The following is a 55,577-nucleotide window of genomic DNA, read 5'->3' as shown; positions in this document are numbered from 1 at the left end:
ACAGCTCGCCGGTCAGGTGCTGGCTGGTGCCGTTGCCGTTGGAGGCGAAGGTCAGCGTCTTGTGCCTGCCCGCCTCGATCAGGTCCTTCACAGACCTGTACGGCGAATCGGCGTTGACCACCAGCACGTTGGGCACGTAGCCCAGCAGCGTGACGGGCGCAAAATCCTTGACCGGGTCGTAGGCCAGTTCGGGATACAGGCTGACGTTGATGGCGTGGGTGCTGACGGTGCCGCTGGCCAGCGTATGGCCATCGGCCGCGGCGCCGGCCGCATTGGCCGTGCCGATGGCGCCGCCGGCACCGCCGCGGTTCTCGATGACCAGGGGCTGGCCCAGCTCGTTCAGCAGCGCTTCGCTCAGTACGCGGGCAAACACGTCGGTGCTGCCGCCCGCGGGAAACGGCACGACCCACTTGATGGGGGACTTGGGATAGTCCTGCGCAGCGGCAGGAAAAACGGCGGCGGCCAGGCTGCCAGCCGCAAGGACCGCGGCGGCCCAGAAAGGCTTGAACATGTCGGTGTCTCCGGTTTTGTGGCGGCCGCAAGGGCCGCGTTCGTTCCGACGGGCCGAAGGTGCAGCGTCCGGCCCATGGCATGAATGTCAGGCGGCGGCGCGCTCCTGCTCGAGCAGGCCGCATGCGGCGCTGCGCAAGGACGCGGCCAGCGAGGGATCGGTGTTCGACAGCATCGGCAGCATCGGCCCCATGGGCGCGATACCCGAGAGCGTGACCGCGTCGTGCAGGACCGCAATGGGGCCGTGCGCATCGCGGATGTCCTCCAGCGGCAGGAATCGCTGGCGCAAGGCCTGCGCGCCTTGCCAGTCGCCGGCCTGGATGGCCCGCAGCAGCGCCATCGAAGCCGACGGCGCGATGGTGCCCGAGCCGGTCGTGAAGCTGCCCAGCCCGAACGCGCGCAGGTGATCGATGGCCGGCCGCTCGCCGATGCCGCTGACGATCAGGCGCGGGTCAACCCGTGCGGCCAGGGCCCGCAGGTATTCGTCCTGGGCAGGCTGCTGGCGGATCACGGCGTACTTGACCAGGCCCACGCAGCCCTCGTCCATCATGGCCCCGACCGTCTCGACCGGCAGGTAGTCCTCGTCCTTGATGTAGAGCAGCACCGGCTTGCCCAGCCGCTCGGCAAAGCGCCGCACGCCCGTGGCGATGCCGTCGGCGCTGGCCACGCCGCGATAGGGCATGACCATGACCGTGGGGAAACCGTAATCGCGCAGCACCGCGGCCTGGTCCATCAGCTTGCCGTAGTCCGGACCTGCGGAAGGCACCATCCAGGTATCGGCGCCGGCGCACTGGGCCAGCATGTCCAGGATGGCGGCGTATTCGCCCATGCCCACGTGATAGAAGTTGGCGTTGCCGCCGTAGATCAGCGTCTTGATGCCGCCGGCCTGCATGTGGGCGATAAGCGCCTGGTTGGCCGCCACGTTCAGCGACAGGTCGGCATGGCGCGCCAGCGGCGGCACGGCCAGGACCGAGGCGGCCACGTCGGCCGCGGTGAAAGCGGAAGTCTTCATGAAAAATCCAACGGGAATGCGCCGCAAGGACGCGGAAAGCCCCGCTGCCGCCAGGGCCGCGGCGGCGGGTACTGTCGCAAGCTTAGATGCGGCCCTACTAGTTGTCAACAAGTTGTTATTTTAATTAATCACTTTATTGCAACTCCGGGAGTAGAATCCGGCCTATGAAACCGCCCCTGCCTGCGACCGGCGCCGGCTCGCCGGCCCCCGCCCAGACCGGCTTGCGCCGCGTGCAGAAGTACAGCGACCAGATCTACGAAGACGTCATGGCACGCATCGTCGACGGTCGCCTGCCCGAAGGCCAGAAGCTGCCGCCCGAAAGCGAGCTGGCCGCTCTCTTTGGCGTGTCGCGCCCGGTCATCCGCCAGGCCTTGGCCCGCCTGCGCGCCGACGGCGTGATCGTCTCGCGCCACGGCTCGGGCTCCTACGTGCAGCGCAGGCCCGCGGTGGACTTCCTGCGCCTGGCGCCGCTGGGCGGCATGGCCGACGTGCTGCGCGCCTACGAGTACCGCGTGGCGCTGGAAGGAGAAGTGGCGTGGCTGGCCGCCGAGCGGCGCACCGAGACCGACCTGCGGCAAATGGCCACGGCGGTGCGCGAAATGAAGCAGGCGCTGCAGGCCCGCGAGCTGGGAGCCGAAGCCGACCTGCGCTTTCACCGCGCCATCGCCACGGCCACCCGGAACCCCTTGTTCGAGTTCAGCATGGCCGCCCTGTCGGACTACATCGCCGAAGGGGTGGCCTTGACGCGCCGGCTGTCGCTAAAAGTGGGCCGCGCGCGGCTGGAACGGGTGCAGGCCGAGCACGAGGCCATCTACCAGGCCATCCGCGCGCGCGACAGCCAGGCCGCGCGCACGGCCATGCGCGCGCACATCGACAACGCCCGCCAGCGCATGCTGACCGAGGAATCGCCCGGCGGGGAACCGCCCGGCGAGCAAACGCGTGATGGGCAAGTCCCTGGCGGCGAAACGCCCGGGAAAGGAAGGCCTGGCGGCTAAGCCCTGCCAGGGCCGGCCGCTTCGGCTCGAACGCCGCGAGGCTTATTGCGCTTCCGGGCGCGGCGCCAGCAGGCTGGGCAGACCGGCCATGGCGCTGCCCCGCATGTTGAAATCGCACACCTCGCTGGCCAGCTCGACCACGCGTGCGACCATGGGGTTGAACAAGGCTTTCTTGTATACCGCGTAGTAATGCACCTGGGGCAGCTCGGGCACGACGTCGAGCTGGCGCAGGTGCCCTGCGGCCACCAGGGGGCCGAAATAGCTGGGCGGCAGGTAGCTGATGCCCAGACCCAGCATGGTCAGCTGAGCCACCACGCCCAGGCTGTTGCAGGTCAGCACCCGCTTGACCGACAGGCCCTGCTCGGCGAACCAGCCGTCGTACAGGTGGGTCAGCGCGGAGTTGGTGGGCTGGGTGATCACCGGATAGGCCAGCAGGTCACGCGGGGCCAGCTGCCCGTGCCCGCCCAGCGCAAGCGAGGGGCTGGCCATCCAGACGTTGCGGATATGCCCCATGGGCACGGATTCGTACTCGTAGCTCCAGAACGGGCCCGGCATGATGGCCACGTCCAGCGAGCCTTCCTCCAGGCGCCGGTACAAGGTCACCCCGCCGTCGATGTCGGGCATCAGTTGCAGCTGGGGATGCTGGCGGGCGGTCTGGTCGATCAGATTGGCCAGCCACGTCAACCCCACCAGTTCGGTGGCGCCCAGCCTGACCAGGCCCTGGAAGCTGTCGGGCGCGGCCATCTTCTGCACGATGCGGGCGTTCAGCGCCAGCATCTCCTGCGCCATCTCCACCATACGCCGCCCCCTGGGGGTGAGCGTGAGCACGCGCGCGCCGCGCTCGAACAGCGGCGCACCGGCAAAGCCCTCGAGCTCGGCCACCCGCTTGGCGATGGCGGACTGGCTGGCGTGCAGCTTCTTGGCCGAGGCGCTGAAGCTGCCCAGCACGGCGCTCCAGTAAAAGGCCTCCATCTGCTTGAGCGTATACATGGCCGAGCGCCTGGGCAGGTCGGAAAACCCAATCATAGCCTCGGCGGGCGTGCGGCCGGCGGCGGCAGCCGGGCGAGGCCGGCGCCCATGTTCAATGCCGGGGAGCCAGTACGTCGGCCAGGAAACGCCGGGCCCGCGGATGCTTGGGCGCGCTGAAGAAATTTGCCGGCGTGTCCGATTCGATGATGCTGCCCGCGTCCATGAAGACCACGCGGTCGCTGACCTCGCGCGCGAACCCCATTTCGTGCGTGACGCACACCATGGTCATGCCGTCCCTGGCCAGCGATTTCATCACCTGCAGGACCTCGCCGACCATTTCCGGGTCCAGCGCGCTGGTCGGCTCGTCGAACAGCATGATCGGCGGCTGCAGCGCCAGGGCCCTGGCAATGGCCACGCGTTGCTGCTGGCCGCCGGATAGATTGCCCGGATAGGCATCGGTCTTGTGCGCCAAGCCCACCCGCTCTAGCAGTTGCCTGGCCTGCTCGATGGCCTGCTTGCGTGGGCGCTTCTGGATATTGACCGGCGCAAACAGCACATTGTCCAGCACCGTCATGTGCGGGAACAGGTTGAACTGCTGGAACACGAAACCGATGCCCGCGCGCAGGCGATTGATGTTCAGCCCCTTGCGGTAGATGTCCTGGCCATCGACCGTGATCGTGCCTTGCTGGATGGGTTCGAGCCGGTTGATGGTGCGGATCAGCGTGGATTTGCCCGATCCCGAAGGCCCGCACACCACCACGACTTCGCCGCGAGCCACCTCCAGGTCGATGTCCCGGAGCACATGGTGCTCGCCGAACCACTTGTTGACGTTTTCGAGTTTGATCATGAGTGCACAGCAATGGAGGATTCAGGCCATGGCGCGCGCGCTGCGCACGCGGGCATCGAGCCAATGGAGCGAACGGGACAAGGTGAAGCAGACCAGGAAGTAGGTAATGGCCAGGATCCCGAACACCTGCAAGGGCTGGGTCAGCACCATGTTGTTGACCTGGTTTGCCGCGAAGGTCAGCTCGTTGACGCTGATCACGTAGCCCAGCGAGGTTTCCTTGACCGTGGAAATGAACTGGCTGGTCATGCTGGGCAGCACATTGAGCAAGGCCTGCGGCAGCACCACCTTGCGCAGGGTGGTGAAATAACCCCCGCCCAGCGAGCGGCAGGCCTCGACCTGCCCGGGCGGGATCGCCTCGATGCCCGAACGGATCACCTCGGACAGATAGGCGCTCTCGTACACCACCAGCGCGCATACCAGCGTGGTAAATCCGCTAATGGTGCCGCCGGTGATCTTGGGCACCACGAAATAAGCCCAGAAGATAAGCATGAGCAGCGGCATGCCGCGCACCACGCTGACCAGCGCGGCGGCCGGCACCGACAGGATCTTGAACGGGCTGACCCGCGCCAGCGCGATCAGCAAGGCCAGCGGCAGCGATAGGACCAGCCCCAGCACCGCCAATATCAGGGTCAGCGCAAGCCCGCCCAGCGGCCCGTGGGGATACATGCCCACCAGGAACTGGGGCCAGTAGGTAACCAGGATATCAAGCATGTCCGACTCCCTGGCGGTCCCGGCGATAGCGCGCGGCGATGCGCGAACCGATGAACAGGATCAGGAAGGAGCCCAGCAGGTACATCACAGTAGCGGCGCCGAAGGTGGCGAAGGTACGGTAGGTTTCGTTCTCGATTTCACGCGCCTGGTAGGTCAGCTCGACCACCCCGATCGCCATGGCCACGCTGGTGTTCTTGAACAGCAGCAGCGCGCGCCCGACCAGGGGCGGAATGGAGATGCGCAGGGCCTGCGGCACGATGATCCAGCGCATGCACTGCAGGTAGCTGGCGCCCAGCGCGCGGCTGGCTTCGAACTGCGTGGCCGGGATGGCGCGCAGGCCGCTGCGTATATCCTCGGCGATGTACGCGGCCGAACCCATGCCCAGCGCGATCGCCGCCAGCGACAGCTCGGCGTTGTGCTCGTACAGCCAGCCGCGCAATCCCTCGGGCAGCAACTCCGGCATGCCGAAATACCAGAACAGCACCTGCACCAGCAGCGGCACGTTGCGGTGATATTCGACGTAGGCATCGACGAACCAGCGCGCCGCGCGCAGGTTCGTGGTGCGGATGACCACGAGGGTCACGGCGAGAGTGAAGGCCAGGACCCAGCTCGTCAGGAACAGCTGCACGGTGGTAACCATGCCGTTGACGAGCTGCATCATCTGGTCCGGAGTCAGGAATGCCATCCGGGGTTCCTCGTATGCCTGGCGCGCCGGCGCTCAGCCCGCGACCGGGCCGATCTTGAACGACCGCTGGAGCTTGAAGGGCGTCTGCTGGCCGAACCACTTCTCGAAGATCCGGGCGGCCTCGCCCGATGCCTCGGCCTGCTCCAGGATATCGTTGACCGCCTTCATGAAGGCCGGCTCGTCCTTGCGGATGCCCAGGCCCCACGGCTCCTCGAACACCGCCTGCTCCAGCACGGTCACCGGCGCGGTGGGCGGGCTTTGCAGCATCAGGCGCACCAGCACCAGTTCGGAGGCGAACTGCGCCTCGGTCTTCTTCTGCTGCAGGGCCAGGTAGGCAGCCGAACTGTCGGTGTAGCCGATCACCTTCGATTCGGGCAGGCGCTCCTTGATCTCGCGCTCGGAACTGGAGCCCTTGGTCGCGCCGATGCGCTTGCCGCGCAGGTCCTGCATGCCGGTCACGCCCGAATCGGCGCGCACCAGCAGCTTCTGCGGGCTGACGTAGTAGATGTGCGAAAAGCCGATCTGTTCGGCGCGGGCCGGCGAATAGCCCAGGTTGGCGGCCAGGATGTCCACGCGCTTTTCATTGAGCTCGGGCACGCGCGCGGCCACCGACAGGAGCTTGAAGTTGACCTTCACGCCCAGCTTCTCGCCCACCAGCTTGCAAAAGTCGATATCGTAGCCAGCCAGCTGGCGCGTGGCCGGATCCTGGAAACTGAAAGGCTGCGAGGTGCCCAGCGTGCCGCAGGTCATCTCACCGGCCTCCTTGATATCGGCAAGCTGGTCGGCCTGCGCGCCGCCGGCGGCCAGCAGGCCGCCCAGGATGCCCAGCGACAGCACTCGTTTGAAGTTCTTCATGCGGATCCCCTTATTGGAAAATGCCGGGCCGGCGGCCGCGGCAGGTGTTGCGATGGATGAAAAGGCGCGGCGCGGGGCCGGTGCTACTGCAGCTTGGCGCAGGCCTGGGCAATGCCCTCGCAGCCGGCGCGCAGATCCTGCAGCGAGGCCGCGAACGACAGCCGGAAGGTGCCTGGCGCGCCGTAGGCGCTGCCGTCGATAACGGCGACCCCGGCCTCGCGCAGCAGGTAATGCGTCAGGTCGGTATCGGTGCGCAGCACCTTGCCATCGGGCATGCGTTTGCCCAGCAAGGCGCTGCAGTCCGGAAACACGTAGAACGCGCCTTCGGGCTCGACCAGCGCCAGGCCCGCCACGGCTCGTAGCCTGCGCAAGGCCTCGTCGCGGCGTTCGCGGAAAATGCCGGCGAACTGCGTCACGCAGTCCTGGGGCCCTTCCAGGGCCGCCAGCGCGGCGGCCTGGCTGATCGACGAGGCCCCGGACGTGCTTTGCGACTGCAGGATGGCCATGGCCTTGAGCAGCGGCTCGGGCCCGGCGCCATAGCCGATGCGCCAGCCCGTCATCGCGTAGGCCTTGGATACGCCGTTGACCACCAGCGTGCGCTCGGCCAGCCGTGGCGCGACCTGCAAGGGATGCACGGAGGGCTGGCCGGTAAAGTTCAGGCGCGCATAGATGTCGTCAGTCATTAGCCAGACGTGCGGATGGCGCTCGAGCACGGCCGCCAGAGCCTGCAGGTCCTCGCGGCGATAGAGCGCCCCGGTCGGGTTGCTGGGCGAATTGAGCATCAGCCACTTGGTGCGGGCAGTGATGGCCGCCTCCAGGGCCTGCGGATCGATCCGATAGCCGCCAGCCGGCGTGGCGGGCACGATCACCGGCTTGCCGCCGTTGACCGTCACCATGTCCGGGTACGACACCCAGTACGGCGCGGGGATGATGACCTCGTCGCCCTCGTTCAGCGAGGCGGCCAGGGCGTTGTAGATGACCTGCTTGGCGCCGGTGCTCACGATGATCTGGCCCACCGGGTAGTCCTGGCCGATGTCCGCCAGGATGCGCGCGCGGATCGCGCGCCGCAGCGCCGGCACGCCCTGGGCGGCGGGATACTTGGTCTGCCCGCGCCCGATGGCCGCCACCGCCGCCTCGCAAATGTGCGCCGGCGTGGCGAAGTCGGGCTCGCCGATGGTCAGGTCGATGATGCGGCGGCCTTCTTCGCGCAGTTGCGCGATGATGGCGCGCGCCGCGACGCTGGGCGAGAGCTTGATGCGCTGGACGCGGTCGGCGACGATGTTCATTGCGCCCCCCCGGTCTTGGCCGCGATGGCCTGGTCCATCCAGGGCTTGGCATAGGTGCCGGCGCGGATCTTGTCCTTGATCGCCGCCTCGTCGGCTTCCTTGCGCATCGCCGCAGCCAGGACCTGCTCGGCCTGGGCGGCCGGGATGGCCAGCACACCGTCGGCATCGCCGACGATGACATCGCCTGCGCACACCACCTGGCCGCCGACGCACACCGGCACGTTGATCTCGCCCGGGCCATCCTTGTACGGCCCCAGGTGGGCCACACCGCGGGCAAAGCAAGGAAATGCGCCTTGCGCAAAGACGTCGGCATCGCGCACGGCGCCGTCGATGACAAAGCCCGCCATGCCGCGGCGCTCGGCGTCCATGGCCATCAATTCGCCCACCAGCGCATTGGCCAGTTCGCCCGCGCCATCCACCACCAGCACCTCGCCGGGCTGGGCCAGCGAGATGGCCTTGTGGATCATCAGGTTATCGCCCGGACGGGTCTTGACGGTGCGGGCCAGCCCGGCCAGCCTGCCGGCATGCGCGGCATGCAAGGGACGCAGGCCGCGCACCCCGTAAAGCCGGCCCATGCAGTCGCTGATCTGAGCGACCCCGACCGTGGCGAAGGCTTGCAGCATCTGGGACGAAACAGGCTGCGCGGCAGCCGGCAGGACTCGGTAACCAATCGGGGACATGGAGGCATGAATTCTCAGTGACAGGAGAAAACATTAAAAGCCTCCTCGCTTACGATTAGCAAACGAGTTAAATTCTCGCTTACTTACGCATTTTTTTCGTAGCTATGGCTCGTAGAGGGAAAAAAGGCCGGCATGGGCCGGCCCGTCCTTGTCCCGGTTCGTCAAACCGAGGGAAAACCCCTATCACCGCCTAGCCACGCGTGAGCAGCCACAAGGCCACCACCCCGCCAAAAACGATGCGGTACCAGCCGAATATCCGGTAGGTATGCCGCGCCACGAAGGCCAGCACCGCCCGCACCACCACCAGCGCGCTCAGGAAGGCGCCGATGAAGCCGGCCACGATGGCCCAGGTTTCCTCGCCGCTGAGCACGCCGTAGTTGCGGTAGGTGTCGTAGACCGCGGCGCCCAGCATGGTCGGCATCGCCAGGAAAAAGGAAAACTCGGTGGCGGTCTTGCGCTGGATGCCGGCCACCATGCCGCCGATGATGGTCGCGCCCGAGCGCGAGGTGCCCGGGATCATGGCCAGGCACTGGGCAAAGCCTACCGCCAGCGCCTGTTTCCAGGTGATCTCGTCCAGCGAGAAGGCCGTGGCGCTGCGGGTGTGGGCCGATTCGCCGCCCTCGCCCGGCTTGCGCTCGACCCACAGCATGATGAGCCCGCCCAGCACCAGCGTGACCACCACGACCGAGGGGTGGAAGAACAGCGACTTGATCGCCGAGATGAAGATCGCGCCGATCACCGCGGCCGGCAGGAAGGCGATGACCAGGTTGCGGGCGAACAGCATCTCGCCGCGCTGGCCGGTCAAGGTGCCGTGGATAAGCTGGTAGAGCCGCGCGCGGAAGATCCACATCACCGCCAGGATGGCGCCGAACTGGATCACGACCTCGAACACCTTGCCCTCGCTGGATTGAAAGCCGATCCAGTCGCCGATCACGATGAGGTGGCCGGTGCTCGACACCGGCACGAACTCGGTCAAGCCTTCGACGATGCCCAGGATGAAGGCCTTGATCAGCTGCAGGGTGTTGTCCGTCATGAGCGAGAGGGTTCCTTATTGCTTGGGGGCAGGCCGGGCGCGGCCCGCCGGGGTCGGGGAATCACGGGGCTGCGGGCGCTTCGGGCTCGTCGGGCTGCGGCGCCAGCCGCTCGACCAGCACCGAGGCGATGCGGCGGCCCTGCACTTGCAGCACCTCGAAACGATAGCGCGCATGGGGCGCCTCGAACTCGCAGGCGTCGCCCGCGGCCGGCAACTGGCCAAAGCGCTCGAGCAGGTAGCCGGCCAGCGTGGCGTAGTCCTGCTCCTCCTGCACCAGCCCGTCGGTTTCCAGCACCTGTTCCAGGTGATGCAGGTCGGCGGCGCCGTCGACCTTCCAGCGCCCTTCGCCTTCCTGGACGATATCGGGCAGCTCGTCCTCGTCGGGGAACTCGCCGGCGATCGCCTCGAACACGTCGATGGGCGTGACCAGGCCCTCGATGGCGCCGAACTCGTCGGCCACCAGCACCAGCTGGCCGCGCGAGCGCTTGAGCGTGTCCATCAGGCGGATGATGTTGGTCGAGTCGTGCACGATGATGGGCTCGCGCAGGCGGCTGCGGCGGATCTGTCCCTCGGTGATGAGGTCGGCCACCAGGTCCTTGGCGCGGCCGATGCCCACCACCTCGTCCAGCGAGCCTCGGCAGACAGGAAAGAAGCTGTGCGGCGTCTTTTCCAGCAATTCGCGGATCGCCTTGGGATCGTCGTTCAGGTCGATCCACGTGACCTCGGTGCGCGGCGTCATGATGGAACGGATGTTGCGGTCGGCCAGGGTCAGCACGCCACTGACCATGTTGCGCTCCTCCACGCCGAAAGTGGGCACCGTGGGACCTTCGTCGGCAGCCGCCTCGGCCGGGGCGACGATCTCGGGCGGGCGCTTGCCCAGCATGCGCAGCACCGCCTCGGCGGTGCGCTCGCGCATGGGCCGCGCCTCGAGCCGCAGCAGGTTGCGGCGCGCCACCTGGTTGAGCGCCTCGATGACGACCGAGAAGCCGATGGCCGCGTACAGGTAGCCCTTGGGCACCTTGAAGCCGAAGCCTTCGGCCACCAGCGAGAAGCCGATCATCAGCAAAAAGCCCAGGCACAGCACCACCACCGTGGGATGGGCGTTGACAAAGCGCGTCAGCGGCTTGGAAGCCACCAGCATGACGCCCATGGCGATGACCACGGCGATCATCATGACTTCCAGGTGCTCGACCATGCCCACCGCGGTGATGACCGCGTCCAGCGAGAAGACCGCGTCCAGCACCACGATCTGCAGGACGATGACGCCGAAGCTGGCATATACGCGCGGGCCGGTGCTCGCGTGCCGCTTGCCTTCGATGCGCTCGTGCAGCTCCATGGTGCCCTTGAACAGCAGGAAGAAGCCGCCCAGCATCAGGATGAGGTCGCGCCCGGAGAAACTCAGCGCGCCGACGGAGAACAGGGGGGCGGTCAGCGTGACCAGCCAGGACATGACCGAGAGCAGGCCCAGGCGCATGATCAGGGCCAGCGACAGGCCCAGGACCCGGGCCCGGTCGCGCTGCGCGGGTGGCAGCTTGTCGGCCAGGATGGCGATGAACAGAAGGTTGTCGATCCCCAGGACGATTTCGAGAACGACAAGGGTAAGCAGGCCGACCCACGCGGCGGGGTCCTGCATCCACTCCATCAGGAGCTCCAGAAGTTTCGGGACCGACAATCGTACCCGGAATCGGGCTTATCCGTCTGTCACAGGCCGCGTGCGGCGGCCACCGGCCGCGGCCCCGGCGCCGGCCAGGCCGCCTGGGCGCGTCCCGGCGGGCGGCGCGATCCGCGCCGCCCGCCCTTGCTAACCCGGCCTAAGCCGCCGGCTGCAGGTATCCCAGGATCTGCGTGAAGATCTTCGGCGAGGCGGCCAGCACCGAGCCCGAATCGAACCAGGTCTGCTCGCCGGCGAAGTCGCCGATCAGCCCGCCGGCCTCCAGCACCAGCAGGCTGGCGGCGGCCATGTCCCAAGGCTTGAGGCCCTGGCCGCAGAAGGCGTCAAAGCGCCCGCAGGCCACGTAGGCCAGGTCCAGCACGCTCGAGCCGGTGCGGCGCACGCCCGCGCAGGCATCGGCCATGTCGGCAAAACGCGGGAAGATATTGTGGTCCGGGCCCGAAGGGCCGGGCCAGCGCGCCGCCAGCAGGGCATCGTGAAAGCGGATGCGGCCCGAGACGCGCACGCGCCGGTCGTTCAGGAAGGCGCCGCTGCCGCGGCTGGCGGTAAACATCTCGTTGCGCGCCGGGTCGTAGATCACCGCCTGGGTCACCTGCCCGCGCGTGAGCAGCGCGATGGACACGGCATAGGTGGGCAGGCCGTGGATGAAATTGGTGGTGCCATCGAGCGGGTCGATGACCCACTGGTTATCGACCTGGCTGCCGCCCTCGGCGGCCTCGCGCAGGCCCGACTCCTCGCACAGGAAGGCATGATCGGGATAGGCATTGCCCAGCACATCGATGATGGCCTCCTCGGCGGCGCGGTCGACTTCCGTGACATAATCGCGCGGCCCCTTGCGGGCGACCTGCAGGCGTTCTATGTCGAGACTGGCCCGGTTGATGATCGAGCCGGCGCGCCGAGCCGCCTTGATGGCGGTATTGAGCATGGGATGCATAAAATTCCGTCTGTTTTCGGTACTGTCGGGGCGTCGGCATGCCGCATGCCTGCCCGCAGAATGTCTGGGGCGCATGGCCCAAACGCGCTATTTTAAATGACACCCGCCTTTTCACGCGTCCGCTTCGTCATGACCCACCCCAGCCACCCGGGCAACGTGGGTTCGGCCGCGCGCGCCATCAAGACCATGGGCTTTGGCGAACTGGTGCTGGTCGCCCCCCTGGCCGAACGCATCACCGAGCAGCCCGAGGCCGTCTCGCTGTCCAGCGGCGCGGCCGACGTGCTGGCCGACGCCCAGGTGGTGCAGACCCTCGAACAGGCCCTGGCGCCGGTCACCCTGGCTTTTGCGCTGACGGCGCGCCCGCGCGACCTGGGCCCGCCGGTCTGCGACATCCGCCAGGCCGCCCGGCAGGCCCAGGCCCACCTGGCGCAGCAGCCGGCCGGGCGCGTGGCCGTGGTGCTGGGCACCGAGCGCAGCGGCCTGACCAACGAACACATCGCGCTGTGCCAGCGCATCTGCCACATCCCTGCCAATCCGGCCTACAGCTCGCTGAACGTGGCCCAGGCGCTGCAGCTGGCGGCCTGGGAGATGCGCTATGCCCTGCTCGAGCCGGGCGAGCGCCTGCCCGCGGCCGCGCCCGCGCCGCCCGCACCGGCGCCCGGCGCGCTGCCGGCCAGCGGCGAGAAGGTGCAGGCCCTGCTGGCGCACTGGGAGCAGGCCCTGGTGGCGGTGGGCTTTCTCAATCCCAGGCATCCCAAGAAGCTGATGCCCCGCATGCGCCACCTGTTCGGCCGCAACGGCCTGACGCAGGACGAAGTGGACATGCTGCGCGGCGTGTGCACGGCCATGCTGGCCACCGCCGGGCGCGCCCAGGCGCTCAGGCCTGCAAGTCCAGCCGCGTCAGATCCCGCAGCGCCGGCAGACCCAGCCCCGCCAGATCGTCGATGACGCGCACCGCGCCGTCGGCCTGCGGCGCGAACACCGCCACGTCGGTATAGACCCGGCTGACGCAGGACCGCGCGGTCAGCGGATAGCTGCACCGGTCCACCAGCTTGCTCGCCCCGGCGCGGGTAAGCAGCTCCATCATGACGTAGACGCTGCGCGCGCCCAGGGCCAGGTCCATGGCCCCGCCCACGGCCGGTATCGCATCGGGCTCGCCGGTATGCCAGTTGGCCAGGTCGCCGTGGCGCGAGACCTGGAAAGCCCCGAGCACGCAGATGTCCAGGTGCCCGCCGCGCATCATCGCGAAGGAGTCGGCGTGATGGAAATAGCTGGCCCCGGGCAGGGCCGTGACCGGCTGCTTGCCGGCGTTGATGAGATCGGGATCCTCCTGGCCGGGCGCGGGCGCCGGCCCCATGCCCAGGATGCCGTTCTCGCTGTGCAGCAGGATGTCCCGGCCCGGCGGCAGGAAATCGGCCACCAGGGTGGGCAGCCCGATGCCCAGGTTGACGACGCTGCCTTCGGGAATATCGCGGGCCACGCGCGCGGCCATTTGCCTGCGGTCCAGCCTTTTCATCGCATGGCCTCCTTCGCCGCGGGCCGGGCGCGCACCACGCGCTGCACATACAGGCCGGGCGTGACCACGACCTCGGGATCCAGGCCGCCCAGCTCCACCACCTCGTCGACCAGGGCCACGCAGATGCGCGAGGCCGCGGCCATGATCGGGCCGAAGTTGCGCGCGGTCTTGCGATAGACCAGGTTGCCCCAGCGATCGGCCGCGCGCGCCTGTATCAGCGCGTAATCGGCCTTCAGGGCGTATTCCAGCACGTGCTCGCGGCCATCGATCATGCGGGTTTCCTTGCCTTGCGCCAGCTGCGTGCCGGCGCCGGTGGGCGTGTAGAACGCGCCGATGCCGGCTCCGCCGGCGCGGATGCGCTCGGCCAGGTTGCCCTGGGGTACCAGTTCGAGCTCGATGCGCCCGCTGCGGTACAGACCGTCGAACACGTGCGAATCGGCCTGCCGCGGAAACGAGCAGATGATCTTGCGCACCCGCCCGGCGGCCAGCAGGGCCGCCAGGCCGGTATCGCCGTTGCCGGCATTGTTGTTCACCACCACCAGGTCGCGCGCGCCCTGCGCCAGCAGCGCCTCGATCAGCGCCAGCGGCTGGCCGGCCGGCCCGAAGCCGCCGATCATGACCGTGGCGCCGTCGGGCACGTCGGCCAGCGCCTGCGCCGCCCCCTCGTACAGCTTGGAAATCATACGCGCCGGCCCGATGAAACGCCCCGGCTGCGCGGCATGCCGGCCCCAGCCCTCATTCGACCCGGGCTCCCGAGGCCTTGACCACCTTGCCCCACTGTTCGACCTCCTCCTGGATGAACTGGCCGAACTGCTCGGGCGTGGTGTCCTGCGCCACCGCACCCAGGTCGGCCAGGCGCTTTTTCACCTCGGGCCGGGCCAGCGCCTTGCGCGCCGATTCGTTCAGCGTCTTGATGACCTCGGGCGGCGTGTTGCGCGGCGCGATCAGGCCGAACCACGACGACACGTTGAACTGCGGAAAGCCCGACTCGGCCATGGTCGGCAGGTCGGGCGCGGTTTCCGACCGCTCGGCCGTGGTCACGGCCAGGGCGCGCAGCTTGCCCGACTGGACGTGCGGCCAGGCCGAAGGCATGTTGTCGAACATGAACTGCACCTGCCCGCCGATGAGGTCCGTCAAGGCCGGCGCGCTGCCCTTGTAGGGCACGTGCAGCACGTCCAGGCCGGCCTGGATCTTGAACAGTTCGCCGGCCATGTGGATGGACGTGCCGCTGCCCGAAGAGGCGAAGGCCAGCTTGCCGGGCTCCTTGCGGGCCAGCTCGGCCAGCGCCTGCGGGCTGTCGGCCTTGACCGAGGGATTGACCACCAGCACGTTGGGAACCTTGGCCGCCAGGGCCACGGGCGCGAAATCGCGGGTCAGGTCGAAGGAAAGCTTCGGATAGAGCGTATGGTTGATGGCGCTGGTGACCGCGACCATGTACAGCGTATAGCCGTCGGGCGCGGCGCGAGCCACCAGTTCGGCGCCGATGTTGCTGCCGGCGCCCGGCCGGTTCTCGACCACGAAGCTCTGCTTGAGGTCTTCGCCCATGGCCTGCACCAGCACGCGCGCCACCACGTCGGTCGTGCCGCCGGCGGGAAAGCCCACCACCACGCGTACGGGCTGCTCGGGATAGGCGGCGCCGGCCGGCGCGCCGGCCAGTGTGCCGGCCGCCAGCGTGGCCCCGGCGGCCAGGCTGCGCCACAGGCGGCCGGCTTGCCTGGGGAAGAACGGGGCGCGCGCGGCGCGGTCGTGCTTGTCCATCGTCTCACTCCTTGTTCTGTTATGGGTTGCGTGGCCGGCCCGCAGGCCGGCCTGGGCTGGTTGACGCCGATTGGACATCGTCCACCTGGTGAACTATCGTCCAGCGCAGACACGCCATATTCTTTTTTTTGCCGGCCAGCGGCAAGCCTGTGTCCGCACAGCGGACATTTCCTGGCGATAACCCTGGTTCCGCCCGCTACCCTGTGCCCATGTCCGTTTCCCGTCCCCCCGAGGCCATCGCCCAGGAAGGCCCTCGCACCCTGCGCCGCGGCCTGCAGGTCCTGCGCGTGCTGCGCGACGCCGCCGCGCCCGACGGCTTGCGCATCACCGACCTGGCCCGCCAGACCGGCCTGCAGCGCCCGACGCTGTACCGGCTGCTGGCCGCGCTGATCGAGGCCGGGCTGGTGCGGCAGGTGCCACGCATGCGCCGCTATCAGGCCGTGGCGGCGGCCGGCTCGGCCGGCAGCCAGGACAGGCGCATCGCCTGCATGCGCCCCTTGATGCAGGAGCTGGCCGAACGCACCGGCGATGCGGTGTTCCTGGTGGTGCGCGACGGCGACGACTCGCTCAGCCTGCACCGCGAGATCGGCGGCTATCCGGTGCAGATCCTGGCGACCTATGCCGGCAAGCGCCAGCCCCTGGGCGTAGGCTCGGGCAGCATGGCGCTGCTGGCCGCCCTGCCCCCGCCGCAGGCCGAGCAGATCGTGCAGCGCAATGCGGCGCGCCTGCAGGAGTACGGCGGCATGACGGTCACCGAGATGCTGCGCCTGATCGAGAACACCCGCGCGCGCGGCTACGCCGTGGTGGGCAATCACGCCGTGCGCGGCGCGCTGGGCGTGGGCTGCGCCCAGCTGGACGCGCAAGGACGGCCGCTGCTGGCCATCAGCGTGACGGCCATCATCGAGCGCATGCCGGCAGCCCGCCAGCGGGAGATGGCCGCCCTGATCCAGGACGGCCTGGCGCGCTACCGCGCGCTGGCCGCCTGAAGGCGCCGGCGGCGCGGACCAAGCCGCCGGCGCCGGGCCTGCCGGGCTAGCCTCCGGAGGGCTGCCCCGGCGAGCCGGAGCCGGCCGGCTGGCCGGGTGCGGGCTGCGGCTGCGCCTTGGGCGGCTCGGCCTCGTGCACGCGCTCTTGCTCGTACCCGCGCACCGGGATGGGCGCGCGCAGGTGCGCGGCCTCCAGCTGCTTGCGCAGCTGATAGTGCAGGTCGCAGCGCAAGGTCCAGTGATTGGCCGCCTCGGCCCACATGCGCAGCAGCACCACCACCCCGTTCTCGCGATGGTCCATGACCAGCACCTGCGGCGCCGGATCGTCCAGCGACAGCGGATGCGAGACGATCAGCGCGCGCATGGTCTCGATGGCGCGGTCCAGGTCATCGCCATAGCGCACGATCATCTGGATGTCCAGGCGCCGGCGCGAATTGCGGCTGTTGTTGGTGATGGTGGCATTCCACACCACGCTGTTGGGCACGGTGGTGGTCACCCCGTCGGGCTGGGTGATGCGCGTCAGGAACAGGCCGACCTCGGCCACCGTGCCCTCGATATTGTTGAACAGCACGTATTCGCCGGCGCGGATGGGCCGCAGCGAAATCAGCATGATGCCCGCGGCGATGTTCTGCAAGGTGCCCTGCAGCGCCAGGCCGATGGCCAGGCCGGCCGCGCCGAGCACCGCGATCAGGCTGGCGGTCTGCACGCCGAAGCGGGCCAGCACCGCGATCAGGGTGAAGACACGGATGGCCCACACGGCCACGGTGCGCACCATCGGCACGATGGTGGCATCGATGCGCGGCGAGCGCTCGGCGGCACGCTGTACCGTGCGTCCCAGCGTATTGGAAAGCCACCACCCCACCCCCAGGATGAGCATGGCCGTCAAAAGGTTGGCTCCCCACTGGATAAGCCAGGGGCCCCAGGTGTCGAGATCGGTGAGCACGAAGGCGTCCATGCAGGTCTGCTCCTGAAGTGCGGGCGGCGCCGCGGAAATGACGCGAATTTATATCAGAGTGGTTGCGCGCGCGGTATCAAGACGCATCCGGCACGGGCCGCAGGTGATTGTCCCAGGCCAGTTCCTCGTCGGCCGGCAGCACGGTGCCCTGCACGCCGGCCGGGTCCACGCGCTGCATCGCGCCCGAGCCGCTGGTGAACAGGAAGCGGCCCGCGCCGTCGGGCGCGATGCCGCAGCCGTCGAACAGCGCCGCCTGCCCCAGCTCCTTGCCGGTGGCGGCGTCCCAGAACACCACCCTGCCGCCCACCGGGCTGGAGGTGGCGACCGTGCGCCCGTCGCTGCCCACGGCCACCGAACCGATGTAGTTCTCCAGCGCGCGGGTGGTGCCTGGCTTGCCCTCGAACAATTGCGCATCCGCTCCGGGCCGGTGGCGGCCCACCAGGGGCGGGCGCTCGTGGCGCGGCCCCACATGCTGGCAGCCGAACCACACGCTGCCGTCGCCCGCCTGGGCCAGGTGGCGCACCGACAGTTTGCGCAGGTCCGCGCCCAGCTCGATGCGCTCGATCAGCCGGCCGCTGGGCGCATCGACGTAGGCCAGCGAAGGCCGCATCGAATCGGGATTGAGTTCGAGCTTGCCGTAGTCCGGATGGGTCAGGATGCCGCCGTTGGCCACGCACAGCGTGCGCCCGTCGCGCAGCAGGATGACTTCGTGCGCGCCCACCCCGCCCACGTCGATCTCGCCGATACGCGCATAGCCGGCGCCCGGCGCGGCATCGTAGACGCCCAGCACCGCGCGGCCGTTCTCGTAATCGTTTTCGGTGGCGTACAGGCGGGCGCCGGCCGCGTCGAAGGCGCCGTGCCCGAAAAAGTGCCGGCCCTCGGCGCTGGCCAGCGCCTGGGGCGCCTGGCGGCCCCGCAGGTCGAAGGCCACGGCGAAAAAGCCCGGCTGGCGCCCGAAGGCCACGGCCCGGCCGCGCGGCGCGTCGATGGCGAAGCTATGGCCCCGGTCGGGCATGGGTACGGCCAGCAGGTCGCGGCCCTGCGCATCGACCACCACGGCCTCGTAGCGGCCGCGCCGTCGGCGCGCGCTGAGGTAGCGCGGGCCCTGGCCGCCGGCCGCGTCCGGGGGCAGCGCCGCATGCGCGCCCGCCGGCAAGGCCGACCAGGCCAGCACGGCCAGCCACTGGCGGCGCGTCAGGCGCATGGTCAGTCTCCGTCCAGGGCGTTAAAGCCCACCGCGATGCCCAGGTAGCCGGCCAGATCCTGGTCGACCAGGCTGCGGGCGTTCTGCAGCACCAGCAGCAGCAGGCCCAGGCGGCCGCGGGCGGCCTCGTCCTGCAGCAGCTCGGCATACGGGCGCCCGGGCAGCCCGGCCAGCACCTGCTCCCATTGCGCCAGCTCGTGCCGGATGCTCTGGTCCATGCCGGCATTGCGCGCGTCGAAACCCCACCGTGCCGTGTCGTAGAACGCCAGCAGGCCCTGCGCCTGGGCGCGCAGGAACGCCACGGTCAGGCCGCTGCGCCAAAAGGGCGCGCGGCGCGCCAGGCTGTCGCGGTAGGGCTCGGCCAGCGTGGGCGCCAGCTGGATGTCGCGCGCAAACTGCAGGCCGCCCGAGAGCGCCTTGACCGCCTCGGCAGCCACCTCGCGCTGGCTGCGATAGGCATTGCGCTGCGGCCCCGGGCGGGAAAAGTCCTGGGCGAACTCCCCCTGCCCGGACCAGGCCTGGGCCAGCTCGCGCACGGTCCGGACCAGGACCTGGGCCAGCGCGCCGGCGTAGCGGCATTCGGCCGCCTGCGGCTCTGCCTGCCGCAGCAGGCCGCCGTCGCGATACAGCACGAACTCCAGCGCGGGCAGGCCTTGCAAGGCCACGCTGCGCCCGGCCAGCATGCCGGCATCCAGGCCGGCCGCCTCGGGCGAGGACAGCAGCCCCTGTACCTGGCGCTGCATCACGCCGCGCGGATCGGGCCAGAAGGCGATGCGCTCGTAGCGGTTGTCCTGCACCAGCGGGCCGAACCGCAGGAACATCACGCCGGCCCAGGCCAGCACGGTGTCGCCGAATGCGCGCTCCAGCGTTTGCGCGGCGGCGCCATCGGGCCCGGAGCGTTCGCAATAGGCGGCCAGGCCCTGGCGCAGGCGCTCGGCGCTGGCGGCCAGGCGGGCGGTGGCCGGCGCGGCATAGCCCTGGGCCAGGCGCTGCCCCAGGTCGGCCGGCACGGGACCGGCGCCGGCCGGGACCGTCCAGCACACGCCCAGCGCCAGCGCAGCGGCCGCCAGGGCGCGGGCCAGCCCGCCCCCGCCGGCGCGGCCTGTTCCGAAGTGACGGGCCGGCGCGCCACGCCGGCGCGCCCGGCCGCTCGATTCGGGGTGCCTCGTCATCTTGCCTCCTTTCACAGCGACTCCAGGAAACGGATCAGGTCGGCCCGCTCCTGCGGGGACATCGCCACCACGCGGTCGCGCGCGGCCTGGGCTTGGCCGCCGTGCCAGAGCACCGCCTCGAGCAGGCTGCGGGCGCGGCCATCGTGCAGCCAGGTCGCATTGGGATTGACCATCCGCGTCAGGCCTATGCCCCACAAGGGGGGCGTGCGCCATTCGCGGCCGCTGGCCCCGCCCTCGGCGTGATCGTCGGCCAGCCCATCGCCCATGTCGTGCAGCAGCAGATCGGTATAGGGCCATATCAGCTGGAAGCGGTGCTCGGGCCGGGCGGCGTCGCGGCGCGTCACGTACTTGGGCACGTGGCAGGCCGTGCACCCGCTTTCGTAGAACAGCCTCTTGCCGGCCAGCACGCGCGCATCGCCGGCATCGCGCCGTTGCGGCACGCCCAGGTTGACCGAATAGGCGGTGACCAGCTCCAGCAGTTCGCCCGGGACCTCGTGCTCGCCCAGATGCGGCTGCGCGCCGTGCGGCATCCGCAGGCAGCCGGGCTGGGCGCGCGTGCAATCGCCGTAGTGGCTGGGCACCAGCGGCGTGGACAGGCCCATGTCCTGCGAGAAGGCCACGGCGCTTTGCTGTCCCACGGTAGGCTGGCCCGCCTTCCAGTTAAAGCGCCCCAGCGCGCGCTTGCCCGTGGCCAGGTCGGTGACCCAGTTGGCCCGCCCGCGCACGCCGTCGGGCTTGTCGGCGGCCTCGTTGGCCAGGATGTCGGCTTCGTGGATGGCCTCCAGCAAGCCCAGTCCGATCATGGGCGGCGCCAGGCGCGGCGACAGGCGCACGTCCGGATGCATGGGCCCGTAGCCCAGGTCGGTGATGCGGTAGCGCGGCGCCATCAGCGTGGCGGTCTCGCCGCCATTGAGCGCGATCTCGATGGGCGTGTAGCGGATGTCCAACTGGCCTTCGGCCGCCAGCCCCGGCACGGCGAAGTTCTGCAGCTGATGCCCGTAGACGGGATCGGGCAGCGAAGCCAGTTCCGCCTCGGTCGGATTGTTGTCCGGCGCGCCCGCCTGGCGCGGCACCGACAGGCGCAGCAACAGCGCCACCGCGTCGCCGCGCGCCAGCGGATCGAAGCCGGGCACCGTGCCGCGCCCGTCCTTGACATGGCAGGCCTGGCAGGACCGCGCGTTGAACAGCGGCCCCAGGCCGTCGGAGGCCTGGGTGGAGGAAGGCGACGATACCCAATCCTTGCGGAACAGTCCGTTGCCCACCAGGAACTGCTGGCGCCCCTCGAAGGAAAGATTGGCCGAGGGATGAGAAAAAATGTCCGCGTTCAGCAGCTTGCGCACCGTGGCCGCGCCGGCCTGCATGGTCTCGAAACGCTCGGGCGCGGAAAAGTCCCCCGTCGGGCGCGTGACCGCCTGCACGCGGCGGCGCTCTTCGTCGTTCAGGTCCGTGCGCCCGGCCAATGCGCGGCCGGCCGGCAGCCCCGCAGCGTCCTGCTTTGGCCCGCCCACGCCGGCCGCCACGGCCGCGCCGGCAAGCGCAGCCAGCCAAAGGCCGGCCGCCACGGCCGCCGCGCGCATCACTGGAAGACCGCCTCCGGATTGTCCAGGCTGTCCGAGCCCTCGAGCGCGATATCGCCCAGCTGCAAGGCGGCGATCACGCGCTCGAAGCTGCGGGTCTGGGCCACCAGCGCATCGATGGCGGCCTGCACCACCGCGTTGCCTTGCGGGTTGCCCGCCCCGATCATCTGGTCGTAGGTCTCGACCGTCTCGGCGCGGGTCTTGAGCGCCTGCATGGCGGCCGTGGTGGCGGCCATCTTCTCGCGCACCTCCTGGTCCAGCGCCGGGTCCGCGACCCGGACCAGGTCCGACAGGGCCGGGCCCTGCACGATCCTGCCGTCCACCCTGCGATAGCGGCCTTGATAGACGTTGACCATGCCCTGCTGGTTATAGAAGTGCGAGTTATGGGTATTGTCTGAAAAGCAGTCGTGCTCTTCCTCGGGATCGTTCAGGATCAGGCCCAGCTTCATCCGCTCGCCGGCCAGCTCGCCGTAGGACAGGCTGCCCAGGCCGGTCAGCATGGCGGCAAGCCCGGCCTGCGCGTCCTGCTGGACGGCGGCGCGCGCAGGCCCTTGTTCGTCCCAGGCCTGGACGATTTCCTCCAGGTCGGCCACCAGCAGCTCGGTGGCGGCCTTCAGGTATTGCACGCGCCGCTCGCAATGGCCGCCGGTGCACTGCGCCGGCGCGAAGTCGGTATGCGGGCGATTGCCGCCGTGGCGCTCCTGGGGCGTGCCCTGGCGGCCGGCCGGCGCCGGCCCGGTGCCGTTCAGGTCCTGGCCCCACAGCAGGAACTCGATCGCGTGATAGCCCGTGGCCACGTTGGCCTCGTTGCCATCGGCCTCGTGCAGCACGTCGCGCAGCAGCTCGGGCGTGATGCGCGCCGCGTCGATCTGCCTGCCCCCCACCTTGATCGAGGGGTTGGCGATCACGTTGACCACGTAATACGAATTGGCGTCGGATTCGGTGCCGTACGAGGCGTGCACGTAGTCGATCATGCCCTCGTCCAGCGGCCAGGCATTCACCCGCCCTTCCCAGTCGTCGACGATGGGATTGCCGAAGCGGAATGCTTCGGTCTGCTGGTAAGGCACGCGCGCATCGAGCCAGGCCTGGCGGGCCGCCCGCAGCGTATCGGGACTGGGGCTGGCGATCAGCGCATCGACCGACTTCGCCAGCGTGCGGGCCGTGGCCAGCGCGTCCTCGTAGCCGGCCTGGGCGATGTCGGCATACTGGCGCACCACCTGTGCGGCGGTGGCGCCCGCCGCAGGCCCGGCGGCAGTCAGCAGGGCGCAGGCGGCGACGGCTAGCACGGCTTTACGCATGGAACGTTCTCCGATGGGCCAAGCGTCCGCGCGCTTGGCGATGAAGGTGGGACGCAGCGCGGTCCGGCTGCAGCGGACGAAAGTGTAAACGATATTGGTTCTTCTTTCTGAAATCAGCTTTTCCACAGCAATTGTGGAAAAGCCTATGGACAGCCTTGGTGCAGCTGGAAATTTTCCTTGTGCGACAAGCGCTTGGCGCAAGCGGTCAAAAACGCGTCAAACGGGGCCGGCGCAGGGGAAAATGCCGCAAAAAAACGGGACGCAGGGGCATGCCGCCCTGCGCCGGGCCCTGGCGGCGGCACGGCGCGCAGGTTATCCCGTGCCAATGTGGACAACCCTATGGACAGCCTCGGGGCTGTTTGTAATTTTCTTTACACATCAAAAACTTGGACACTTCGCGCAGAAAATGCGCACGCCCGTATTACATCCGCGTTACTGGAAAGCGGTTTCCAGGAAGCTGCGCAGCTTGCGCGAATGCAGGCGCTCGGGCGGCATGTCACGCAGCTTTTCCAGGGCGCGGATACCGATCTCCAGGTGCTGGCCGACCTGGCGCTGATAGAAGGCGCTGGCCATGCCGGGCAGCTTCAGCTCGCCATGCAGCGGCTTGTCGGATACGCACAGCAAGGTGCCATAGGGCACGCGCATGCGAAAGCCGTTGGCCGCGATGGTGGCCGACTCCATGTCCAGGGCGATGGCGCGCGATTGCGAGAACCGCTGCACCGGCTCCATGTGGTCGCGCAGCTCCCAGTTGCGGTTATCGATGGAAGCCACCGTGCCGGTGCGCATGATGCGCTTGAGCTCCCAGCCCGACAGGCCGGCCACTTCCTCTACCGCCTGCTCCAGCGCCACCTGCACCTCGGCCAGCGGCGGGATGGGCACCCAGGTGGGCAGGTCGGCGTCGAGCACATGGTCCTCGCGCACGTAGCCGTGCGCCAGCACGTAGTCGCCCAGCCGCTGCGAGCCGCGCAGGCCGGCGCAATGGCCCAGCATCAGCCAGGCGTGCGGCCGCAGCACGGCCACGTGGTCGGTGATGGTCTTGGCATTGGAGGGCCCCACGCCGATGTTGATCAGCGTGATGCCCGAATGGCCGGGCCGCACCAGGTGATAGGCCGGCATCTGCGGCAGGCGCCGCAGCGGCTCGCCCGACGAGGGGCCGGCCTCGCCGCGGCGCGTGACGACGTTGCCCGGCTCGACCAGCGCCTCGTAGCCGCCCTGGCCCGAGGCCATCATGGCGCGGGCGCGCTGGCAGAACTCGTCCACGTAGAACTGGTAGTTGGTGAACAGCACGAAGTTCTGGAAATGGACCGGCGCCGTGGCGGTGTAATGCTGCAGGCGATGCAGCGAGAAATCGATGCGCGGCGCGGTAAACGGCGCCAGCGGGCTGGGTTCGCCCTCGCGCCCCTGCCAGGTGCCGTTGACGATGGCATCGTCGGTCACCGCCAGGTCGGGCACGTCGAACAGGTCGCGCAAGGGCCGCACCAGCGCCTCGGCGCGCACGCCCTCGATGTGGGTGCCTTCCGGAAAGGCGAAGTGCAGCGGGATGGGCACCTGCGACTGGCCGATCAGCACGGGCCGGCCGTGGTTCTGGATCAGCTGGCTCAACTGCTCGACCAGGTACTTGAAGAACAGCGCCGGCTGCGTGACCGTGGTCTGGTACACGCCCGGCTCGGCCACGTGCCCATAGGACAGCCGGCTATCGATGGCATCGTGCGTGTCCACCGCCAGCCGGATGGCCGGATAGCAGGCCCGCACCCGCCCGCGCGCCGGCCCCTTGCCCTGCACGAAGGCCTGGAAGGCCTCGCGCAGAAAGCGCGCATTGCGCGTATGCAGCTCGACCAAGCGCTCGACCGCGCGCACCGGATCGGTATAGGAACAGAACGCGACGGGCTCGGGCTGCAGGACGGGGACGTCGGACGGCGTGGCATGCATCGGCATTTCCATGGCAAGGACCCTCTCTGGGCTCGATTGTAGGACGGACCTTGCACAGGCGCCCCGCCGGCGGCCCTTGCGGCAACGTGGCTTGGTCGCCACGTTGCCGGCCCCCTTTCGTATCTTTTTGCTTCAGAACGCAATTATTTACGCCAACACCCGACTTGCCGCCCCGGCCCGCCGAGCCGTGCGCCGGGCTGGCCGTGGCGCCGCCAGCCTTTGTGTCACGAGCGCGCGGGGCAAGGCATGGCGGCTTGGCCGCGTGGACATGGTATGTCAACACTTACAGTCACGCTCCGGCCCGCTGTTGCCCGGTGGACAGTACAGTCGCTAAGATCATTTGAGCGGGCCTCTGTTCGATTGAGGATGGCGGATCCCATGCATACATAAATAAAGGTCGGGGTTAGCAGCGTGTAACGAGTCGTTTGTGTTTCTTCACAGCGGAGACGAAGACATGTCCATCCGAAGCAAGCTGGCAGGGGCTACCCTCCTTACGTTGTCCGCCGCGTTCTCGTCCGCGGCCCATGCCCAGACCGACACGACCACCTTCAGGGTCCTGATCCAGATCATCGAGTCCTGCACGATCAGCGACATCGCCGCTCCGATATCGACTTCGGCATCCACACGCGTGGCGCAGTAACAGAACACGATTCGGAAGGCACGCTGAACGTCAACTGCCCGGTAGGCACGGCCTACACGATCGGGCTGGACGCCGGGCTCAATCCGGCCGACACCACGGCCTCGGCCACCAACCGCCAGATGATCAGCGGCAGCGATCTCATTCCCTACGGCCTGTACCGCGACTCGGCGCGCACCCAGTTCTGGGGCAACGTCATCGGCACGGACACGCTGGCCGGAACGGGCACTGGGGTCACCGTACAGATTCCTGTGTACGGCCGTGTGCCCTCGACCGACTACCCTCCTGGCAACTACGAAGATACCGTCACCGCAACGATCACGTATTGATCCAGGGACTTCCTATGACGTTCCTGGATCGTGCCCGCCGGCGCCTGGCCGGATGGCGGCGGTGGCTTGCGTGCGCGCCGCTCGTGGCGGGATTGCTCGTCCCTGCGCCAGCCTGGGCCAGCGGCTTGCAGGTAGCCCCGATCTCCCTGGAGTTCGCCAGCCAGGATCCGGCGCAGGCAATGTGGCTGAGCAACACGGGCAAGCAGCCGCTGAACGTGCAGCTGCGGATTTTCGAATGGCGCCAGGTCGGGGGCGATGACCAACTCGCGCCGACCCGCGACCTGGTCCCCAGCTCTTCCATACTCTCCATCGACCCGGGCGAGCGCCAGCTGGTCAGGCTGGTGCGCCTGCAGCCGCAGCCGCCGGCGCAAGAACAGAGCTACCGCGTCCTGGTGGACGAGCTGCCCTCGCCTTCCCGAAACGACGGAAAAGGGTTGCGCTTCCTGCTGCGCTACTCCATCCCGATTTTTGTCCTGCCGCCTGGCGCGACGCCGCGCTTCAAAAGCGGCGGGCCGCAGCCGCCCACCGATCCGGCCTCGTTCTCGGTGCGGGCCGAGCAGCGCGATGGCAACAGCTGGCTGGTCGTGACGAACCATGCACGCCAGCGGCTGCGCCTGAGCGAACTGTCCTTGATCGACGCGCGAGGCGGACGCGAAACCGTGGTCGGCGGCCTGCTCGGATACGTGCTGGCTGGCCAGGAAAGGCAATGGCAACTTCCCGTCGCGTTCAACGCATTGCGCACGGGGACTCTGAAGGCAAAGCTCAATGACGATCCGGACGAGCAGACTCTGTCGATGGATCACGCGAGCCAATAGTGTGTCGGCCCTGGGCTTGCTGGCCGCTTTGCCTCTCGAAGCCTGGGCGGCGGATCCGGAGTGGACGGCCCCGCCCTTGCTCGAAGGCACCGTGGTGGCCAGCGGGGCCCAGGTCCATTACCTGGAGGTCGTCCTCAACGAGGTCCCGACGGGCCGCATCGCGCCCTTCGTGACCACCGGCGGCAGGCTCTCGACCACCGCGCAGACCCTGCGCGGCCTCGGCCTGCAATGGCCGGGCAGCCAAAGCGCCACCGACCTGGACATGATCGTCCTGGACCATCTTCCCGGCCTGCGGTCCGAGTATGTGGTCAAGCAGCAGCAGGTCAAGCTGCTTGCCCCCCTTGAAATGCTATCGGGCCCGCGGCGCCGGTTCGGCTACGTGCCGCCCCCGCCAGCGGTGATCGACCCTGCGACGCGCGCCATGGGCCTGGCCCTGACCTACGACATCTTCGCCCTGGACACCGCCTACGGCCGCTCCTTCAGCGGGTGGAGCGAAGCGCGGGTATTCGGCAAGGGCGGCGTGTTGAGCAACAGCATGGTCACCCGGTACACGACCTCGGATTGGGCCGCCTCGCAATGGCGCAATGTCCGGCTCGACACGACCTGGCAATTCGATTTTCCCGACCGGATGCTGACGTTATCGGCGGGCGACAACGTGACGGGGGCCCTGAACTGGACCAGGCCCACCCGCTTTGGCGGCATCCGCCTGTCCCGCAACTTCGCCCTGCAGCCCTACCGCATCAACACGCCGCTGATGTCGTTCACCGGCGAAAGCGTGCTGCCCGCCACGGTCGACCTGTTCATCGATGGCGTCCAGCGGTCCAGCAGCCAGGTGCTGCCCGGCCAATTCCAGATCGACAGCGTGCCGTGGATGAGCGGCGCCGGCCAGGCGCAGGTGGCGATCACCGACATCAACGGCCGGGTGCAGCTGCTCAATTTTTCCCTTTACGGCACGCCCGAGCTCCTGCAGGAAGGCACGTCCGACTGGTCCGTGGAACTGGGGATGATCCGCAAGGACTATGGCCTGAAGTCGTTTTCCTACCGCAGCGAGCCGATGATCAGCGCCACCGGACGCTACGGCCTGAGCAACCGCACGACGCTCGAAACCCATGTCGAGGCCACCCGCGGCCTGGCCATGGCGGGCATGGGCGGCAGCTGGCTGCTGGGCAGCACCGCCGGGGTGCTTTCCCTTGCCGCGGCCGGCAGCCAGCACGAAAGCCGGCAAGGCGTGCTGGCCCGCGCCGCCTACCAATGGAGCGCCCCGGGGTTCAACACCGGGCTGAGCTTCATGGAGCGCAGCCGGGACTTTCGCGATGTCGCAAGCCTGGACGGATGGTCGTTCGCCCGGCGCACCGCGCAGGCCTATGCCGGCTTTGGCGGCGCCTTCGGCTATTTCAGCATCAACTTCATCCAGCAGACACAAAACCATGATGCCAGCCGCTTTCGCCGGGGGCACAACCGCTCCCGCCTGGTGAACCTGAACTGGTCCAAGCACCTGGCCAACAATGCCATGCTGAGCGTGAACGCCTACCGGGACCTGGAGCGCGACAACGGGCACAGCCTGTATGTGTACCTGTCCATTCCCTTCGACAGGCAAACCCGGGGCGCTGTCAGCGCGCGCCGGACACGGGACAGCGAAAGCGTGGCCGTGGATGCCCGGCGCGCCGTTCACACGGACCTGGGCGGCTGGGGCTGGCGCGTGCAGGCGGCCGGCGGGGACGTGACCAGCGGCCAGGCGGAAGTCACCCACCTGGGACGGGCGGGCCAATGGACCGCCGGGGTCAGCCACTACGAAGGCGGCGGCCGGGCGCAAGCCTATGGCAGCGCCTCGGGCGCGGTGGTGCTGATGGGCGGCCATCCGCGCGCCATGCGGCGCGTGGACGACGCCTTTGCCATGGTGTCGACCGACGGTGTCGAAGGCGTGCCGGTAAGGCTGGAGAACCGGCTGATCGGCCACACCGACGCCGACGGCATCCTGCTGCTGAACCGGCTCAACGCCTGGCAGCGCAACCTGGTGTCCATCGACACGCTGGAGCTGCCGGTCGACATGCACGTGCCGCGCACGCGCACCGAGGCCGTGCCGGCGACCCGCAGCGGAGCGCTGGTGAAATTCCCCATGCGGCGCATCCTGTCGGTGCGCCTGGTGCTGCGCGACACACAGGGCGGGCTACTGCCCGCCGGCAGCGAAGTGCGCGTCAGCGGCGACGGGATGCTCCCGGGCGCAACGACCGAAACGGTGGTCGGATTCGACGGCATGGTGTACTTGCAGGACCCGGTAGGCGGGGCCAGGCTGCAAGTGCGCACCGCCGATGCGCAATGCCAGGCGAGGCTGCCGGATCTGGCGGAAAAAACAGGGCTGCTGGAATTGGGAGAGATGGTGTGCCGATGACGTGCTTGGAGAAACCGTTCGATCCTCCGTATCCGCCGGAACATGGCCGGCGGATCCCGGCCTTGGGCTGGCTATCGAGCCTGGCCTTGGCCTTCGGGCTGCTGGGGTCGCCCTCGGCGCAGGCGCAGCCGCAACCGACAGGCAATTGCTGGGTGCAGCAGCAGGCAACCCTGGACTTCGGCATGGTCGATCCCGGCGACGGGGCAGGCCCGGTCAGCGCCACCATGACCTTCGGCTGCCAGGTCAATCCCATCGTGCCCGATGCCACCGTCAACATCCGCATCTGCATCTACATCGGGGAAGACCCGATGGCGCACGGCTACCTGCCGCGCCGCATGACCGGCGACTCCACCCAAAGCAAGCTGGCCTACCAGCTTTACTTCGACGCGGCGACCACCCATCCCATCACGCCGCCCGGGACCAACGCTATCGCGGACACCTGGACCATCACGGTGCCGGTAACGGGCAGCGGCGGCTCGGCCACCGGCACCTTCCCGATCTATGGCAGGGTGATGAGCGGCCAGGGCGTTCCGGCCGACCGCTACCAGTCGCATCCGGCCAATTCGCAGTTCCGCTATTACTTCAGCACCGAGTCCATTCCCGTCGTGTTCTGCAGTCTGCCTCCAAACGAAGACGCCCATACCGCCCCGCTGCAGTTCGGCGGCGTCTACGCGCAAATCGAGGAAGCCTGCCGGCTCATCACCTCCAGCGACATGGATTTCGGCCAGGTCGAAAACCTGTCCGGGGGACTGAACAACGTGTCCCACATCACCTTGATGTGCCCGCTGGGCATGTCCTGGCAGGTCGGACAGGACAATGGCGCCCATGCCGTCGGAAACACGCGGCGCATGGCGGGCCCGGGCGGCAACTTCATCACCTACGAGCTCTACCGCGACCCGGGCCGGACCCAGCGCTGGGGCAACACGCTCAACGACGACACCAGCGCGGGAACCGGACAGGGCAACACGGTGATAGACCTGTCGGTCTATGGCCGGATCGAAGACCAGCCCGCCCCGCCCGGCAGCTACGAGGACACCATCACCGTCACGCTGACTTTCTAGGCGGGCGCCTGCTACCCCCTTGGACCGCGGGGAATGCCTTATCTTCGTGGGGCCTGGTAGACAACCGTTGGCCGCGGCTCATGCCTGCGCGCAAAAACCCCGGTCTTGCCGTCCATCTGGCGTTGCACGGTTTATCCCTGCGCGCGCAGGGAACACGGCGAGGTCATGTGCGGCAAGGCCAAGCTCCGCGGTTCATCCCTGCACGCGCAGGGAACACGGTTTCGGGCAGGCCGAGCCCATCCAGCAGGGCGGTTCATCCCTGCACGCGCAGGGAACACTTGGCCTACATCGTCGGCCTGGTGACGGCCGTCGGTTCATCCCTGCACGCGCAGGGAACACTACGGCGCCCAAGGCCGGCTGCCCCCCCACCGCGGTTCATCCCTGCACGCGCAGGGAACACCCCGTGCGGTGACAGCACTGTAAATAGGCTTGCGGTTCATCCCTGCACACGCAGGGAACACGACAGGGCTTTGGTGATGGTTTCGAGGGAACGGCGGTTCATCCTTGCACGCGCAGGGAACACGATGCCCACCAGCGCCGACATGGGCATGCGCAGCGGTTCATCCCTGCACGCGCAGGGAACACTTCGTTGCCGCTGCCGCTGCCGTAATACCCGGCGGTTCATCCCTGCACGCGCAGGGAACACCCCATTCATCGGAATAGCCCTATCAACGAAACCGGTTCATCCCTGCACGCGCAGGGAACACGCAGGTTTGCCGGCCGCGCTCGCCCGTATCGTTCGGTTCATCCCTGCACGCGCAGGGAACACTATCGTGGCGGTGGATCTCCGCTATGCCGACGCGGTTCATCCCTGCACGCGCAGGGAACACGACGTGCCGGACAAACCCGCTGCGCGCGAGAACGGTTCATCCCTGCACGCGCAGGGAACACTGGGTCGGGTGAGGCCGCAAGGACAGGGGCGACGGTTCATCCCTGCACGCGCAGGGAACACGCCACTTCGCCGTCCCAGCCTTGGGCACCGAGCGGTTCATCCCTGCACGCGCAGGGAACACCACTATGGAGAGGATGGGGAAATCAATGAATGCGGTTCATCCCTGCACGCGCAGGGAACACTGGCTGGAGCCGTACTCCATCAGCGCTGCCGCCGGTTCATCCCTGCACGCGCAGGGAACACACCACGCCGGCGCCGAGCCCGCCGCGCCAGGGCGGTTCATCCCTGCACGCGCAGGGAACACCGCGCACCTGGTCACCGGATCGCCGGCAATGCCGGTTCATCCCTGCACGCGCAGGGAACACCAGCGGCGCGGCAGACGACGGAACAGCCGGAGCGGTTCATCCCTGCACGCGCAGGGAACACCTGCGCTCGGCCATGCAACCCAAGGCGACCGACGGTTCATCCCTGCACGCGCAGGGAACACCGGTGATGGACCGGCGCGACATCCTGGACCATCGGTTCATCCCTGCACGCGCAGGGAACACTGTACAAATGGATATCGCATCCCATGATTTTCCGGTTCATCCCTGCACGCGCAGGGAACACTTCCGTGAGCGAGCAAAACTGGAAAACAGCCGCGGTTCATCCCTGCACGCGCAGGGAACACTCAGTGGCCTGACTGGCATTGGCAAGGCGCGCCGGTTCATCCCTGCACGCGCAGGGAACACTCGGATAGCCAGCCCTCGAGGTGGGAGAAAACCGGTTCATCCCTGCACGCGCAGGGAACACGAGCTGGCGGCGCTGGAGGGCAATGACTGCTACGGTTCATCCCTGCACGCGCAGGGAACACACAGCGGTTGCACGGTCGATGATGTCCGCCGCCGGTTCATCCCTGCACGCGCAGGGAACACGCGTAGGGCCGGTAGTAGCGCAGCCGGTTGCGCGGTTCATCCCTGCACGCGCAGGGAACACGTCAGCCTGGAGCCGCGCAGCCACACGGTCAGCGGTTCATCCCTGCACGCGCAGGGAACACGCCCACGCTTGCAAGATCGCCCGCAGCGCGGGCGGTTCATCCCTGCACGCGCAGGGAACACCCAAGCCTGCTGGCGATCAGCTTTTGTTTTTCGCGGTTCATCCCTGCACGCGCAGGGAACACGACGATGCTGCTGTAGCTCTGGAACGTGCTGGCGGTTCATCCCTGCACGCGCAGGGAACACTCATATTTCACCCTGCCTGCCCTAGCCGGCTGCGGTTCATCCCTGCACGCGCAGGGAACACGAGCTGGCGGCGCTGGAGGGCAATGACTGCTACGGTTCATCCCTGCACGCGCAGGGAACACGGCGACAGGCACCGCCCAACTATTACCCAGCGCGGTTCATCCCTGCACGCGCAGGGAACACTCGACTGGTACGCGCGTGAGCGCGGTATCGAGCGGTTCATCCCTGCACGCGCAGGGAACACGGCCCAGCATCCCGAGGAAGGTTCCAAAATCCCGGTTCATCCCTGCACGCGCAGGGAACACACCGTCGTTCGGGACGGTCCCCGTATTGATAACGGTTCATCCCTGCACGCGCAGGGAACACCGCACCAGCTGGACGACGATGCCGCAGCCGTGCGGTTCATCCCTGCACGCGCAGGGAACACTTGTTGTAGCTAGGCATCGCGCCCACGCCGATCGGTTCATCCCTGCACGCGCAGGGAACACAACCGTGACACGTTAAACATCACCTCTACCCTCGGTTCATCCCTGCACGCGCAGGGAACACGGTACTAGAGCGGCGGCAGCTCGCGCCAAATCCGGTTCATCCCTGCACGCGCAGGGAACACGCGCACTACAGCTCCGGTGCCAACGCCAACGACGGTTCATCCCTGCACGCGCAGGGAACACTCATCCTCGACTACCTTGATAAAGGCGGTCGGCGGTTCATCCCTGCACGCGCAGGGAACACACTTAACCCATGCGATTGATTTCAAAAGAAAAAACCAATGCCACAAAAACTACCAATTTGGCTTTTTAAAGATCAATTTTGTCAATAGGTGAAAACGCCACGAGCCGCAGTCCATCGAATTCGACGGGTATTCGCCGGTTCTTGCCCAGGGTTTGAAATTCATACCCCGATTCGTTGTTGCTGGCCCAGGCCATCACCACACTTCCATCTTCGTGGCCATCAGCAAGATGCTCCCATATCATTTCACGGGTGCGCTTGGAAACATCGCCGATATATACGCCGGCACGAACTTCGAGCAACCAGATTGCCATACGTCCGCGAAGCCGCGGCGGCACGTTCTCGGTAACAACAACGACGAAGCTCATTACTATTGCGTGCGGTGGCCTGCGTCCCCGATGCCCTCAGGATTCGGTATTGCAGGCGGGAGGGACTCCGGCGGCGCCTCGGGTGGCAAGACGCCGCCCGAAGCCAACACATCTTCGATCGTCGGAATGATCCGGGACAGCAATTTACTGGAACGGAACATATCCCGGCAGGCAAGGCGGACTTCGCGCTCAGGGGCTGGGGGATTCTTGGCCGCAGTCCTGAAAGCCAAGGGCACCACTGTTTCGAACTTGAACAAGTCCGCTATGTCGTAAACGAAGGACAACGGCTTTCCTGTATGGATGAACCCCACTGCCGGCGCATAGCCCGCCGCGAGCACAGCAGCCTCCGTAATGCCATACAAGCACGAAGTGGCAGCCGACAGGCAGCGATTCGGAATGTCGGCAGCGTCCCACTGCCCGCGATCATAATTGCGGGAGCGCCAATCGACGCCATATTGCCGGGCAAGCAGCTTATAGGTTTCGCGTACCCTGGCTCCCTCGATGCCGCGTAACTGCTCTATGCTGCGGCGTGCCGGTGCCGGCTCGCCAAAACGCAGCTCATACATCTTTCTCACCACTTTCAAACGCAACTCGTCGTCCAACGCGAGCCTGGCCTGATAAAGCAGGCGATCGGCACGCGCCCCGCCCGGTTGACCGCTTGCGTACAAGCGGACCCCGGACTCGCCTACCCAGACCAGCAAGGTGCCTGCGGTCGAAGCCAGGTGCACAGCAGCATGCGAGACGCGAGTACCCGGCTCAAGCATGATGCAAGCGACCGAACCGACCGGTATGTGCATGCGCACGCCGGTTTGATCCACCACGACAAAGGCACCGTCCTGAACATCGATTTGTCCATACTGGACGAAGATCATCGACATCCGGTCTTTCATGGGCAAGGGTTTTATTCGGGGCAGCATCACAAAAATCGCTTGACAAGCAGCAAGCCGCAGCCAAAGCCCTTTGCATGCCCAACACCCTCGAACAGGACGCGTTGCAAGCGTTGCGCGTCAAGCACTCTTGCAATTCCCTGGTAATCAAGCGAGGAGTACTCGATGACCCCACCCTTGCGACGAAGCCTGTGCTGCCGATAGCCCGACTGCGACAGCTCGCCGGCGCTGACATCCAGGCCCCAGCCCTGGGCTCGTTCCATCAACCAGCGGGTCGCCACATCAAACGGCCCCGAATCAGTGCCGGCGCCGGACAACACCGCAGACCGCTTGGCATCCATCAGCACATCATGCCGACGTGAGCGACCTTCTCCGACCCGACGGCTGACCGTAGGATTGGCCCGCAGATCGAACCGGAGAACCTGCCCGGCGGACAAGCGCGGGCAGTACGGTTTGGTTTGAATATCGAACAATCCCGGCTCGGGTTGCGGTTCGCGAGACGACACCACGTAATACACCATACGCCCTCCGGCGGCGGTGTCTGCGCGAAACAGGAAGTCCCGCGGTCCGTCGTGGCCGGGGAACAGCCGCCAGACCAAGGCATGGTCCCGATAGGCCTCGCCCCTTTCCGCCAGTGTCCGTAATAGGTCCGCAGTACGCGGTCCGGAGAGCAGCATAGCCCTGGAGAAATAGCGGCTCATTGCTGTCCCCTCTCGATGTGCACGTGTTCGCGCCGGGGTACGAACTGCCAGCGGCGACGCGACAAGGGCTGGTCGTATCGAACCGTCTGCAAACTCGCTGCCATGCCCGGGACCATGCCATCATCCCAAAAATATCGCGGCTGTGCCCGACCAAAAACGCGCCGATCCGCCTCGATAGGCCAAGCCCTGTCTGGTTCGGACCCGAGCAAGGCCATCAAGGATCTGCGGGAAGCCTGATCGAATGCGGCCCGCAGGCTCGGCGCCTCCACGATCTGCGGTGCAATAGGCAAGGCCAGCGGACAAGACTTCCGTCCCAGATACAAGGTAAACCGGGGAGCCCGCAAGGCCTCGGCCAGCTCATCGAGCGTGAAAGGGGCATGCTCGGTGGCCTCGAGCGCGATCGATGCAATGCTGTCGCAACGGTACTCGCGCATCGACAGCAGCGTGTCGATCTTTTCAGCCGACAACGATTGCCGCCGGGAACGGAAGCGCTGCTTGCGCCCAGGAACGCCCAGTTGAATGGTATGGAAGTCCCGCAACAGGGAACCCGGCGCCTCGAGCTTGATGCCAAGGCGATACCCTTGGCTCAGCGCCGATAGCGCGGTGTCGTTCTCGCGCTCGATACCCAAGGCCGCCGCCAGCAAACCCAGAAGCGCCGATCGCGAAGGATGCATCGCACAATGGCGGGCCTCGCCGACAGCTATCTCGCCCCAACTGGCCAGCGGACCATAAAGACGCATCAACAGGTACTGGGCCATGGGGTTACTCCACCGCGACGAAATCGAGCAGTTCCGCCAGGCTACCCTTACCTTTGAGCACATCGAGCTCGTAGCGCGCATCCGCGCAATTTCCGTACACCTTGTCCATATTCTCACGCACCCGCTCCAGTGACTGCACCGCCTCGCCGGCATAGTCACTACCGCTGACCGGCTTGACGAAAGCCAACGACAAAGAGCGCGGCTGCTGGCTGCCTTTCTCGATCAGCGAATAATGGGCATAGGCCCGGCTGGCAAAGCTGTTCTGTTTGCCGGTGGGACCTACCTTGTGAGCCGCCTCGGCCACGGCCCGCAAGGCACGCTGGGTCAAGGCCTCGTCCCCGCCGAGATTGCGCTTGAGCAAATCGCGGTCGATGCAAACATATTGATAGAACACAGCTGCCGCGAATCCCGTCTCGCCGATATGTGCAGCGCCAGGGTCGGCAAGATTCAAGTCATCCACCGCCGTGAAATAGTCGTCCTCTATGACCGAGGCATGGACCCCGATGGCATGCGCCACCTGCACCGCCGCCTCGGCGTTGTGCTCGGTCTTGGATGCGAGCATGCGGCCGAACATGGCGATATCGACCGCCGTCTGCGTATGCAGCAAAGCATCCAGCTCGTCCTCGGTGGGCGCACGCTTCTCGGCAGCCAGCGTAGCGACCAGGGCGTCGAGCGTAGCCCGCTCTTCGGGTGCGACGTGCACCAATTGCTCGATCTCCAGAGGGTTTTCCTTCTTGACGGCGCCGTAGACGCCGGCGATCTTCGTAGCCCATTCCTTGGCGGATTTTTCCGGTATGCCGGCCGCAACCAGCGCGTCGAAGGCTTCGCAGCCCAGCCGCTTGGTACGCTTGCCGATCCGCTCGCCGATCTGCTGCTGCATCAGATCCGAGGTACGCCATGCCCGCTTGAGGCTTTGCGAAGAAATGCGCAGGCGATCCACTCCGCCCATGCGTGCCGTCTTAGGTTGGCCCAGGTCGTCCCGGTTCAGGTTGGCCGGAGGATAGGACACCAGCAGGTGCAACTGGACAAAGCGCGTCATGCGTCGGACTCCTTGTTGGATTCGGATTGAAATGCCGCCTGGTCTTTGGCGTTCAGGTAGTAATCGTGGGCCCAATACAGCTTTAGGCTATCAGTAGGATTGACCGGCGGGCGCCTGACATCTGACAACAGCGCCAGCACATCGTCTGCCAGCAAGCCGACGTCGGCCCGTTCCCCGGCGATTTTTATGGCGCGCAGCAACTGCCGGTATATTTCGTCGGAGCCTGTGGCCTTCAAAAGGCGCTTGAATCGCAATTCGCTCATCAGCGGGCGATCGGCAACGGGCGCGCCCGAAGCTGCCGCGCGCGCTTTCACGGACGCCATGCCCAACCACCAGGCAAGGGACCGTCCGTCATTGGGCAGGTCCACCTTGACATGCGCAAGCAAGCCGGCAACCAGCGCAATATCCCGATAAGCCGCCATATCGTCGCCGATGCGGCGCCATTCTTTACAAGCCTCCAGGGCAAGCAGGGCCTGGGCCAGCCGGCTGGACGCCGACGCCAGCACCAGGTCATCGACCTCGGCGGCTCGGCGCAAGACAGCCCGATCGCCCCGATTGAAAGTGAAAGCGCCCGATGGCTTCTGCCCTGCCTGCTCGTCCCTGGGCTGCAGGGCAGTCCACCAAGCGCGCACCACCGTGCGCTGCTTGTCGTCCAGATAAGGGGCTCTCGGCCTCATGCCTTCTCCTTTAGGTGCGTTGTCACGGTTTTCCACATCTGCTTGGCGCTCTTGCCGGCACTCAGGTCCTTGTTAAGCCCTGCCCGCGCCTTGACCACCTGCCCCAGATCACGCTCTTCGATGGGGCCAGCCAGCGTCCATTGCTCGAACAAGGCAGTCGCCGTTCCACGCACAGCCAACAGCCAACTCCGGTACAGGGGCGCAATGGCGGCCTCGTCGTGCACATCCGCTGCGACCAGTTCGGCAATCGCGGCATAGAAAGCGTGCTCCGACCCCTCCCAGAAGCTCTGAAAAATCGCCGGCTCGGAGCCGACATCGCCCGGACGCTTGAACCAGGCGGCCTTGACATGTTTGTGCAGGGCGCTGGCGGCCTCCACGGCAACCGCGATCATCTCCTTGACGCGGTGCACGAGCGCCGCCTGCGACGCCTCCTCGACCACATGTACCGGCAAGCTGCTTTCGTACCAGCAGCGGGCCTTCATGTTGGCGACGTCATAGCCGAAGCACCACAGCCGGACCCCCGGCAGCCCGATCTTGGCATGAAAGTGGGACACCACCTGCGCCGCCGCCGGCTGCATGTCCGGCGTCCCCAAAGCCAGGCCCAGCCAATGGCGGTAGCCAACGCCGCCAGGCTGCCCCTTGATCGAAAGCGGCGGTTGTTCGTTCTTCGGATCCAGGGTGTACGGGGTCAACGGATGGAGCCAGGCGCCGGTGTAGTTGGTGCCGCCGTGCCGCGTTCGATAGTGGTGAAACAGCCTGACACCGGATGCCCCGCACACGCCGCAGTCCCCGGTCGTGCAGGTGCCCGCGTCCAGCCGGATGCGCCGCGGCATGCTCCAGTAGGCTTGCAAGGGGTGAACCGTCTCGGGAGTCGTTGCCAAGGCATCCGCGCCGTCGCTGGTGCGAGTAGGCGCCAGCCACGGCAGCACATCGCTTGCAGCGGCCACCTCGGGATAGCCCAGCGCATCCTGGGTCAACACGTTCAGCCACAGCCTCTGCCACAAACTGGCATCTTCGGCCTGCGGCAGGAGCAGCGTGGTCATCGGCCCCCCGCCGCGCAACGAGGTACGCACCCCCCTGCCGCCAGAGGGGGCGTTGATCTGCAAGGTAAACAGGGCCTGGGCAACGCAGGCCTGGCAAAATCCCTGCGAGGCTGGCATCTTGTTGAAATAGAGATTGCTGTCCGATCCCGCATCGATGAGCAGATCGACGACTGGCAGCAGATTCGCGTCGAGCGGCAATTGCAGGTCTTGCATGAATGCCGCGCCCTCGCTTTCCAGCTCGAAGGCGTGCAGATAAGGTGCCCAGGCCGCTTCCAGGGTGGCTGCATCAGGCGCCTGGCGCCAGCGTTCACGCCACTCGTCCATGTCCAGCGGGGCCAAGCCGTACTGCAGCAAGCCGATCAAGAGTTGGTACAGGCCTGCACGAAAATCAGGACGCACCGCGACGAGATCCCGATAGCGCGCGTTCCCGATATCGAGCGGCGAAATTCGGCCGATCTCGCCCGAGGCGTCCTGGACCGTTAGCCAATGGTCGGTAAGCAAGTTCATGAGGCCTTTCACTCTTTATTGTTCCAGCGGATGGTCAATTTGCCGCTCGTGAAGCTTCCCAGCGCAACGACGAATACCAGCAAACCCCACCCCCAACCAGGGATCAAATCGGCAAACGAGTTCAACATATCAATGAGCCAGAGACTGCACAGGGCTGTCCTGAGCAGTCAAGGCTAGTTTATCGGCGAAAAAACAAAACATCAAGTTTTATTCGTCTTTTAAGACCTTTTCGTCTTTTCTGGTGCCCGAACCAATTTATCGACTAACATTTCCAATGACGAGGCAGCCAATAGAAGCTCCAAGTTGGAACCTTCCCCGAGCATGCGGGGATGAACCGTTTTATTCGTCATTGCCCCCCCGTTCCCTACCACGTAGGGCTACGATCCGCCGCCCTTACATTGCGGCGGACCGCTCCCAACTAAGGCCTTTTTCCGAGTCATATCGAAACTCCACAATCCGGCCTCGCATGTCCAGGCCTTTTCCCTGCCAAGTGTCCCCACGCCGCACCAGAGGAAGGATCGCTGCCGACCCTTCCAACACCTGGTGCTGCATCCGCAACGACTGCAATGCCGGCGAAAGCCGTGCAAGCTCTTGCGCAGTTAGTCCAACAAACCGCCGCGCGTCGATGCGCACGCAGGCATGCTCCCATCCTTCATTGGGCGCACCATGCCGCCACGGCAGCAACTCGTCTTCATGCTCGACGGCCAGGTAAAGCATCAGCGTCTCGTCGCCCAGTCGGGTAGGCAGTTCGGCCTCGCCATGCCATAGATCGCTGCTGTCCCAGCAGTACCCCTTATCGATCTTCAGCGCGTTGAACGCCGCCTGGCTTTCATGGGCCAGGTCCTTGCCCATCTGCGCCTGGGCGGCGCGCTGCAAGGCGGCAGGAATCTCGGCCGCCTGCGGCCCATAGACCGCCTGCACCAGCTCGCGCACCGCGCCAGGCTCGCCGGGCTGCCCGGGGCTGACGATGCATCCGGCCCGCTGCAGCGCCCTTGCCCCACGCCACAACTCTCCCACGTTCGGATAGACGTGACACGCCCTGGGGAACAGGCTCGCATACCAGTCTTCGGAGGGCTCGTCCTCCACGATGGGGCACAGCACATGAAGCACGGGCGCCGCTCGGCGCTCGACCCCATCTTGCGCAGGCGTGCCATCGGGCAAACGGGCATGCCGCTGCAGGCGTCCGGCACGCTGGATGAGCAGGTCGATGGGCGCCAGGTCCGTCACCATCGCGTCCATGTCGATATCGAGCGATTGCTCGACCACCTGCGTCGCTATCAAGACACGGCCGCGGCGTGTCTGCGGGCCCGAGCGCGAGCCGAAGTCCCGCAACACGCGATCTTCGATATCCAGCCGGTCGCCCATGGCGAACCTGCCGTGAAAGAGCGTCAACTGCCCGCTGTGCAGACTGGCCGCCAGCAGATCGTATGCCCGCAGGGCGTCCTCCACGGTATTCCTGATCCAGCATACGCAACGGCCGGCCGCCGCCTCGGCCAATACGGCGGCCACGGCCTCGCTCTCCTGGTGGCAAAAGGCCACTTGCACCTGCCGAACCAGCCGGGGCCGGGTCTCGCAGGCATGCACTGCAATGTCCTTGCCCAAATGCGTTGCCAGCGGATAACGCGCATCGGATGCAACGTCAAGCGGCGGCAGGCCCAGGCCGACGCGGTAAGCTTGCAAAAGTTCTTCGCGGTAAAAGGAAGGCAAGGTCGCCGAAAGCAGGATGACGCTGCCACCCTGCCGCGCGTGACTGATCAGCAGGCGCTTGAGCAGCGTGCGCACGTAGCTGTCATAGGCATGAACCTCATCGACGACGAGTACTTTTCCCGCCAAACCCAATAACCTTAGCGACTGGTGCCGGACAGGCAGCACCCCGAGCAAGGCCTGGTCGATGGTGCCCACCCCCACTTCGGCCAGCAGCGCCTTCTTCCTGTTGTCTGCAAGCCAGGCGCTGCACGCGGCCGAGGCGGTCGGCTCGGCCGGGGCATAACTGCCGCCTGCGGGCAATCCGTCGGCCTGAAGGATGCTTTGCCTGAAGCCTTCCATGAGATGGCGCGCGCCATGCGACAGCACCAGCGACGGCGATGCTTCGTCGGCATACAGCTTGCGATAAACGGAGCCGATCCGCCGATACATCTGGTTGGCCGTAGCCATGCTGGGCAGGGCAAAATACAGCCCGCTCCCCAGCCCTTTCTCCATCAGCCGTTGCACGAGCATCAGCGCAGCCTCGGTCTTGCCCGCGCCGGTGACGTCCTCCAGGAGAAACAACTGGGGCCCGGCCTCCAACGACACACTGGCGGCGTAGCGCTGCAAGGGCGTGGGTTCGCTCAGATAATCGAAAAGAACTGCCGGCCCCGACCAGCGACGCACCGTTTGCGCCGCCAAGCCGGCTTGGCCAACTGCGGATCGCGCGCGCGGCAAGGCGGTATTTCGCCAATAACCCGAGAGCTCCTCCGGCTTTTCCCGATAAGGAAAGACGAATTGGTTGGATCCAAGCCAATCGGCCAGCACCGCCAAACCGGCCAGGCGCCATGCGTGCTGCCGAAGCGTCTGCAGATGCTCCCTGCGAGGCTTCGGGATGTCTGCCGGCAGCCATTCCGCCGCGAGCGCGCCGACGTAGGCCATGGCCGCTTTCCTATCCTCGTCGAGAAAATGGTCCTGGACATACAAACCGGACAGCCCGTCACGACTGGCCTCCTGCGGCGGCTTGCCATGGTGTCCCACCGCCGTCTTCATCCAGGCGGCCCAGAATTCCCCGGCGCCAGGCAAAACGTCGGCAAGCCCCTCCGGCGCGATATCGTCCCGCCACAACACCCAGCCCAAGGTATCGTGCTTGTACAGGTACGGCTTGCCAGCATGGTTTTGCACCAGATCGGCCGAAAGATCCGGCGCCAGCCCCTGGAACCCACGGGCAAACTTTCCCAGGTCGTGTATCGCCAAAAAGAACACCGCCAAGGCGTTCACGACAGGCAACGGCCAGCCTAGCGCTTGCGCCAGCCGCGCCAGGGAAAACTGCGGCAGCTGGAGCAGATGCCATCCGCATGCGGCCACGTCCAGGCTGTGGAACGCCAAGAGGTGATACCGGGCCTGGCTTGCGGGAACAGGTAACGCCTTTCCCCAATAGGCAAAGTACGGCGCACTTGCTGTCATAGGCTCCTGCGTCTCCTTAATATCATGATGGGCAAGCGCGCAGCGGCATGAGCACTGATCCACTTCATGTCTTTTTAGTACAAAAAGTAAGAATTTTCATGAACTTTCCCTTACCGCTTTTTGCCCGCCAGCGCTACATCGGTGTATAAACACCTATCACAGCACGGAAACATGCCATGACGACCGTTCGATGGAACATCGCCGTATCGCCGGAGGTGGACCAGTCCGTGCGGATGTTCATTGCCGCCCAGGGCGGGGGCCGCAAGGGCGATCTGTCCCGCTTCATCGAAGCGGCCGTGCGCGCCTATCTGATGGAGCAGGCCGTCAACCAAGCCAAGTCGGCCGCCGCCAGCATGGACGAGGCCGAGCTGACCGATCTCATAGACGAAGCGGTGCAATGGGCGCGTGAGCACTGATGCGCGTCATCCTGGACACCAACGTGCTGCTGGGCGCACTGGTTTCGCCCCACGGCCCGCCCGACGCGATCTACCGTGCCTGGCGCGCGGGGCGCTTCGAACTGGCGACATCGGCGCCTCAGCTGGAGGAACTGCGGCGCGCAAGCCGCTACCCGAAGCTCAGGCGCATCCTGCCCGCGCACCGCATTGGCACGATGCTCAACAACATGCAGCGAGCCGTCGTCCTGCAGACGTTGGCGCCCCTGCCCGAGGGCCTGCAGGCCCATGAGCCCGATGACGCCTTCCTGCTGGCAATGGGGTTGGCGGCAGAGGCGGACTACCTGGTAACCGGCGACCACCGCGCCGGGCAGCTTCGGTTGGGCAGCGTCGGCACCTCGCGTATCCTCACCCCCACCGAGTTCTGCGCCCAAGCCATTTGACCGCGGCACGCCAGCCGGTCGCGGCGCGCTTCCAATCCTGCGTATGATTGCCGTTCTATGACCGGACCCATGCCGACATGGCAAGTGCAGATGTTTTTCGATAGGTGTAGTCAGTCTTGAACAGCGCTCCCCATTCCCCCCACGACGCCGCGCAAAGCCTGGAACAAGTACAAACGCAGAAATCGCGCGCCAAGCCGGGCGGGCCGGACAACGGCCACACGCCCATGATGCAGCAGTACCTGCGGCTCAAGGAAGAAGCCGGGCCACTGCTGCTGCTCTATCGCATGGGCGACTTCTACGAGATGTTCTTCGAGGACGCCGAGCGCGGCGCCAGGCTGCTGAACGTCACGCTGACCCGGCGCGGCTCGAGCAACGGCACGCCCATTCCCATGGCCGGCGTGCCGGTGCATGCGGTCGAGCAATACCTGGCCAGGCTGGTGGCCCTGGGCGAATCGGTGGCCATCTGCGAGCAGATCGGCGACCCGGCCACCAGCAAGGGGCCGGTCGAGCGGCGCATCGTGCGCATCGTCACCCCGGGCACGCTGACCGACGAGGCGCTGCTGCCGGCCAAGTCCGACCGCGCGCTGGCGGCGGTGCACGTGCCGCTCAAGCCGGGGCGCAATGCCATGCTGGGCATCGCGTGGCTGAACCTGGCCAGCGGCGATTTTCGCCTGACCGAGTGCGCGGCCGAGCAGCTGGATTCCGAACTGGCGCGCATCGCCCCGGCCGAACTGGTGCTGCCCGAGCATGCCAGCGCACCGGCCAGCTTCGACGGCGCCGTCAGCCGCGTGCCCGACTGGCATTTCGCCGCCGAGAACGCACGCAGCCAGCTGCTGGGCCATTTCCGCACCGATACCCTGGCCGGCTTCGACGTCGAGGACCTGCCGGCGGCCATCTGCGCGGCCGGCGCGCTGCTGCGCTATGCCGCACGCACCCAATCGCAGGCCCTGGGCCACGTGCAGTCGCTGTGCGCGGACCGCGCCGGGCAGTACGTCATCCTGGATCCCTATACGCGGCGCAACCTCGAACTGACGCGCACGCTCTCGGGCGAGGACGCGCCCACGCTGTTCTCCGTCCTGGACGGCTGCCGCACGCCCATGGGCAGCCGGCTGCTGCGCCGCTGGCTGCACCACCCCTTGCGCGAGAACGCGCCGGTGCTGGCGCGCCAGCAGGCGGTGGCCGCGCTGCTGGCCGCCAGCACGCCCGAGGGCATCAGCGGCGAGACGCTGGCCCCCGCGCCCCTGCTCGAGACGCTGCGCGCCTCGCTTTACAAGCTGCCCGACGTCGAACGCATCGCCGCGCGCGTGGCGCTGCGCTCGGTGCGCCCGCGCGAGCTGGCGGCCTTGCGCGATGCGCTGGCCGCGCTGCCGGGCTTGCGCGCGCTGCTGGACATCGACACCGCCGCGGCGCGGCTGCACGAACTGGCCCAGGCCCTGGCGCCCGACGCGGGCATCGCCGAGCTGCTGGGCCGGGCCATCGCGGCCGAGCCGGCCGTGGCGGTGCGCGACGGCGGCGTGATCGCGCCGGGGTTTGACGCCGAGCTGGACGAGCTGCGCGGCCTTTCCAGCGAAGGCGGCGATTTCCTGATGCAGATCGAGGCGCGCGAGCGCGCGCGCACCGGCATCGCCAACCTGCGCGTGGAGTTCAACCGCGTGCACGGCTTCTACATCGAGGTCTCGCGCGGGCAGGCCGACAAGGTGCCCGAGGACTACCGGCGGCGCCAGACGCTCAAGAACGTCGAGCGCTACATCACGCCCGAACTGAAGGCCTGGGAAGACAAGGTGCTCTCGGCCCAGGACCGTTCGCTGGCGCGCGAGAAATGGCTGTACGAGCAGGTGCTCGACGCCCTGGCGCCGCATGTCAGCGCCCTGTCGCGCTGCGCCGCCGCGCTGGCCGAGCTGGACACGCTGGCGGCGCTGGCCGAGCATGCCCGCCGCAACGACTGGGTCGCGCCCGAGCTGAGCGAGCGCGCCGAGATCGACATTGAGGCTGGCCGCCACCCCGTGGTCGAGCGCAGTATCGAGCGCTTCACGCCCAATGGCTGCCAGCTCGATGCCACGCGCGCCATGCAGCTGATCACCGGCCCGAACATGGGCGGCAAGTCCACCTACATGCGCCAGGTCGCGCTGATCGTGCTGCTGGCGCGCACCGGCAGCTTCGTGCCGGCGGCGCGGGCGCGCATCGGGCGCATCGACCGCATCTTCACCCGCATCGGCGCGGCCGACGACCTGGCCGGCGGACGCTCGACCTTCATGATGGAGATGACCGAGGCCGCCGCCATCCTGTCGGCCAGCACGGCCAACAGCCTGGTGCTGATGGACGAGATCGGCCGCGGCACCTCGACCTACGACGGCCTGGCGCTGGCCTGGGCCATCGCCCACCGGCTGCTGACGCACAACCGCGCGCTCACGCTGTTCGCCACCCATTACTTCGAACTGACCCGCCTGCCCGCCGAACAGCCTACCGCCGCCAACGTGCACCTGGCCGCGGCCGAATCGCCCTCGGGCATCGTGTTCCTGCACGAGGTGCGCGAAGGGCCGGCCAGCCGCAGCTACGGCATCCAGGTGGCGCAGCGCGCCGGCGTGCCGGCGGCCGTCATCCGCCAGGCCACGCGCGAACTGGAGCGGCTCGAATCGCAAGGCGGCCCCACCGCGCAGCTGGGGCTTTTCGCCGCGCCGGCGGGCCAGGCGCCCGAACCGGCGCCGGCCATCGACCCCGAAGAGCTGCAGGCGCTGCGCACGCTGCGCGAACAGCTGCGCCAGATCGACCCCGACAGCCTCACCCCGCGCGAAGCGCTGGAAGCGCTGTACGGCCTGAAAGCCGCCGATTGCTGAGATGACGCCCCCAAGCGCTGCGCGCGGCGCCATGGACAACTGACATGAACCCGACCACCGCCCTGCCCCTGCTCGGGGGCCTGAGCCCCGAGCAATTCATGCGCCGCCATTGGCAGCGCAAGCCGCTGCTGATCCGCCAGGCGATTCCCGGCATCCGGCCGGCGCTGTCCGTGGCCGCCTTGCGCAAGCTGGCGCGCCGCGACGAAGTCGAATCGCGCCTGATCTGGCGCGAGTCCGGGCAATGGCAGATGGAGCCCGGCCCTTTTGCCCGCCTGCCCAAGGCCGGCGAACGCGAATGGACCTTGCTGGTGCAAGGCCTGGAGCAGCACGACGATTGGGCGGCCGCCCTGATGCAGCAATTCCGCTTCATCCCCGACGCCCGGTTCGATGACATCATGGTCAGCGTGGCCGGCGACGGCGGCGGGGTGGGCCCGCACTTCGACAGCTACGACGTTTTCCTGCTTCAGGCGGCCGGCAGGCGGCGCTGGCGCATCAGCCAGCAGCGCGACCTGAGCCTGGTGCCCGGCCTGCCGCTGAAGATCCTGCGGAATTTCCAGCCCGAGGCCGAATACCTGCTCGAGCCCGGCGACATGCTCTACCTGCCGCCGCACGTGGCCCACGACGGCGTGGCCGAGGGGTCCTGCATGACGATCTCGGTAGGCTTTCGCTCGCCGGACCGCGCCACGCTGGCGCGCGGCATGCTGGAAGCGGCGGCCGAACAGCTGGCCGCGCGCAGCGGCATGCCCACCGGCCCCTATGGCGACCCGCCTCTTCCCGGCCCGGACCTGTCCGCGCGCTACCGCGATCCCGGCCAGCAGGCCACCGACACGCCCGGGCTCATCCCCGACGGCCTGGTCGAGGCGGCGCAGTCCGCCGCCCAGGCAGTGCGCTTCGATGCCGCGCTGGCGGCGCGCTTTCTGGGCTGCTGGCTGAGCGAACCCCATCCCAATGCCGTGTTCTGCGCCGACGAGGATGCGGCCGACCCCTCGCAGTGGCCGGCCGGGGCCACCCTGGTGCTGGACCGCCGCACCCGCATGCTCTACCGCGCACGGCAGCTGTTCATCAACGGCGAGTGCGCACCCGTGACCGCCGAGGCGGGGCTGCGGCGCCTGGCCGACCGCCGCATGCTGGCGCTGGAGGACGCGGCGGCACGCCGCTTGAGCCAGGCAGCGCGCCTATGCCTGGCCGATTGGGTGCAGGCGGGCTGGGTCAGGCTGCAACACAACCGTCCGGGATAACACCATATCGGGTTAACCCCGATACACCCCGTCATCACGGACACATTCCCGTAAAGTCTGTTTCGTTTGGGGAACGCTCTCTATAACTTTCACACCCCCGCCCGCCGGCCTTTCCGGTAGTCTGGACTCGTCACCCTTGCAAGTCAGTGCGCAGGGGCTGGATACACGCTTTATAACTACATGGAGTCCATGATGATGATGAAGAGCCTGCTTGCGGCATCCGCCGTTGCGATCGCCCTGGTTGGTTGCGGCGACAAGGAAGAAGCCGCCACCCCGCCGTCGGCGCCGGCTCCGGCCACCACGCCGGCTCCGGATCCCGCACCCGCTCCGGCCACTCCCGATCCGTCCACCACGGCCCCGTCGCCCTCGCCCAGCGAACCTGCGCCCGCCGCGCCCGGCACCGGCGCCACCGGCACGGAAGGTTCGGGCACCACCGGCGGCACGGGCACGACGCAATAACACCGCGTCCCGCTCCGAAGAGAAACCGCGAAGGAAAAGGCCCCCGCTTTTACGCGGGGGCCTTTTTTACTTTTTACTTTTGCCGCCGGGCTGTCCTGCCCGGCGAGCGCATGAAGGCTAGGCGGCCAGCCGCTGGGCCAGCTTCTGGCGCACGGCGCGCAACTCGGCCGGCAGGCGGCTGTCGAGTTTCTCGAACAGCTCGTCATGCAGCGCCAGCTCCTGCTCCCACAGCGCCGCCTCGACGCGGGTGATGCGCTCGAAGCGCTCTTGCGGGAAATCCAGGCCGTTCCACGCCAGGTCGGCGTAGCGCGGGGTGATGCCGAAGGCATGCTCCTGCCCTTGCGCCTTGCCGTCCAGGCGCTCGAACATCCACTTGAGCACGCGCATGTTCTCGCCGAAACCGGGCCAGACGAACTTGCCGTTCTCGTCCACCTGGAACCAGTTGACGCAGAAAATGCGCGGCAGCTTGGCGCCCGAGCCTTCGAGCGTGCGGCCCAGCTTGAGCCAGTGCGCGAAGTAGTCGCTCATGTTGTAGCCGCAGAACGGCAGCATGGCGAAGGGGTCGCGGCGCACCACGCCTTGCTGGCCGGCCGCCGCGGCGGTGGTTTCCGAACCCATGGTGGCGGCCATGTAGACGCCCTCGATCCAATCGCGCGCCTCGGTCACCAGCGGCACGGTGTTCGAGCGGCGCCCGCCGAAGATGAAGGCGTCGATAGGCACGCCGGCCGGATCGTCCCAGGCTGCGTCGATGGCCGGATTCTGCACCGCGGCGACGGTAAAGCGCGCGTTCGGATGCGCCGCCTTGCGGCCGCTCTCGGGCGTCCAGTCCTTGCCTTGCCAGTCCAGGCAGTGCGCGGGCGCGGGCCCCATGCCTTCCCACCAGACGTCGCCGTCGTCGGTCAGCGCCACGTTGGTGAAGATCACGTTCTCGCGCAGCGAAGCCATGCAATTGAAGTTCGTCTTCTCGCTGGTGCCCGGCGCCACGCCGAAATAGCCCGCCTCGGGGTTGATGGCGTACAGGCGGCCGTCCTTGCCGGGCTTGATCCAGGCGATGTCATCGCCCACGGTGGTGATCTTCCAGCCCGGCAGCGAAGCGGGCGGGATCAGCATGGCGAAATTGGTCTTGCCGCAGGCCGAGGGGAAAGCCGCCGCCACATGCTTTTTGCGTCCGTCGGGCGAAGTCACGCCCAGGATCAGCATGTGCTCGGCCAGCCAGCCTTGCTCGTGGCCCATGCTCGAGGCGATGCGCAGGGCCAGGCACTTCTTGCCCAGCAGCGCGTTGCCGCCGTAGCCCGAACCGAAGGACCAGATCTCGCGGGTCTCGGGGTAATGAACGATGTACTTGATGTCGTTGCACGGCCAGGGCACGTCCGCCTGGCCCGCCGCCAGGGGCTTGCCCACCGAATGCACGCAAGGCACGAACTGCCCGTCGGTGCCCAGGACTTCGTACACCTTGCGCCCCATGCGCGTCATCAGGCGCATGTTCACCGCCACGTAGGGCGAATCGCTCAGCTCCACGCCGATCTGCGCGATGGGCGAGCCCAGCGGGCCCATGGAGAACGGCACCACGTACATCGTGCGCCCGCGCATGCAGCCCTCGAACAGGCCGTTCAGGGTGCGGCGCATCTCTGCCGGCGCCATCCAGTTGTTGGTCGGACCGGCATCCTCGGCCGACTCGGTGCAGATGAAGGTGCGGTCCTCGACGCGCGCCACGTCCGAGGGGTCGGACCAGGCCAGGTACGAATTGGGGCGCTTGGCGGGGTTGAGCCTGCGCAGCGTGCCGGCCTGGACCATCAGCTCGCACAGGCGGTCGTACTCCTGCTGGCTGCCGTCGCACCACTCGATGCGGTCCGGCTGGGTCAGGGCGGCGATCTGCGCCACCCAGGACTTGATGCCGGCGTGCTGGACCCACTCCGGGGCATTGAGCGAAATCGCATCGGTAGGGACTGCAGCGTTCATGAACGAAAAATCTCCGTGTCGTGCATGCGGCCGCGGGCCCGCCAAGTGCCGCCGGAACCGACGGCCACGCCTGGCGGGGGCCGGCGGCGTGATTGATATGGGGAGCCCATTGTAAGCGCCCTGTCATGGAGCCCAGGCAGCGCCTGCAACCAATGGCGACAAATGGCAACGCGGGCCGCCGGCAAAAAAGCGCATCCGGGAGTGCGGGGCCCCAGCGGAGCCGGCCTTGCCGGTCCACGGGCGGCCCCCTGGCGCGGGAAGCGCGCGGCGCTTCCCGGGGTCGGGCCTGCCTACATGTTGTTGGCCAGCACGCCGAGCAGGCGGCGGGCGGTGGGCGAGGTATCGCGCTCGCCCTTGCTGTTGAGCACGGTCACCAAGGTCTGGCCGGCCTGCTCGGTCAGCACCAGGCGGTATTGCGTGGCCTGGGCGCCTTGCTCGGTGCCGAACAGGCGGCTGAACACATTGGGCTCCTGCCGCTTCTGGCCGGTGTCGGTATCCAGGTAGCGCACGTAGTATTCGCCGGCGCTGCGGTCGCGGTCCTCGACGCTGAAACCGCCCGAATCCAGCGCGATGCCCACACGGCGCCATGCCCGGTCGAAAGGCTCGGCCACGCGCAGCACGGCATCGCCCGTGGCGTCGCTCTGCTCGATCTGCGGGCGCTGCGGCTGGTTCTCGGCCTGCGCCACCAGGGCGCGGGCCTGCTCGACGTCGGTGCCCAGGAAGACCAGCATGCGCGCCAGCATGGCGGCGTTCAGGCCGGGATCTTCCTTGCCGTGCTCCCAGACCACCTGGCTGCTGTCGTAGCCGCCCACGCGCCGCTCGATCATCTGCTCGTGCGAGACGTAGATCTCGGTGCGGTTGCCCACCCGCTCGAGCCGGGTGCGGAAACGCTCGCGCTCGCCGCTGTCCCACACCTGGTCCAGGATGGCGCCCAGCGCGCTGCGGATCCAGCCCTCCGGCACCTTGGCGCGGTTCTCGGTCCATTCGGTCTGGATCAGGCCGGCCTTGGGATCGCTGGTGGTGATGACAAAACCCTGTTCGCCCCAGAAATCGACCAGGCGCGGGAAGACCTCTTCGGGGCTGCGGTCGACCGACAGCCAGCGCAGGTTGCCGTCGCGCTCGACACGCATGTCGCTGCGCTGGGGCAGCACCCCGGCCTGGCCCTGCGTGGCGGCGGCCTGGGTCGCCGCCTGCTGGCCTTGCTCCTGGTATTGCGAGAACGTGGTCGATCCCGAGGGCGGCGCGCTGTAGCGCGGGTCGCTGGCGGCCTGCGTGAGGTCGGGCGGGATGCTCAGGCGCTCGCCGCGCACCGCGCCCTTGTAGTTGACCGACTCTTCACGGCCAAGCAACTCGTTCAGATTGCTGCAACCGGACAGCAACAACAGGGCGATGACTGCCGACGCCCCGGCATGACGTTTGTTCATACACATCCTCTTGATGTCTTCAGAGCAGGCCCGCTTGCTGCAGCGCCTGGCGCAACGCAGGCTGGTGCGCGCCGCTCAGTTCGACCAGCGGCAGGCGGTAGCCCAGCGCCGTGCGGCCCATCTGGGCCAGGGCCCACTTGACGGGAATGGGATTGGCCTCGACGAACAGCAGCTTGTTTAGAAGCGCCAGCCGGCCGTTAAGTTCACGCACGCGCGCCACGTCGCCCGCCAGCGCCGCGGCGCACATCTCGCGCATCATGCGCGGCGCCACGTTGGCGGTGACCGAGATGTTGCCATGGCCGCCCAGCAGCATGAAGCCCGCCGCCGTCGCGTCATCGCCCGTCAGCATGTTAAAGCCGGCCGGCAGCTCGCGCATGAGCAGGGCCGCGCGGCCCAGGTCGCCCGTGGCGTCCTTGATGCCGACGATGCCGGGCACCTGCGCCAGGCGCAGCACCGTCTCGTTGGACATGTCGGCGACGGTGCGGCCCGGCACGTTGTACAGCACGCTGGGCAGCTCGACCTTTTCGGCCACGGTCTTGAAATGCTGGTAGAGCCCTTCCTGCGTGGGCCGGTTGTAGTAAGGCACCACCGACAGGCCCGCCTGCGCGCCCACGCGCAGGGCGTGGCGCGACAGCTCGATGGCCTCGGCGGTGGAATTGGCCCCGACGCCGGCGATGACCGGGATGCGGCCGGCGGCATGCTCGACGGCCACGCGGATGAGCTCGGCATGCTCGTCCACGTCGACGGTGGGCGACTCGCCGCTGGTGCCCACCACGACCAGGCCGTCCGTGCCCTCGGCCACGTGCCAGTCGATCAGCCCGCGGTAGGCCTCGTAGTCGAGGCTGCCGTCGGGCTGCATGGGCGTGATAAGCGCAACCAGGCTGCCCCGGAAGACGGGCGGTTGTGTAGCGGGATCTGACGATGCCATGACGAAGGCTCCAGTAAGAGCAAGCCGGCCCGCGAGGGCGAGGCCGAAATCGGGATGAAACCGGGGATTTTAGCGGGATCGGGCCCGCCGTGCTGACCGGGCCGGACGGGCCTCTACAGGAACCAGCCCACCACGGCGCGGCCCAGGGCCATGACCGGCTCGAGCAGGGTCCAGAGCACGCCGCTGACCAGCAGCACGACCACGATGATCAGGCCATAGGGCTCGATGCGCGAGTACTGCCAGGCCATGCGGCTGGGCAGCAGGCTAAAGACGATCCGGCCGCCGTCCAGGGGCGGGATCGGCAACAGGTTCAGCGCCATCAGCACCAGGTTGATCTGGATGCCGATCAATCCCATGTCGAACCAGAATCCCGAGCGCGTCCCGCTTTCGAACATCAGGCGCAGCCCGATGGCCCACAGGATGGCCATGAACAGGTTGGCCGCCGGCCCGGCTGCCGCCACCCACAGCATGTCGCGCTTGGGGCGGTGCAGCCGGCCCCAATCCACCGGCACCGGCTTGGCCCAGCCGAACAGCAGCGCCGGCCCGCCCAGGATGCGCGACATCAGCAGGATGCCCAGCGGCACCAGGATGGTTCCCACCGGGTCGATGTGGCGCACCGGGTTGAGCGTGATGCGCCCGGCCTGCGCCGCGGTGGGATCGCCGAACATGCGCGCGACGTAGCCGTGGGCCGCCTCGTGCAGGGTGATCGCGAACACCACCGGGATCGCGTACAGGACGATGGTCTGGATGAGATCGGTCATCGCCCGATTCTAGCCGCAGTCCGGTGTCATCAGTCCGGTGTCATCAGGCGGGCGCGCCCAGGCCCAGCTCGGCCGGGTCGCCGCGCCCGCGCCGCAGCACCGCCGGCGCCGGGCCGGTCAGGTCGATGACGGTGGTCGGGTCGAGCTGGCAGGCGCCGGCGTCGACCACGCCCGCCAGCTGGTGCTGGTAGCGTTCGCGGATGGCCAGCGGATCGTTCAGCGGCAGGCTCTCGCCCTGGGGAATGAGCGTGGTCGAGAGCAGGGCCTGGCCGGCCTGCTCCAGCAGGCCCAGCGTGACCGCATGGTCGGGCACGCGGATGCCGATCGTCTTGCGCGAGGGATGCGACACGCGCCGGGGCACCTCGCGCGTGGCCTCCAGGATGAAAGCCCAGGGGCCCGGCGTGGCGGCCTTGAGCAGGCGGTATTGGGCATTGTCGACCCGCGCGAAATGCGCGATCTCGGCCAGGTCGCGGCACAGCAGGGTCAGGTGATGACGCTCGTCCAGCCCGCGCAGGCGCCGCAAGGCCTGCGCGGCCTGCGGATCGTCCAGGCGCGCGGCCACCGCATAGCTCGAATCGGTGGGCAGGGCCAGCAGCCCGCCCGACAGCAGCTGCTGCACGGCCTGCTTGAGCAGGCGCGGCTGGGGATTCTGGGGATGCACGGAAAACAGTTGAGCCATGAGGCAAATGCTATCACCGCCAGGGACCGCGCCCGTGCAACACATCCCGCACAAACCCTCTCTTGTGCAACAAAGTCCGCCGTTTCGCCCCGGCGCGCGCGTTTATCTCTAGGATGACATCAAGCGGAAAAGACAGCCTGCCTGCGCCGCGCCCCGGGCCGGCCCCGCATGCGGCGGCCCGCCCTGGATGCGGCCGGGCGGCAAGCCTTGCAGCCGCGAGCCACTGAGCTGTCCCGCCGTGCCCAGGCCCGGCCCCTTCCAAAAAAATACAGTGAGTCTGCACCATGGATCCCCTTACCGAATTCGCGCTCTTCCTGTTCGTGTGGATGCTGGTCATCCTGGGTGTCACCATGCTGGGCCGTCGCGCCGCGGCCTGGCTGCGCCAACGCTGGTCCGAGCGCGCGCCGGCCCTGAGGCCGGCGCGCGCCAAGCCGCAACCCGGCATGGCGCAAAGCCGGCAAGGCGCATGAGAGCAGGCGGGCGGCCGTCGGCTTACGCCTGACATCAGATTTATGTAAGCACAACAAAAGGTTCAGCCCTGGCCGGCCAGCCGGATGGACTATGTTTGCGGCTTTATGGCACGCATGCTCTTGGCCTCCAGGCCCGGCAATACCGGCAAGTCCGGCAAGACCGCCACCCCCGCCGCCGGGCGGCGCAAGGCGGCGGCGCCACGCGCCGGCGGCCCGCACCGCCCAAAGCCAGCCAAGCCAGCTAAACCAGCCAAGACCGGCCACGACGCCGCGGCGCTCACGCCCGAGCAGTTGCACCAGCGCGCCAACGGCACGCTAAGCCTGTTGATGCTGCTGCATTACCTGCTGTTGACCGAAGGCCGCTCGCTACGCCCCTGATCGGGCCGCGGCGGCGCCGTGCCCGCCGGCATGGCCAGGCAGGGCAGCACGACCGCCGCCAGCACGCCGCTTTCGGCCCCGCGCCGCTGGTTGCGCAGCTCCAGCGTGCCGCCCAGCAGGCGCACGCCCTCTTCGCACAGTGCCAATCCCAGCCGGGCTCGCTCTGGGATGGCGGACGACTGTCCGCCAAGGCGCAGGCGCCACCGAGGCGCCTGCAGCGGCGGTCCGCTGTTCCAGATGCGCACCCGCACCGCCCGCCGGCCCACCAGCGCCATGTCCACCTCCAGCCTGGCGCGCGCGGGCGCATGGCCGATGGCATTGGCCAGCAGGTTGCCGAAGATCTCCCATAGACGCCACTCTGGCGCAGGCACGCTGGCCGGGCAGGCATCGAAGCCCACGGCCAGGTCCTTGTCGGCGGCCAGCGGCGCCATTTCCAGCGCGATGCCGGCCAGTACTTCGTCGAGCCGGCAGACCTGCTGCGCGGGCTCCAGGGCGGTGCGCCGGCCCAGGATGCGCTCGCCCACCGCCACGGCACGGTAGACCGTGCGCGCCATGTCCTGGATCGCAGCCTGCGGCGCACGTTCGCCGCGCACGGCCGCCTGCAGCTGCAGCGCCAGGACCGCCAGCGGGGTACGCAGCTCGTGGGCTGCATGCGCCACAGCCTGGCGGGCCTTGCGCACGGCCTGGCGGGCGCGCCACTCCAGCCAGCCCAGGGCCAGCAGGCAGGCAATGCCGGCGTGCAGGGACAGCATCAGCGGGCCGGCCTGCCGCACCGCCGCGACATGGACTTCGACATAAGGCGTATGCCGCCCGCCGGGCAAAGGCCGCTGGACGGCCGCCACCCGCACCGCCTTGCCGCGGTAGTCGGCGTCGTACCAGTGCAGGGCGGCCGCGCGGTCCAGGGGCGCGACGAAAGGCAGGTCATCCAGCCCGGCCAGGTGACGGCCGTCGGCGTCGAGCACCTGGTACAACAATCCATGGGCGCAAGGGCCCAGGCCGACCACCAGCGCGTGGTCGCCGGGGTCCTGCGGAGGATGGCGGGCCTGGCCCAGCCTTTCGGCGATGCAATGGGCCTTGAGGGCCAGCAGTTCGTCCTTCAGGGCATGCATGCCTTCGAAGGCCAGGGCGGCAAAGGCAAGCAGCAGCAGGGCGGCCCCCAACCACGGCAACGCAACGATCAAGTCCAGCCGAAGAGATCGCACGACGCACCGGTGAGTGGACTCTTGAACACCCGCGGCCAGCCCGGCCGCGGTCGCTGTCTGGCCACGCGCGCAAGGTCCAGCAGCGCCGCAGCGTGACCCGGCCAATGATAGAGGAAGCCGGCGCCGCCTGTCCGCTTGCCGCCGCTTTCTAAAGCACTCCTTAGTCCAACGCCTGCCGCGCTATCCCACGCTGCCGGTCACGGGCAGGACGATCCCGGTGATATAGCTGGAGCAAGCCTGCGAGGCCAGGAAAACATAGGCCGGCGACAGTTCCTCGGGCTGGGCCGGGCGCCCCATGTCGGTCTGGCTGCCGAATTGCTGGATGTCCTTGGCCGAACGGTCCGCCGGGTTCAGCGGCGTCCAGACCGGCCCCGGCGCCACGGCATTGACGCGGATGCCCTGCTTGACCAGGTTCGAGGCCAGCGACATCGTGAAGGCATGGATGGCGCCCTTGGTGGCCGAGTAGTCCAGCAGCTGGCCGCTGCCCTTGAGCCCCGTGACCGAGCCGCTGTTGACGATGGCCGCGCCGCGCTTGAGATACGGCAGCACCGCCCGGGTCATGTGGAAATAGCCGTAGATATTGGTGCGCAGGGTTTCGTCCCAGCGCTCCTCGGTAATGTCCAT

General features: G+C 67.6%; 51 protein-coding genes and 1 CRISPR repeat array (2 of these 52 cut by a window edge). Of the genes, 15 read left to right on the top strand and 36 right to left on the bottom strand.

Going from position 1 to position 55,577, the window contains the following annotated elements:
• Both V8Z80_RS05375 and V8Z80_RS05370 read right to left on the bottom strand, forming a co-directional pair.
• A protein-coding gene (locus V8Z80_RS05375; RefSeq protein WP_336061281.1) for a Bug family tripartite tricarboxylate transporter substrate binding protein crosses the window boundary here: on the bottom strand, positions 1-511 show its 5' portion. Its footprint begins 452 nt before the window's first position; the window shows 511 of its 963 coding nt (coding positions 1-511); its start codon is at positions 509-511; its stop codon lies off the left edge, out of view.
• 87 nt (positions 512-598) lie between these two features.
• Positions 599-1,522 (bottom strand): dihydrodipicolinate synthase family protein, encoded by a 924-nt coding sequence (locus V8Z80_RS05370; protein ID WP_155196576.1) that lies wholly within the window; start codon positions 1,520-1,522, stop codon positions 599-601.
• Positions 1,523-1,686: 164 nt separating this feature from the next.
• On the opposite strand from V8Z80_RS05370, the gene V8Z80_RS05365 reads away from it, so the two are divergent.
• A complete protein-coding gene (locus V8Z80_RS05365) occupies positions 1,687-2,517 on the top strand; it encodes a FadR/GntR family transcriptional regulator (protein WP_155196575.1) in 831 nt (276 codons plus the stop codon).
• 42 nt (positions 2,518-2,559) lie between these two features.
• Here V8Z80_RS05365 and V8Z80_RS05360 read toward each other — a convergent pair whose 3' ends face one another.
• The 10 genes from V8Z80_RS05360 to V8Z80_RS05315 form a co-directional block, all read right to left on the bottom strand.
• Positions 2,560-3,543, bottom strand: a complete 984-nt coding sequence (locus V8Z80_RS05360; RefSeq protein ID WP_155196574.1) for a LysR family transcriptional regulator — start codon at positions 3,541-3,543, stop codon at positions 2,560-2,562.
• Positions 3,544-3,598: 55 nt separating this feature from the next.
• Complete coding sequence (locus tag V8Z80_RS05355; RefSeq protein ID WP_155196573.1) at positions 3,599-4,333, bottom strand: amino acid ABC transporter ATP-binding protein; 735 nt, start codon at positions 4,331-4,333, stop codon at positions 3,599-3,601.
• Positions 4,334-4,354: 21 nt separating this feature from the next.
• Positions 4,355-5,044, bottom strand: a complete 690-nt coding sequence (locus V8Z80_RS05350; RefSeq protein WP_155196572.1) for an amino acid ABC transporter permease — start codon at positions 5,042-5,044, stop codon at positions 4,355-4,357.
• Positions 5,037-5,729 carry an amino acid ABC transporter permease gene (locus V8Z80_RS05345; protein ID WP_155196571.1) on the bottom strand — a complete coding sequence of 231 codons (693 nt, stop codon included), beginning with the start codon at positions 5,727-5,729 and terminating at the stop codon, positions 5,037-5,039. The genes V8Z80_RS05350 and V8Z80_RS05345 overlap by 8 nt, the downstream gene beginning before the upstream one ends.
• Positions 5,730-5,762: 33 nt before the next feature.
• The gene (locus tag V8Z80_RS05340) at positions 5,763-6,479 is read right to left on the bottom strand and encodes an ABC transporter substrate-binding protein (RefSeq protein WP_155196580.1); all 717 of its coding nucleotides are present in this window, start codon (positions 6,477-6,479) and stop codon (positions 5,763-5,765) included.
• Between the two features lie 188 nt (positions 6,480-6,667).
• A complete protein-coding gene (locus V8Z80_RS05335; protein WP_336061279.1) occupies positions 6,668-7,870 on the bottom strand; it encodes an aminotransferase class I/II-fold pyridoxal phosphate-dependent enzyme in 1,203 nt (400 codons plus the stop codon).
• Positions 7,867-8,550, bottom strand: a complete 684-nt coding sequence (locus tag V8Z80_RS05330; protein WP_336061278.1) for an RraA family protein — start codon at positions 8,548-8,550, stop codon at positions 7,867-7,869. Before V8Z80_RS05330 ends, V8Z80_RS05335 begins: the two co-directional genes overlap by 4 nt.
• A gap of 190 nt (positions 8,551-8,740) precedes the next feature.
• Positions 8,741-9,583: an undecaprenyl-diphosphate phosphatase gene (locus tag V8Z80_RS05325; protein ID WP_155196568.1), complete on the bottom strand. Its 843-nt coding sequence runs from the start codon at positions 9,581-9,583 to the stop codon at positions 8,741-8,743.
• A 61-nt stretch (positions 9,584-9,644) separates the two neighbouring features.
• Positions 9,645-11,225, bottom strand: coding sequence for a TerC family protein (locus tag V8Z80_RS05320; protein ID WP_155196567.1), 1,581 nt, complete (start codon positions 11,223-11,225; stop codon positions 9,645-9,647).
• Positions 11,226-11,394: 169 nt separating this feature from the next.
• The gene (locus tag V8Z80_RS05315) at positions 11,395-12,189 is read right to left on the bottom strand and encodes an inositol monophosphatase family protein (RefSeq protein ID WP_155196566.1); all 795 of its coding nucleotides are present in this window, start codon (positions 12,187-12,189) and stop codon (positions 11,395-11,397) included.
• A 96-nt stretch (positions 12,190-12,285) separates the two neighbouring features.
• Here V8Z80_RS05315 and V8Z80_RS05310 point away from each other — a divergent pair, with 96 nt between their 5' ends.
• Entirely contained in the window at positions 12,286-13,137 is an 852-nt protein-coding gene (locus V8Z80_RS05310; RefSeq protein WP_336061277.1) for an RNA methyltransferase, read from the top strand.
• Here V8Z80_RS05310 and V8Z80_RS05305 read toward each other — a convergent pair.
• Genes V8Z80_RS05305 through V8Z80_RS05295 form a run of 3 tightly spaced genes read right to left on the bottom strand, consistent with a single transcriptional unit; the run spans position 13,067 to position 15,463 of the window.
• A complete protein-coding gene (locus V8Z80_RS05305; RefSeq protein ID WP_155196564.1) occupies positions 13,067-13,705 on the bottom strand; it encodes a 3-oxoacid CoA-transferase subunit B in 639 nt (212 codons plus the stop codon). The two genes, V8Z80_RS05310 and V8Z80_RS05305, sit on opposite strands and share 71 nt — an antisense overlap.
• Complete coding sequence (locus tag V8Z80_RS05300) at positions 13,702-14,388, bottom strand: 3-oxoacid CoA-transferase subunit A (RefSeq protein WP_155196563.1); 687 nt, start codon at positions 14,386-14,388, stop codon at positions 13,702-13,704. The genes V8Z80_RS05305 and V8Z80_RS05300 overlap by 4 nt, the downstream gene beginning before the upstream one ends.
• A 52-nt stretch (positions 14,389-14,440) precedes the next feature.
• Entirely contained in the window at positions 14,441-15,463 is a 1,023-nt protein-coding gene (locus V8Z80_RS05295; RefSeq protein WP_336061276.1) for a tripartite tricarboxylate transporter substrate binding protein, read from the bottom strand.
• A 209-nt stretch (positions 15,464-15,672) separates the two neighbouring features.
• Here V8Z80_RS05295 and V8Z80_RS05290 point away from each other — a divergent pair, with 209 nt between their 5' ends.
• Positions 15,673-16,449, top strand: a complete 777-nt coding sequence (locus V8Z80_RS05290; protein WP_336061275.1) for an IclR family transcriptional regulator — start codon at positions 15,673-15,675, stop codon at positions 16,447-16,449.
• A gap of 46 nt (positions 16,450-16,495) precedes the next feature.
• On the opposite strand, the gene V8Z80_RS05285 is transcribed toward V8Z80_RS05290, so the two are convergent.
• The 6 genes from V8Z80_RS05285 to V8Z80_RS05260 all read right to left on the bottom strand — a co-directional run bounded on the left by V8Z80_RS05285 (position 16,496) and on the right by V8Z80_RS05260 (position 24,584).
• A complete protein-coding gene (locus V8Z80_RS05285) occupies positions 16,496-17,404 on the bottom strand; it encodes a mechanosensitive ion channel family protein (protein WP_336061274.1) in 909 nt (302 codons plus the stop codon).
• 76 nt (positions 17,405-17,480) lie between these two features.
• The gene (locus tag V8Z80_RS05280; protein WP_336061273.1) at positions 17,481-18,608 is read right to left on the bottom strand and encodes a DUF1513 domain-containing protein; all 1,128 of its coding nucleotides are present in this window, start codon (positions 18,606-18,608) and stop codon (positions 17,481-17,483) included.
• 2 nt (positions 18,609-18,610) lie between these two features.
• The gene (locus tag V8Z80_RS05275; RefSeq protein WP_336061272.1) at positions 18,611-19,780 is read right to left on the bottom strand and encodes an imelysin family protein; all 1,170 of its coding nucleotides are present in this window, start codon (positions 19,778-19,780) and stop codon (positions 18,611-18,613) included.
• 11 nt (positions 19,781-19,791) lie between these two features.
• Entirely contained in the window at positions 19,792-21,357 is a 1,566-nt protein-coding gene (locus V8Z80_RS05270) for a di-heme oxidoreductase family protein (protein ID WP_336061384.1), read from the bottom strand.
• Positions 21,357-22,655, bottom strand: coding sequence for an imelysin family protein (locus V8Z80_RS05265; RefSeq protein ID WP_336061271.1), 1,299 nt, complete (start codon positions 22,653-22,655; stop codon positions 21,357-21,359). Before V8Z80_RS05265 ends, V8Z80_RS05270 begins: the two co-directional genes overlap by 1 nt.
• Positions 22,656-23,087: 432 nt before the next feature.
• Complete coding sequence (locus V8Z80_RS05260) at positions 23,088-24,584, bottom strand: AMP nucleosidase (protein WP_155196555.1); 1,497 nt, start codon at positions 24,582-24,584, stop codon at positions 23,088-23,090.
• A gap of 454 nt (positions 24,585-25,038) precedes the next feature.
• On the opposite strand from V8Z80_RS05260, the gene V8Z80_RS05255 reads away from it, so the two are divergent.
• The 5 genes from V8Z80_RS05255 (at position 25,039) to V8Z80_RS05235 (ending at position 29,815) form a co-directional block, all read left to right on the top strand.
• Positions 25,039-25,224 (top strand): hypothetical protein, encoded by a 186-nt coding sequence (locus tag V8Z80_RS05255; protein WP_336061270.1) that lies wholly within the window; start codon positions 25,039-25,041, stop codon positions 25,222-25,224.
• Complete coding sequence (locus tag V8Z80_RS05250; RefSeq protein WP_336061382.1) at positions 25,161-25,550, top strand: Csu type fimbrial protein; 390 nt, start codon at positions 25,161-25,163, stop codon at positions 25,548-25,550. The genes V8Z80_RS05255 and V8Z80_RS05250 overlap by 64 nt, the downstream gene beginning before the upstream one ends.
• A gap of 14 nt (positions 25,551-25,564) precedes the next feature.
• Positions 25,565-26,365 carry a fimbrial biogenesis chaperone gene (locus V8Z80_RS05245; RefSeq protein WP_336061269.1) on the top strand — a complete coding sequence of 267 codons (801 nt, stop codon included), beginning with the start codon at positions 25,565-25,567 and terminating at the stop codon, positions 26,363-26,365.
• A complete protein-coding gene (locus V8Z80_RS05240; protein WP_336061268.1) occupies positions 26,316-28,754 on the top strand; it encodes a fimbria/pilus outer membrane usher protein in 2,439 nt (812 codons plus the stop codon). Before V8Z80_RS05245 ends, V8Z80_RS05240 begins: the two co-directional genes overlap by 50 nt.
• Positions 28,755-28,816: 62 nt before the next feature.
• Complete coding sequence (locus V8Z80_RS05235; protein WP_336061267.1) at positions 28,817-29,815, top strand: Csu type fimbrial protein; 999 nt, start codon at positions 28,817-28,819, stop codon at positions 29,813-29,815.
• 127 nt (positions 29,816-29,942) lie between these two features.
• Positions 29,943-32,659: direct repeats of the CRISPR family, unit length 29 nt; unit sequence CGGTTCATCCCTGCACGCGCAGGGAACAC.
• 65 nt (positions 32,660-32,724) lie between these two features.
• Here the strand turns inward: V8Z80_RS05235 and cas2e are convergent.
• From cas2e to cas3, 8 genes are all read right to left on the bottom strand, one after another.
• Positions 32,725-33,024, bottom strand: a complete 300-nt coding sequence (gene cas2e / locus V8Z80_RS05230; RefSeq protein WP_336061266.1) for a type I-E CRISPR-associated endoribonuclease Cas2e — start codon at positions 33,022-33,024, stop codon at positions 32,725-32,727.
• A 2-nt stretch (positions 33,025-33,026) separates the two neighbouring features.
• Entirely contained in the window at positions 33,027-33,941 is a 915-nt protein-coding gene (cas1e, locus tag V8Z80_RS05225; RefSeq protein WP_336061381.1) for a type I-E CRISPR-associated endonuclease Cas1e, read from the bottom strand.
• The gene (gene cas6e / locus V8Z80_RS05220; RefSeq protein ID WP_336061265.1) at positions 33,941-34,612 is read right to left on the bottom strand and encodes a type I-E CRISPR-associated protein Cas6/Cse3/CasE; all 672 of its coding nucleotides are present in this window, start codon (positions 34,610-34,612) and stop codon (positions 33,941-33,943) included. The genes cas1e and cas6e overlap by 1 nt, the downstream gene beginning before the upstream one ends.
• Complete coding sequence (cas5e, locus tag V8Z80_RS05215; RefSeq protein WP_336061264.1) at positions 34,609-35,370, bottom strand: type I-E CRISPR-associated protein Cas5/CasD; 762 nt, start codon at positions 35,368-35,370, stop codon at positions 34,609-34,611. Before cas5e ends, cas6e begins: the two co-directional genes overlap by 4 nt.
• 4 nt (positions 35,371-35,374) lie before the next feature.
• Positions 35,375-36,409 (bottom strand): type I-E CRISPR-associated protein Cas7/Cse4/CasC, encoded by a 1,035-nt coding sequence (cas7e, locus tag V8Z80_RS05210; protein WP_336061263.1) that lies wholly within the window; start codon positions 36,407-36,409, stop codon positions 35,375-35,377.
• Complete coding sequence (gene casB, locus V8Z80_RS05205; protein WP_336061262.1) at positions 36,406-37,086, bottom strand: type I-E CRISPR-associated protein Cse2/CasB; 681 nt, start codon at positions 37,084-37,086, stop codon at positions 36,406-36,408. The genes cas7e and casB overlap by 4 nt, the downstream gene beginning before the upstream one ends.
• On the bottom strand, positions 37,083-38,636 hold the full coding sequence (gene casA / locus V8Z80_RS05200) for a type I-E CRISPR-associated protein Cse1/CasA (RefSeq protein WP_336061261.1): 1,554 nt from the start codon (positions 38,634-38,636) through the stop codon (positions 37,083-37,085). The genes casB and casA overlap by 4 nt, the downstream gene beginning before the upstream one ends.
• 393 nt (positions 38,637-39,029) lie before the next feature.
• Complete coding sequence (cas3, locus tag V8Z80_RS05195) at positions 39,030-41,786, bottom strand: CRISPR-associated helicase Cas3' (RefSeq protein ID WP_336061260.1); 2,757 nt, start codon at positions 41,784-41,786, stop codon at positions 39,030-39,032.
• Between the two features lie 176 nt (positions 41,787-41,962).
• On the opposite strand from cas3, the gene V8Z80_RS05190 reads away from it, so the two are divergent.
• From V8Z80_RS05190 to V8Z80_RS05170, 5 genes are all read left to right on the top strand, one after another.
• Positions 41,963-42,202, top strand: coding sequence for a ribbon-helix-helix domain-containing protein (locus tag V8Z80_RS05190; RefSeq protein ID WP_336061259.1), 240 nt, complete (start codon positions 41,963-41,965; stop codon positions 42,200-42,202).
• Positions 42,202-42,621: a putative toxin-antitoxin system toxin component, PIN family gene (locus tag V8Z80_RS05185; RefSeq protein WP_336061258.1), complete on the top strand. Its 420-nt coding sequence runs from the start codon at positions 42,202-42,204 to the stop codon at positions 42,619-42,621. Before V8Z80_RS05190 ends, V8Z80_RS05185 begins: the two co-directional genes overlap by 1 nt.
• Positions 42,622-42,845: 224 nt before the next feature.
• Positions 42,846-45,455 carry a DNA mismatch repair protein MutS gene (gene mutS / locus V8Z80_RS05180; RefSeq protein ID WP_336061380.1) on the top strand — a complete coding sequence of 870 codons (2,610 nt, stop codon included), beginning with the start codon at positions 42,846-42,848 and terminating at the stop codon, positions 45,453-45,455.
• A 44-nt stretch (positions 45,456-45,499) separates the two neighbouring features.
• Complete coding sequence (locus V8Z80_RS05175; protein WP_336061257.1) at positions 45,500-46,693, top strand: cupin domain-containing protein; 1,194 nt, start codon at positions 45,500-45,502, stop codon at positions 46,691-46,693.
• A gap of 189 nt (positions 46,694-46,882) precedes the next feature.
• Positions 46,883-47,152, top strand: a complete 270-nt coding sequence (locus V8Z80_RS05170; protein WP_336061256.1) for a hypothetical protein — start codon at positions 46,883-46,885, stop codon at positions 47,150-47,152.
• Positions 47,153-47,269: 117 nt separating this feature from the next.
• Here V8Z80_RS05170 and V8Z80_RS05165 read toward each other — a convergent pair whose 3' ends face one another.
• The 5 genes from V8Z80_RS05165 to V8Z80_RS05145 all read right to left on the bottom strand — a co-directional run bounded on the left by V8Z80_RS05165 (position 47,270) and on the right by V8Z80_RS05145 (position 52,903).
• On the bottom strand, positions 47,270-49,111 hold the full coding sequence (locus tag V8Z80_RS05165) for a phosphoenolpyruvate carboxykinase (GTP) (RefSeq protein WP_155194210.1): 1,842 nt from the start codon (positions 49,109-49,111) through the stop codon (positions 47,270-47,272).
• Positions 49,112-49,401: 290 nt separating this feature from the next.
• Positions 49,402-50,535 carry an outer membrane protein assembly factor BamC gene (bamC, locus tag V8Z80_RS05160; protein ID WP_155194208.1) on the bottom strand — a complete coding sequence of 378 codons (1,134 nt, stop codon included), beginning with the start codon at positions 50,533-50,535 and terminating at the stop codon, positions 49,402-49,404.
• 19 nt (positions 50,536-50,554) lie between these two features.
• On the bottom strand, positions 50,555-51,463 hold the full coding sequence (dapA, locus tag V8Z80_RS05155; protein ID WP_155194206.1) for a 4-hydroxy-tetrahydrodipicolinate synthase: 909 nt from the start codon (positions 51,461-51,463) through the stop codon (positions 50,555-50,557).
• 113 nt (positions 51,464-51,576) lie between these two features.
• Positions 51,577-52,224: a site-2 protease family protein gene (locus tag V8Z80_RS05150; protein ID WP_155194204.1), complete on the bottom strand. Its 648-nt coding sequence runs from the start codon at positions 52,222-52,224 to the stop codon at positions 51,577-51,579.
• 43 nt (positions 52,225-52,267) lie between these two features.
• Positions 52,268-52,903 (bottom strand): L-threonylcarbamoyladenylate synthase, encoded by a 636-nt coding sequence (locus V8Z80_RS05145; RefSeq protein ID WP_336061255.1) that lies wholly within the window; start codon positions 52,901-52,903, stop codon positions 52,268-52,270.
• A 284-nt stretch (positions 52,904-53,187) separates the two neighbouring features.
• Between V8Z80_RS05145 and V8Z80_RS05140 the strand changes: the two genes are divergently transcribed.
• Positions 53,188-53,373: a hypothetical protein gene (locus V8Z80_RS05140; protein ID WP_155194194.1), complete on the top strand. Its 186-nt coding sequence runs from the start codon at positions 53,188-53,190 to the stop codon at positions 53,371-53,373.
• A 105-nt stretch (positions 53,374-53,478) separates the two neighbouring features.
• Positions 53,479-53,751 carry a hypothetical protein gene (locus tag V8Z80_RS05135; RefSeq protein WP_336061254.1) on the top strand — a complete coding sequence of 91 codons (273 nt, stop codon included), beginning with the start codon at positions 53,479-53,481 and terminating at the stop codon, positions 53,749-53,751.
• On the opposite strand, the gene V8Z80_RS05130 is transcribed toward V8Z80_RS05135, so the two are convergent.
• Both V8Z80_RS05130 and V8Z80_RS05125 read right to left on the bottom strand, forming a co-directional pair.
• A complete protein-coding gene (locus tag V8Z80_RS05130) occupies positions 53,712-54,953 on the bottom strand; it encodes a sensor histidine kinase (RefSeq protein ID WP_336061253.1) in 1,242 nt (413 codons plus the stop codon). The genes V8Z80_RS05135 and V8Z80_RS05130 overlap by 40 nt on opposite strands.
• A 180-nt stretch (positions 54,954-55,133) precedes the next feature.
• Positions 55,134-55,577: the 3' end of an SDR family oxidoreductase gene (locus V8Z80_RS05125; protein WP_155194191.1), read on the bottom strand. It continues 576 nt past the right edge of the window; only the last 444 of its 1,020 coding nucleotides appear in the window; its start codon lies off the right edge, out of view — the gene reads right to left on this strand; it ends in the stop codon at positions 55,134-55,136.

This window comes from Orrella sp. JC864 (assembly GCF_037026685.1).
GTDB lineage: Bacteria > Pseudomonadota > Gammaproteobacteria > Burkholderiales > Burkholderiaceae_B > Orrella.
The sequence above is the reverse complement of the archived record's forward strand: the minus strand, read 5'-3'. Positions and strand labels throughout refer to the sequence as shown.

Excerpts from the sequence above, each read along its gene's own strand:
- V8Z80_RS05370 (WP_155196576.1), bottom strand. The coding sequence starts at position 1,522 with ATGAAGACTTCCGCTTTCACCGCGGCCGACGTGGCCGCCTCGGTCCTG.
- V8Z80_RS05365 (WP_155196575.1), top strand. The coding sequence starts at position 1,687 with ATGAAACCGCCCCTGCCTGCGACCGGCGCCGGCTCGCCGGCCCCCGCC.
- V8Z80_RS05360 (WP_155196574.1), bottom strand. The coding sequence starts at position 3,543 with ATGATTGGGTTTTCCGACCTGCCCAGGCGCTCGGCCATGTATACGCTC.
- V8Z80_RS05355 (WP_155196573.1), bottom strand. The coding sequence starts at position 4,333 with ATGATCAAACTCGAAAACGTCAACAAGTGGTTCGGCGAGCACCATGTG.
- V8Z80_RS05350 (WP_155196572.1), bottom strand. The coding sequence starts at position 5,044 with ATGCTTGATATCCTGGTTACCTACTGGCCCCAGTTCCTGGTGGGCATG.
- V8Z80_RS05345 (WP_155196571.1), bottom strand. The coding sequence starts at position 5,729 with ATGGCATTCCTGACTCCGGACCAGATGATGCAGCTCGTCAACGGCATG.
- V8Z80_RS05340 (WP_155196580.1), bottom strand. The coding sequence starts at position 6,479 with ATGACCTGCGGCACGCTGGGCACCTCGCAGCCTTTCAGTTTCCAGGAT.
- V8Z80_RS05335 (WP_336061279.1), bottom strand. The coding sequence starts at position 7,870 with ATGAACATCGTCGCCGACCGCGTCCAGCGCATCAAGCTCTCGCCCAGC.
- V8Z80_RS05330 (WP_336061278.1), bottom strand. The coding sequence starts at position 8,550 with ATGTCCCCGATTGGTTACCGAGTCCTGCCGGCTGCCGCGCAGCCTGTT.
- V8Z80_RS05325 (WP_155196568.1), bottom strand. The coding sequence starts at position 9,583 with ATGACGGACAACACCCTGCAGCTGATCAAGGCCTTCATCCTGGGCATC.
- V8Z80_RS05320 (WP_155196567.1), bottom strand. The coding sequence starts at position 11,225 with ATGGAGTGGATGCAGGACCCCGCCGCGTGGGTCGGCCTGCTTACCCTT.
- V8Z80_RS05315 (WP_155196566.1), bottom strand. The coding sequence starts at position 12,189 with ATGCATCCCATGCTCAATACCGCCATCAAGGCGGCTCGGCGCGCCGGC.
- V8Z80_RS05310 (WP_336061277.1), top strand. The coding sequence starts at position 12,286 with ATGACACCCGCCTTTTCACGCGTCCGCTTCGTCATGACCCACCCCAGC.
- V8Z80_RS05305 (WP_155196564.1), bottom strand. The coding sequence starts at position 13,705 with ATGAAAAGGCTGGACCGCAGGCAAATGGCCGCGCGCGTGGCCCGCGAT.
- V8Z80_RS05300 (WP_155196563.1), bottom strand. The coding sequence starts at position 14,388 with ATGATTTCCAAGCTGTACGAGGGGGCGGCGCAGGCGCTGGCCGACGTG.
- V8Z80_RS05295 (WP_336061276.1), bottom strand. The coding sequence starts at position 15,463 with ATGGACAAGCACGACCGCGCCGCGCGCGCCCCGTTCTTCCCCAGGCAA.
- V8Z80_RS05290 (WP_336061275.1), top strand. The coding sequence starts at position 15,673 with ATGTCCGTTTCCCGTCCCCCCGAGGCCATCGCCCAGGAAGGCCCTCGC.
- V8Z80_RS05285 (WP_336061274.1), bottom strand. The coding sequence starts at position 17,404 with ATGGACGCCTTCGTGCTCACCGATCTCGACACCTGGGGCCCCTGGCTT.
- V8Z80_RS05280 (WP_336061273.1), bottom strand. The coding sequence starts at position 18,608 with ATGCGCCTGACGCGCCGCCAGTGGCTGGCCGTGCTGGCCTGGTCGGCC.
- V8Z80_RS05275 (WP_336061272.1), bottom strand. The coding sequence starts at position 19,780 with ATGACGAGGCACCCCGAATCGAGCGGCCGGGCGCGCCGGCGTGGCGCG.
- V8Z80_RS05270 (WP_336061384.1), bottom strand. The coding sequence starts at position 21,357 with ATGCGCGCGGCGGCCGTGGCGGCCGGCCTTTGGCTGGCTGCGCTTGCC.
- V8Z80_RS05265 (WP_336061271.1), bottom strand. The coding sequence starts at position 22,655 with ATGCGTAAAGCCGTGCTAGCCGTCGCCGCCTGCGCCCTGCTGACTGCC.
- V8Z80_RS05260 (WP_155196555.1), bottom strand. The coding sequence starts at position 24,584 with ATGCATGCCACGCCGTCCGACGTCCCCGTCCTGCAGCCCGAGCCCGTC.
- V8Z80_RS05255 (WP_336061270.1), top strand. The coding sequence starts at position 25,039 with ATGTCCATCCGAAGCAAGCTGGCAGGGGCTACCCTCCTTACGTTGTCC.
- V8Z80_RS05245 (WP_336061269.1), top strand. The coding sequence starts at position 25,565 with ATGACGTTCCTGGATCGTGCCCGCCGGCGCCTGGCCGGATGGCGGCGG.
- V8Z80_RS05240 (WP_336061268.1), top strand. The coding sequence starts at position 26,316 with ATGACGATCCGGACGAGCAGACTCTGTCGATGGATCACGCGAGCCAAT.
- cas2e (WP_336061266.1), bottom strand. The coding sequence starts at position 33,024 with ATGAGCTTCGTCGTTGTTGTTACCGAGAACGTGCCGCCGCGGCTTCGC.
- cas1e (WP_336061381.1), bottom strand. The coding sequence starts at position 33,941 with ATGCTGCCCCGAATAAAACCCTTGCCCATGAAAGACCGGATGTCGATG.
- cas6e (WP_336061265.1), bottom strand. The coding sequence starts at position 34,612 with ATGAGCCGCTATTTCTCCAGGGCTATGCTGCTCTCCGGACCGCGTACT.
- cas5e (WP_336061264.1), bottom strand. The coding sequence starts at position 35,370 with ATGGCCCAGTACCTGTTGATGCGTCTTTATGGTCCGCTGGCCAGTTGG.
- cas7e (WP_336061263.1), bottom strand. The coding sequence starts at position 36,409 with ATGACGCGCTTTGTCCAGTTGCACCTGCTGGTGTCCTATCCTCCGGCC.
- casB (WP_336061262.1), bottom strand. The coding sequence starts at position 37,086 with ATGAGGCCGAGAGCCCCTTATCTGGACGACAAGCAGCGCACGGTGGTG.
- casA (WP_336061261.1), bottom strand. The coding sequence starts at position 38,636 with ATGAACTTGCTTACCGACCATTGGCTAACGGTCCAGGACGCCTCGGGC.
- cas3 (WP_336061260.1), bottom strand. The coding sequence starts at position 41,786 with ATGACAGCAAGTGCGCCGTACTTTGCCTATTGGGGAAAGGCGTTACCT.
- V8Z80_RS05190 (WP_336061259.1), top strand. The coding sequence starts at position 41,963 with ATGACGACCGTTCGATGGAACATCGCCGTATCGCCGGAGGTGGACCAG.
- V8Z80_RS05185 (WP_336061258.1), top strand. The coding sequence starts at position 42,202 with ATGCGCGTCATCCTGGACACCAACGTGCTGCTGGGCGCACTGGTTTCG.
- mutS (WP_336061380.1), top strand. The coding sequence starts at position 42,846 with ATGATGCAGCAGTACCTGCGGCTCAAGGAAGAAGCCGGGCCACTGCTG.
- V8Z80_RS05175 (WP_336061257.1), top strand. The coding sequence starts at position 45,500 with ATGAACCCGACCACCGCCCTGCCCCTGCTCGGGGGCCTGAGCCCCGAG.
- V8Z80_RS05170 (WP_336061256.1), top strand. The coding sequence starts at position 46,883 with ATGATGATGATGAAGAGCCTGCTTGCGGCATCCGCCGTTGCGATCGCC.
- V8Z80_RS05165 (WP_155194210.1), bottom strand. The coding sequence starts at position 49,111 with ATGAACGCTGCAGTCCCTACCGATGCGATTTCGCTCAATGCCCCGGAG.
- bamC (WP_155194208.1), bottom strand. The coding sequence starts at position 50,535 with ATGAACAAACGTCATGCCGGGGCGTCGGCAGTCATCGCCCTGTTGTTG.
- dapA (WP_155194206.1), bottom strand. The coding sequence starts at position 51,463 with ATGGCATCGTCAGATCCCGCTACACAACCGCCCGTCTTCCGGGGCAGC.
- V8Z80_RS05150 (WP_155194204.1), bottom strand. The coding sequence starts at position 52,224 with ATGACCGATCTCATCCAGACCATCGTCCTGTACGCGATCCCGGTGGTG.
- V8Z80_RS05145 (WP_336061255.1), bottom strand. The coding sequence starts at position 52,903 with ATGGCTCAACTGTTTTCCGTGCATCCCCAGAATCCCCAGCCGCGCCTG.
- V8Z80_RS05140 (WP_155194194.1), top strand. The coding sequence starts at position 53,188 with ATGGATCCCCTTACCGAATTCGCGCTCTTCCTGTTCGTGTGGATGCTG.
- V8Z80_RS05135 (WP_336061254.1), top strand. The coding sequence starts at position 53,479 with ATGGCACGCATGCTCTTGGCCTCCAGGCCCGGCAATACCGGCAAGTCC.